At 73.1% G+C, this 57,671-nt stretch carries 45 protein-coding genes, 2 tRNA genes and 1 pseudogene (1 of these 48 running past the window's edge); 39 read left to right on the top strand and 9 right to left on the bottom strand.

What is annotated here, in order from left to right; all coding sequences use genetic code 11:
* Both ACIQFU_RS00705 and ACIQFU_RS00700 read right to left on the bottom strand, forming a co-directional pair.
* Positions 1-501, bottom strand: the start of a protein-coding gene (locus ACIQFU_RS00705; protein ID WP_402547930.1) for a CDP-glycerol glycerophosphotransferase family protein. 1,731 nt of this gene lie to the left of the window's left edge; only the first 501 of its 2,232 coding nucleotides appear in the window; the start codon lies at positions 499-501; the stop codon falls past the left edge of the window.
* Between the two features lie 575 nt (positions 502-1,076).
* Positions 1,077-3,260, bottom strand: a complete 2,184-nt coding sequence (locus tag ACIQFU_RS00700; RefSeq protein ID WP_402547928.1) for a hypothetical protein — start codon at positions 3,258-3,260, stop codon at positions 1,077-1,079.
* A gap of 229 nt (positions 3,261-3,489) precedes the next feature.
* Here ACIQFU_RS00700 and proB point away from each other — a divergent pair, with 229 nt between their 5' ends.
* The 5 genes from proB to ACIQFU_RS00675 all read left to right on the top strand — a co-directional run bounded on the left by proB (position 3,490) and on the right by ACIQFU_RS00675 (position 8,440).
* Positions 3,490-4,593, top strand: coding sequence for a glutamate 5-kinase (proB, locus tag ACIQFU_RS00695; protein ID WP_402548468.1), 1,104 nt, complete (start codon positions 3,490-3,492; stop codon positions 4,591-4,593).
* Positions 4,594-4,726: 133 nt separating this feature from the next.
* A complete protein-coding gene (locus ACIQFU_RS00690) occupies positions 4,727-5,257 on the top strand; it encodes a hypothetical protein (RefSeq protein WP_402547927.1) in 531 nt (176 codons plus the stop codon).
* A gap of 73 nt (positions 5,258-5,330) precedes the next feature.
* Positions 5,331-6,617, top strand: a complete 1,287-nt coding sequence (locus ACIQFU_RS00685) for a glutamate-5-semialdehyde dehydrogenase (protein WP_402547926.1) — start codon at positions 5,331-5,333, stop codon at positions 6,615-6,617.
* A 97-nt stretch (positions 6,618-6,714) separates the two neighbouring features.
* Positions 6,715-7,284 (top strand): hypothetical protein, encoded by a 570-nt coding sequence (locus ACIQFU_RS00680; protein WP_402547925.1) that lies wholly within the window; start codon positions 6,715-6,717, stop codon positions 7,282-7,284.
* A gap of 85 nt (positions 7,285-7,369) precedes the next feature.
* Positions 7,370-8,440: a hypothetical protein gene (locus ACIQFU_RS00675; protein WP_402547923.1), complete on the top strand. Its 1,071-nt coding sequence runs from the start codon at positions 7,370-7,372 to the stop codon at positions 8,438-8,440.
* An 11-nt stretch (positions 8,441-8,451) separates the two neighbouring features.
* Here ACIQFU_RS00675 and ACIQFU_RS00670 read toward each other — a convergent pair whose 3' ends face one another.
* Entirely contained in the window at positions 8,452-9,651 is a 1,200-nt protein-coding gene (locus tag ACIQFU_RS00670) for a M48 family metallopeptidase (RefSeq protein WP_402547922.1), read from the bottom strand.
* Positions 9,652-9,808: 157 nt separating this feature from the next.
* Between ACIQFU_RS00670 and ACIQFU_RS00665 the strand changes: the two genes are divergently transcribed.
* The 9 genes from ACIQFU_RS00665 to ACIQFU_RS00625 all read left to right on the top strand — a co-directional run bounded on the left by ACIQFU_RS00665 (position 9,809) and on the right by ACIQFU_RS00625 (position 15,123).
* Positions 9,809-9,970 carry a hypothetical protein gene (locus ACIQFU_RS00665; protein WP_402547920.1) on the top strand — a complete coding sequence of 54 codons (162 nt, stop codon included), beginning with the start codon at positions 9,809-9,811 and terminating at the stop codon, positions 9,968-9,970.
* A 132-nt stretch (positions 9,971-10,102) separates the two neighbouring features.
* Positions 10,103-10,270 carry a hypothetical protein gene (locus ACIQFU_RS00660; RefSeq protein WP_402547918.1) on the top strand — a complete coding sequence of 56 codons (168 nt, stop codon included), beginning with the start codon at positions 10,103-10,105 and terminating at the stop codon, positions 10,268-10,270.
* Positions 10,271-10,329: 59 nt separating this feature from the next.
* Positions 10,330-11,034 (top strand): nicotinate-nucleotide adenylyltransferase, encoded by a 705-nt coding sequence (nadD, locus tag ACIQFU_RS00655; protein ID WP_402547917.1) that lies wholly within the window; start codon positions 10,330-10,332, stop codon positions 11,032-11,034.
* A 16-nt stretch (positions 11,035-11,050) separates the two neighbouring features.
* On the top strand, positions 11,051-12,886 hold the full coding sequence (locus ACIQFU_RS00650; RefSeq protein WP_402547916.1) for a LytR C-terminal domain-containing protein: 1,836 nt from the start codon (positions 11,051-11,053) through the stop codon (positions 12,884-12,886).
* A gap of 93 nt (positions 12,887-12,979) precedes the next feature.
* Complete coding sequence (rsfS, locus tag ACIQFU_RS00645) at positions 12,980-13,426, top strand: ribosome silencing factor (protein WP_402547914.1); 447 nt, start codon at positions 12,980-12,982, stop codon at positions 13,424-13,426.
* Positions 13,423-14,094 carry a histidine phosphatase family protein gene (locus ACIQFU_RS00640; RefSeq protein WP_402547913.1) on the top strand — a complete coding sequence of 224 codons (672 nt, stop codon included), beginning with the start codon at positions 13,423-13,425 and terminating at the stop codon, positions 14,092-14,094. The genes rsfS and ACIQFU_RS00640 overlap by 4 nt, the downstream gene beginning before the upstream one ends.
* 138 nt (positions 14,095-14,232) lie before the next feature.
* A tRNA-Ala gene (locus ACIQFU_RS00635) sits at positions 14,233-14,305 on the top strand.
* A gap of 377 nt (positions 14,306-14,682) precedes the next feature.
* A complete protein-coding gene (locus tag ACIQFU_RS00630; RefSeq protein ID WP_003976229.1) occupies positions 14,683-14,916 on the top strand; it encodes a hypothetical protein in 234 nt (77 codons plus the stop codon).
* A gap of 134 nt (positions 14,917-15,050) precedes the next feature.
* Positions 15,051-15,123: transfer RNA gene (locus ACIQFU_RS00625), tRNA-Ala, on the top strand.
* Between the two features lie 55 nt (positions 15,124-15,178).
* Here ACIQFU_RS00625 and ACIQFU_RS00620 read toward each other — a convergent pair.
* Positions 15,179-16,792, bottom strand: coding sequence for an NADH-ubiquinone oxidoreductase-F iron-sulfur binding region domain-containing protein (locus tag ACIQFU_RS00620; RefSeq protein WP_402547912.1), 1,614 nt, complete (start codon positions 16,790-16,792; stop codon positions 15,179-15,181).
* Positions 16,789-18,060: a cytochrome b/b6 domain-containing protein gene (locus ACIQFU_RS00615; protein WP_402547910.1), complete on the bottom strand. Its 1,272-nt coding sequence runs from the start codon at positions 18,058-18,060 to the stop codon at positions 16,789-16,791. Before ACIQFU_RS00615 ends, ACIQFU_RS00620 begins: the two co-directional genes overlap by 4 nt.
* A 528-nt stretch (positions 18,061-18,588) precedes the next feature.
* Here ACIQFU_RS00615 and leuS point away from each other — a divergent pair.
* The 10 genes and pseudogenes from leuS (at position 18,589) to holA (ending at position 32,093) form a co-directional block, all read left to right on the top strand.
* Positions 18,589-21,540 carry a leucine--tRNA ligase gene (gene leuS, locus ACIQFU_RS00610; RefSeq protein ID WP_402547909.1) on the top strand — a complete coding sequence of 984 codons (2,952 nt, stop codon included), beginning with the start codon at positions 18,589-18,591 and terminating at the stop codon, positions 21,538-21,540.
* A gap of 187 nt (positions 21,541-21,727) precedes the next feature.
* Positions 21,728-22,495 carry a hypothetical protein gene (locus tag ACIQFU_RS00605; RefSeq protein ID WP_402547908.1) on the top strand — a complete coding sequence of 256 codons (768 nt, stop codon included), beginning with the start codon at positions 21,728-21,730 and terminating at the stop codon, positions 22,493-22,495.
* Between the two features lie 175 nt (positions 22,496-22,670).
* Positions 22,671-23,516 (top strand): DegV family protein, encoded by an 846-nt coding sequence (locus ACIQFU_RS00600; protein WP_402547906.1) that lies wholly within the window; start codon positions 22,671-22,673, stop codon positions 23,514-23,516.
* Positions 23,517-23,742: 226 nt separating this feature from the next.
* Entirely contained in the window at positions 23,743-24,831 is a 1,089-nt protein-coding gene (locus ACIQFU_RS00595) for a helix-hairpin-helix domain-containing protein (protein WP_402547904.1), read from the top strand.
* Positions 24,828-27,413: a ComEC/Rec2 family competence protein gene (locus ACIQFU_RS00590; RefSeq protein WP_402547903.1), complete on the top strand. Its 2,586-nt coding sequence runs from the start codon at positions 24,828-24,830 to the stop codon at positions 27,411-27,413. Before ACIQFU_RS00595 ends, ACIQFU_RS00590 begins: the two co-directional genes overlap by 4 nt.
* Positions 27,414-27,779: 366 nt before the next feature.
* A pseudogene (locus ACIQFU_RS00585) lies at positions 27,780-28,352 on the top strand (N-acetylmuramoyl-L-alanine amidase); the annotation flags it as partial.
* Positions 28,353-28,813: 461 nt separating this feature from the next.
* Positions 28,814-29,695 (top strand): arylamine N-acetyltransferase, encoded by an 882-nt coding sequence (locus ACIQFU_RS00580; RefSeq protein WP_402547902.1) that lies wholly within the window; start codon positions 28,814-28,816, stop codon positions 29,693-29,695.
* A 170-nt stretch (positions 29,696-29,865) separates the two neighbouring features.
* Positions 29,866-30,747 (top strand): YceI family protein, encoded by an 882-nt coding sequence (locus ACIQFU_RS00575; protein WP_402547900.1) that lies wholly within the window; start codon positions 29,866-29,868, stop codon positions 30,745-30,747.
* A gap of 31 nt (positions 30,748-30,778) precedes the next feature.
* A complete protein-coding gene (locus ACIQFU_RS00570; RefSeq protein WP_402547898.1) occupies positions 30,779-31,024 on the top strand; it encodes a hypothetical protein in 246 nt (81 codons plus the stop codon).
* A gap of 79 nt (positions 31,025-31,103) precedes the next feature.
* On the top strand, positions 31,104-32,093 hold the full coding sequence (gene holA / locus ACIQFU_RS00565) for a DNA polymerase III subunit delta (RefSeq protein ID WP_402547896.1): 990 nt from the start codon (positions 31,104-31,106) through the stop codon (positions 32,091-32,093).
* Positions 32,094-32,408: 315 nt separating this feature from the next.
* On the opposite strand, the gene rpsT is transcribed toward holA, so the two are convergent.
* Entirely contained in the window at positions 32,409-32,675 is a 267-nt protein-coding gene (gene rpsT, locus ACIQFU_RS00560) for a 30S ribosomal protein S20 (RefSeq protein WP_402547895.1), read from the bottom strand.
* 237 nt (positions 32,676-32,912) lie between these two features.
* Between rpsT and lepA the strand changes: the two genes are divergently transcribed.
* The 4 genes from lepA to hemW all read left to right on the top strand — a co-directional run bounded on the left by lepA (position 32,913) and on the right by hemW (position 40,678).
* Positions 32,913-34,781 carry a translation elongation factor 4 gene (gene lepA, locus ACIQFU_RS00555; RefSeq protein ID WP_402547894.1) on the top strand — a complete coding sequence of 623 codons (1,869 nt, stop codon included), beginning with the start codon at positions 32,913-32,915 and terminating at the stop codon, positions 34,779-34,781.
* Between the two features lie 317 nt (positions 34,782-35,098).
* Positions 35,099-36,976: an AMP-dependent synthetase/ligase gene (locus ACIQFU_RS00550; protein WP_402547892.1), complete on the top strand. Its 1,878-nt coding sequence runs from the start codon at positions 35,099-35,101 to the stop codon at positions 36,974-36,976.
* 244 nt (positions 36,977-37,220) lie between these two features.
* Positions 37,221-39,401, top strand: coding sequence for a SpoIIE family protein phosphatase (locus ACIQFU_RS00545; protein WP_402547890.1), 2,181 nt, complete (start codon positions 37,221-37,223; stop codon positions 39,399-39,401).
* A gap of 44 nt (positions 39,402-39,445) precedes the next feature.
* Positions 39,446-40,678 (top strand): radical SAM family heme chaperone HemW, encoded by a 1,233-nt coding sequence (gene hemW, locus ACIQFU_RS00540; RefSeq protein WP_402547889.1) that lies wholly within the window; start codon positions 39,446-39,448, stop codon positions 40,676-40,678.
* Positions 40,679-40,804: 126 nt separating this feature from the next.
* On the opposite strand, the gene ACIQFU_RS00535 is transcribed toward hemW, so the two are convergent.
* Together ACIQFU_RS00535 and ACIQFU_RS00530 are read right to left on the bottom strand one after the other, a co-directional pair.
* The gene (locus tag ACIQFU_RS00535) at positions 40,805-41,614 is read right to left on the bottom strand and encodes a DUF3097 domain-containing protein (RefSeq protein WP_402547887.1); all 810 of its coding nucleotides are present in this window, start codon (positions 41,612-41,614) and stop codon (positions 40,805-40,807) included.
* 34 nt (positions 41,615-41,648) lie between these two features.
* A complete protein-coding gene (locus ACIQFU_RS00530; protein ID WP_402547885.1) occupies positions 41,649-42,389 on the bottom strand; it encodes an MBL fold metallo-hydrolase in 741 nt (246 codons plus the stop codon).
* 158 nt (positions 42,390-42,547) lie between these two features.
* On the opposite strand from ACIQFU_RS00530, the gene hrcA reads away from it, so the two are divergent.
* The 9 genes from hrcA (at position 42,548) to ACIQFU_RS00485 (ending at position 53,130) form a co-directional block, all read left to right on the top strand.
* Positions 42,548-43,564 (top strand): heat-inducible transcriptional repressor HrcA, encoded by a 1,017-nt coding sequence (gene hrcA, locus ACIQFU_RS00525; protein ID WP_402547883.1) that lies wholly within the window; start codon positions 42,548-42,550, stop codon positions 43,562-43,564.
* A complete protein-coding gene (gene dnaJ, locus ACIQFU_RS00520) occupies positions 43,565-44,701 on the top strand; it encodes a molecular chaperone DnaJ (protein WP_007388451.1) in 1,137 nt (378 codons plus the stop codon). It abuts the gene before it with no gap.
* An 87-nt stretch (positions 44,702-44,788) separates the two neighbouring features.
* On the top strand, positions 44,789-45,874 hold the full coding sequence (locus tag ACIQFU_RS00515) for a nitronate monooxygenase (RefSeq protein WP_402547882.1): 1,086 nt from the start codon (positions 44,789-44,791) through the stop codon (positions 45,872-45,874).
* A complete protein-coding gene (locus ACIQFU_RS00510; RefSeq protein WP_402547881.1) occupies positions 45,871-46,620 on the top strand; it encodes a 16S rRNA (uracil(1498)-N(3))-methyltransferase in 750 nt (249 codons plus the stop codon). The genes ACIQFU_RS00515 and ACIQFU_RS00510 overlap by 4 nt, the downstream gene beginning before the upstream one ends.
* Positions 46,621-46,757: 137 nt before the next feature.
* On the top strand, positions 46,758-47,279 hold the full coding sequence (locus ACIQFU_RS00505) for a hypothetical protein (RefSeq protein ID WP_402547880.1): 522 nt from the start codon (positions 46,758-46,760) through the stop codon (positions 47,277-47,279).
* An 84-nt stretch (positions 47,280-47,363) separates the two neighbouring features.
* Entirely contained in the window at positions 47,364-50,561 is a 3,198-nt protein-coding gene (locus tag ACIQFU_RS00500) for a S41 family peptidase (protein WP_402547879.1), read from the top strand.
* A 274-nt stretch (positions 50,562-50,835) separates the two neighbouring features.
* Positions 50,836-51,189, top strand: coding sequence for a histidine triad nucleotide-binding protein (locus ACIQFU_RS00495; protein WP_402547877.1), 354 nt, complete (start codon positions 50,836-50,838; stop codon positions 51,187-51,189).
* Positions 51,190-51,205: 16 nt separating this feature from the next.
* Positions 51,206-52,111 carry a ribonuclease Z gene (locus tag ACIQFU_RS00490; RefSeq protein ID WP_402547875.1) on the top strand — a complete coding sequence of 302 codons (906 nt, stop codon included), beginning with the start codon at positions 51,206-51,208 and terminating at the stop codon, positions 52,109-52,111.
* Positions 52,112-52,131: 20 nt separating this feature from the next.
* Positions 52,132-53,130: an adenosine deaminase gene (locus tag ACIQFU_RS00485; RefSeq protein WP_402547873.1), complete on the top strand. Its 999-nt coding sequence runs from the start codon at positions 52,132-52,134 to the stop codon at positions 53,128-53,130.
* Positions 53,131-53,145: 15 nt separating this feature from the next.
* On the opposite strand, the gene ACIQFU_RS00480 is transcribed toward ACIQFU_RS00485, so the two are convergent.
* Positions 53,146-54,501 carry an MFS transporter gene (locus ACIQFU_RS00480; protein WP_402547871.1) on the bottom strand — a complete coding sequence of 452 codons (1,356 nt, stop codon included), beginning with the start codon at positions 54,499-54,501 and terminating at the stop codon, positions 53,146-53,148.
* A gap of 310 nt (positions 54,502-54,811) precedes the next feature.
* Here ACIQFU_RS00480 and ACIQFU_RS00475 point away from each other — a divergent pair, with 310 nt between their 5' ends.
* Positions 54,812-56,107, top strand: a complete 1,296-nt coding sequence (locus ACIQFU_RS00475; protein WP_402547870.1) for a glucarate dehydratase family protein — start codon at positions 54,812-54,814, stop codon at positions 56,105-56,107.
* Positions 56,108-56,188: 81 nt separating this feature from the next.
* A complete protein-coding gene (locus ACIQFU_RS00470) occupies positions 56,189-57,427 on the top strand; it encodes a carbohydrate kinase family protein (RefSeq protein ID WP_402547869.1) in 1,239 nt (412 codons plus the stop codon).
* Positions 57,428-57,671 lie beyond the last annotated feature (244 nt).

The following is a 57,671-nucleotide window of genomic DNA, read 5'->3' as shown; positions in this document are numbered from 1 at the left end:
CCGGTAGGCCTTGTTCCACACGATCTGGAGCAGGTCGAGCAGCTGGGGGCGCTCGGCGAGGGAGAAGGCGTCGGGGCCCTCCTCCTTCAGGACGTCGGCCCGCAGGTTGGGGCGGACGCGGCCGTCCCAGTAGGTACGCGCGTAGTCGAAGACCAGGATCTCGGGATCGCCCGTGGCCTCGATCCGGTCCCGAATGGCCGACAGCGCACCGTCCGACAACGTGTCGTCACTGTCCAGGAACAACACGTAATCGCCGCCGGCCTTTTCCAGTCCGGCGTTGCGCGCACGACCCAGGCCCACGTTTTCCGTGAGGTGAATCACATGAATCCGGTCGTCGCGTTTCGCGTACTCGTCGAGAATGGCCCCTGAACCGTCCGGCGAGCAGTCGTCGACCGCGATGATCTCGAAGTCCGTGCAGTCCTGCCCGAGTATGGAGTCAAGGCACTCGGGCAGATAGCCCTGCACCTTGTACACGGGAACAACGAGAGAGAGTTTGGGCATCCTTACAACCTGTTCCGAGAACTGACCACGGGACCGCGGGCTGGGACCGGAACGCGCTCCGGGCACTGCTCGGGCCTGGAGCGCGCCGCCGCATCAGCGTAAAGGATTCACGCGGAGTTTCCGCGGGCACGGTAGTCGGACACTCTGTGCCCCGCCACAGCGGGAAATGGCCGCACCGGCGGCCGGAATGGGCCGCGCCGAAGCAGCCGGAGAACTTCCTCACATTCGGCCCCGCTGTCCTCTTTACCGACTTGCGCCGCTTTCCGCCCCATGTGCCCGACTCGTTTTCCGCGGCCCGCGAACGGGTCCGCGCCCGGTGACGGAGCCCCGTGGGACGGCGGGACGAGCCGGCTGGTCACGGGCGGGGTCTGGGACGGCGGCACGCACGGCCGCGGGCCCGGCGAAGGCGAGGACGCGTAGGACGACTTGACCGCGACCCGTCCGCCGGCCGCACCGGCCGGGTGCCCGAGGCGGTGCCGCAGGCGGGCGGCGGCGGGCGGGACCGCCGCTCCGGAAGGCGTGATTCGTGACCATGCTGTGACAGGCGCGGTCCGCGCCGGGGCCGGAAGCGGGGCTCAGATGTGGCTGCGCGGGTCCGGGGCCGTGGAGGGGGCGGACGGCCGGGCGGGCTCGCGGCGCGGGCCGGGGAGCGGTCCGGCGGGCGGGAGGTCCGCGGCGAGCCGCTCCGCCATCCTGGCCCGGTGCTGAACCGCCGCCGCGCACAGGTCCCGTACCGCACCGGCGAAACGCTCCCGGGACGGCGGCTCGGCCGGACCCAGCAGACGCAGGGCCAACGCGGCGCGCTCCCCGGCGAGTTCGTCCAGCTCCGGACGACGCACCGATTCCAGGAGCGCGGGTACCCCGGACGCGTCCGGCGTCAGCACGGTCGCCGCGGCCACCGTCGGGAACGACTTGCGGAACACGTCCTCGGCCAGCGCGCCGGTGTTGGCGACCGCGTACGGCTTGCCGCTCGCCAGGAAGTCGCTGATCACGCTCGACACGTCGCTGATCAGCAGGTCGGCCCGGTCGAAGCAGGCGTAGAGCGGCGGCCGGGCGTCCGTGACGACCTGGTGCTCCCACTCGGGCAGCGACGCCCAGTACGCGTCCTGCCACGCGGCCTCCGCCCGCCGCACCGCCCCGGCCCGCCCGGACTCCGGATCCGGCTGCCGCAGCATCCGCTCCGCCTGGTCCGCCGCCGACCGGAATCCGGCCGTGGTGAGCCGGTCCAGCTCCGCCGTCCGCCGGGCCAGGGCGGTGCCCGCCGACGCGGGGGGCCGGGGTCCGCCCCGCTCCCGGTTCGCCGCCCGCACCAGCTCCCGGATGCGCAGATCGGCGGCGAGGGCCCGCGGGTCCACCGAGCCCGTCAGCGGATGCGGCTTGTACAGCAGCCGTACGCCCGGGTCCGCGAGCAGCGCCCGCACCAGGCTCTCTCCGGCCTCGACCACCGACGTGTTGCCGGGGTTGCCGTCCCAGCCCTCCCAGGTCGGCGCGTACAGCACGGTCGTGAACGCGCCCGGTGCGGGCGGCCCCGCGTACGGCCGCACGGCGTCCAGCTGCGGGCGGCCGATCTCCACCACGTCCTTGTCCTCGACGCCGACCTCCGCCAGCGCGTACCGCTCGCGCGCTGCGGGGCCCGCCACCCACACCTCGTCGTACGCCTTCGCGTACGGGTTGCACGAGGACAGCTTGTCGCTCTCCCCGTGGTTGACGAAGGCGTGCTTGATCGTCGGGATGCGCAGGACCTGGGAGGTCTTCCCCGAGTTGGACGGGTGGAGCAGGACGCGGAGCGTGGAGTGCTCCAGGCGCATCAGCGTGGACACCTTCGGCAGGCACACCACCGGGATGTCGGTCGCCGCGATCCGCTGCACCATGTGCCGCTCCCGCAGCACGATCACCGGCCGCCCTTCCAGCCCGGCCAGCGGCTCCAGCCACATGTTCGCCTGGTACGCCGAGGACGCTCCGCCCGAGAAGTACAGGCCGACGGTGGGCCGGTACCGCGTCAGCCAGGCGTCGAACCAGTCGAGCACCTCCTGCTCACCGGCGGGCCGGCGGCCCGGCAGCAGCCGCAGCAGCAGCGCGCCCAGGCCCGTCAGCGCCAGCGCCAGGGACAGCGCGAGCCCGGCCGCCCCGTACACCGGCGCGTCGGTCGCCGCCGTGGCCAGCAGCCCGGCCGTCGCGGGCAGCCCGAAGGCGGCCAGCCGGTGCCCGGGGCGGCGCAGCAGCGCCGGGGGCGCGGGGGTCAGCCGCAGCGCCGAGGCGTCGATGTTCCGGGTCACCACGGGCAGCGTGCGGGTGCGCCGGACCAGGACGGACACCGCCTGGATCGCCCAGTGCAGCGCGTAGAAGACGAGCAGCCCGGCGACGAGCGGGGCGTAGGCACCCTCGCGGTGCTGCTCGCCGAGGCGCAGCAGGCCCATCACGAGCAGCAGGTCGCGCAGTACGTGCCGGACGGTGACATCGGCGTGCGACTGGGCGAACAGCGACACCATGCCCAGCTGCCACCGGTACAGCGCCGCCTCGGCGGCCAGCGAGGCGGCGCTCGCCGCCAGCAGCAGCGGTACGTGCGGCAGCAGCGCGCCCACCGCCTGCGCGGCGAAGGCGGTCGCCAGCACGGCCAGGACCAGCAGCTTCACGGCGGTCCGTCGCCCGGGCAGGCCGAAGCGGGGGCCACCGGAGGGCCGGGCCGGGCGGGAGGGACGGCGGCGGGGCAGACGGGGCGGGGATAGGGGCACTGCGGTCGCTCCAGGCTCGTCGCGCATCGGACAACCGGGTTAACGCCGGGTGACCGCCCGACGACACGCGTGTGTTGACGCCGGGCCTCGACGGCCTCGGACCCGGCCGGTCGCGTGCCACTTGTCCGCAGCGTGAACTCTGGTGCGGCGGGTGTCCGCCTTCGCGTAGATTGCCTGGCGAGCGCAGGGATCGGCGCGTGTCGACGGGAGAGGCGGACGGGCCGTGGCAGGGGCAGGGCCGGGGACGAGGCAGGCCGTGGGCGAGGCCCGCAGGATCGTGGTCAAGGTCGGTTCCTCCTCGCTGACCACCGCCGAGGGCGGCCTGGACGCCGACCGGGTCGACGCGCTCGTCGACGTGCTGGCCAAGGTGTGCGGGACCGACAAGGAGATCGTCCTCGTCTCCTCGGGCGCCATCGCCGCGGGGCTCGCCCCGCTGGGCCTGCGCCGCCGCCCCAGGGACCTGGCCCGCCAGCAGGCCGCCGCCAGCGTCGGCCAGGGGCTGCTGGTGGCCCGCTACACCGCCTCCTTCGCCCGGTACGGCGTCCGCGTCGGCCAGGTGCTGCTGACCAGCGACGACATGAGCCGCCGCGCCCACCACCGCAATGCCTCCCGCACCCTGGACAAGCTGCTGGCCATGGGCGCCTTCCCGATCGTCAACGAGAACGACACCGTCGCCACCGACGAGATCCGCTTCGGCGACAACGACCGTCTCGCCGCCCTCGTCGCCCATCTGGTCCGCGCCGACCTGCTGGTGCTGCTGTCCGACGTGGACGGCGTGTACGACGGCGACCCGGGCAGGCCGGACACGTCGCGGATCGCCGAGGTGCGCGCACCGGCCGACCTCGCGGACATCGAGATCGGCAGCGCCGGCAGGGCGGGCGTGGGCACCGGCGGCATGGTCACCAAGGTCGAGGCGGCCCGCATCGCCGCCGCCGCCGGCATCCCCGTGGTGCTGACCAGCGCGGTCCACGCCGCCGACGCCCTGGCCGGCGGCGACACCGGCACCTACTTCCACGCCACCGGCAGACGCTCCGCCGACCGGCTGCTGTGGCTTCAGCACGCCTCCGCCCCGCGGGGGGCGCTCGTCCTCGACGAGGGCGCCGTACGGGCGGTCGTGGAGGGCCGCAAGTCGCTGCTGCCGGCCGGTATCGCGGGCCTCGAAGGGGACTTCGCCGCGGGCGACCCCGTCGAGCTGCGGGACGGCACCGGCCGCGCGGTGGCCCGGGGACTGGTCAACTTCGACGCCAGGGAGATGCCCCGGCTGATCGGCCGCTCGACCCGGGAACTGGCGCGCGAACTCGGACCCGCGTACGAACGTGAGGTCGTACACAGGGACGATCTGGTGATCCTGCACCCGTAATGGGTCGAAACGTCCCCGAATCGGTGGTGGACGTTCCGCAAAACCGCCCCGCGATCTCGCGCGGCCTGCTCAACTTTCCTCAGGGACAAGCCCGGCCGACCACCGGGCCGAGCCGTGCGTGAAGGAGGCCGTCGTGAGCGGAGTACGCCCTGGGACGGCGGCGCCCCGCGGTGGTAGTGCCTCCCGCGGTGGTGCGGGCGCCCGCGGCGCTCCGGGCACGCGCCCCGGCGGCGCCCGGAGCGCGAACCGCGCGGGCGGCGAGGAGCGCGCCCTCACCAGCGTCGCCGCCGGCGACCGTTTCCGCGGCGAGGAGCCCGAGCACACCCCGCGCCTGTGGCACGTCACCCTCAGCGTCTCCGGCGCCCGCGCCCCGCTCACCGAGGTGCGCCGGGCGCTCGAACAGCTCGCGCACGACCACCCCTTCCTGCTGACCAGCCGCTACGCCGACGACCACGCGGAGATCCGGTACTGGGAGGAGGCCCGCGACCTGCACGACGCCGCCGCCGTCGCCCTGCGCCTGTGGGGCGAGCACCGGCAGACCGCGGGGCTGCCGCCGTGGGAGATCGTCGGCCTCGAGGTCATCGACCGGGCCACCTACCACCAGCGCATCGCCGCCGGGTACGGGCCCGCACCCGCGACACCCGTCGGCGTTCACCCGTTTTGACCCCTCTGTGGCCCTATCTCGCGGGATGGGACGGCAGGCGACCGCCCCGACGGCGCGCACTACCCTTCCCTCCATGACCACGCTCTCGCCGTACGACTCGATGTCACCCGTCACCCGGGCCGCCTACCGGGCCAAGTCCGCCGCGGCCGACCTCGCGCCGCTGCCGCGGGCCGCCAAGGACGACGCGCTGCTCGCCGTCGCGGACGCGCTGGAGGTCCGCACGAGCGAGATCGTCGAGGCCAACGCCCAGGACGTGGCCAAGGCCCGCGCCGCCGGGACCAGCGAGGCCATCATCGACCGGCTCACCCTCACCCCCGAGCGGGTCCGCGCCATCGCCTCCGACGTGCGCGACGTCGTCGCACTGCCCGACCCGGTCGGCGAGGTCGTGCGCGGCTCGACCCTGCCCAACGGCATCGACCTGCGCCAGGTCCGGGTGCCGCTCGGCGTGGTCGGCATCATCTACGAGGGCCGGCCCAACGTCACGGTCGACGCCGCCGCACTGTGCCTGAAGTCCGGCAACGCGGTCCTGCTGCGCGGCTCCTCCTCCGCCTACCAGTCCAACACAGCCCTGGTCCGGGTGGTCCGCGACGCCGTGGGCGGGGCCGGACTGCCCGCCGACGCCGTGCAGCTGGTGCCCGGCGCGAGCCGCGACAGCGTGCGCGAGCTGATGCGGGCCCGCGGCCTGGTCGACGTGCTCATCCCGCGCGGCGGCGCCTCGCTGATCAACACCGTCGTCCAGGAGTCCACCGTCCCCGTCATCGAGACCGGCACCGGCAACTGCCACGTCTACGTCGACGCGCAGGCCGACCTCGACATGGCCGTCGACATCCTGATCAACTCCAAGGCCCAGCGCGTCAGCGTCTGCAACGCCGCCGAGACGCTCCTGGTCCACCAGGACATCGCCGCCGACTTCCTGCCCCGCGCGCTGGACGCCCTCGCCGAGGCCGGCGTCACGGTGCACGCCGACGAGCGCGTGGCGGCCTACGCCAAGGACTCCAAGGCCACCGTGGTCGAGGCCACGCCCGAGGACTGGGAGACCGAGTACCTGTCGTACGACATCGCCGCCGCGGTCGTCGACTCGCTGGACCGGGCCGTCGAGCACATCCGGCTGTGGACCTCCGGCCACACCGAGGCCATCGTCACCACCTCGCAGCAGGCCGCCCGGCGCTTCACCCAGCTGGTCGACTCCACCACCGTCGCGGTGAACACCTCCACCCGCTTCACCGACGGCAGCCAGTTCGGCTTCGGCGCCGAGATCGGCATCTCCACGCAGAAGCTGCACGCCAGGGGCCCGATGGGGCTGCCGGAGCTGACCAGCACCAAGTACATCGTCACCGGCGACGGACACGTACGCCGCTGACGGCCGGGCGGCGGGCACACCGATCGGGGCATCTCACCCACCGGGAGAATTTCCCCGCCGTCTGCCCAAAACGACCCCCCAGGTCTAGTCTGGACCCGTGCCGGAGGACGTGGGGGGCACGCCGTTCCCGGACGGCAGGGAGCCCGACGACGACCACGACCGCGGGGTGTCGGACGAAGAGTTCGCCTCCGTGGTCTTCGACGAGGCCTTCGTACAGGCGGCCGCGGTGCACGAGCCGACCGCCGTCGAACGCCTCCTGGCCGCCGCGGAGGCCAGAGCCGAGGCCACCGAGGCGGAAGCGGCCCGCCGAGGCCGCAGCAGAGCCGAGCGCTACGACGACGGGTACGGCGATTTCGGCCATGATCCCGACCTCGACGACCCGGACGACGACCGCGACCCGCTCGACCGCCCCTACGGCGCCCCCGCCGCCTACGGCAAGCAGGTCCGCTGGCACCGGCCCGTCGCCTGGCTGCTCGCCCTCGCGATGGGCATCGGCATGGTCGCGCTGGCCTTCGTGGCCGTCTACCGGGGCGCCTCCTCGGGCAGCGGCCCGCAGCAGGTGCCGCCGCCCGCCTCGACCGGCCCCGAACAGGGCGGCACCGTGCCGCCCTCGGCCTCCGCCGACTACTCCCAGCCGGCCGTGTCGGTGCTTCCGCGCAGCCCCTGACCTGCCCGTCGGACGGCGCCAAGCTGTCCCAACTTGACCCGCACCGGCGCGTTTACACGACCTTCCGCAGACTCACTCTGAAGGTATGGCAGGGCTTGGCGGTCCGCCCGGAGGAACGCCCGAGGGCGGCCCCGGAGGCGGAGAGGACGAGTACCGATCCGTCGTCTTCGACGAATCGTTCGTGCGCGCTGCCCGGCTCCAGGAGTTCTCCGCCCAGGAGCGCATCACCGACCACGCGCCCGCCGTATGCCGCCGCCCGCCGCTGCGCCGGGCCGGACTGTCCCGGCAGGCGCTGATCCTCGTCATGCTGATCGCCGTCGCCTTCGGCACCGCCATCTACATGGGCGTACGGCACCCCTACCAGAGCCCCGCCGAGGGGCGGGCCGCCGAGCCGGCGCGGATGACCCTCGTCCCGCTCGCGCCGCGCGACGAGGTGCCCGGCGCCGACGACGCCGCCTTCCTGTACGCGCACAGTCCCGCCGCGCACTTCAGGACCGCGGCCCAGGGGGTCCCGCTGCCGGGGGCCCGGCAGACGGCGCACTTCTCCGAGGACCAGGTGATGAACGCGCTCACCACCGCCAAGACCTACATCCTCCGCTCGGCGCTCGACCCGGACGTGGTCGGCGGCGGGGAGGCCCGCTCCGTGCGGGTGCTGCTGGACCCGGACCAGCTCCAGCAGTTCGACGAGAGCTTCGAGCGGCCCGCCGCGGACGGCCGGCACGCGCCCACCGGATGGCTGATCCGCTTCGATCCCGCCCGCGCCGAGCTGGCCGACCCCCACATCCGGGTGGACGGCAGCCTGCGGATCGTGGAGAGCGACGCGTCCACGCTGGAGGTCACCGCCGACCACACCATGGTGTACGCGCTGCGGCCGGCCGGCGACGCCCGGGCCGAGGAGTCGCTGTTCACCGTCCGGCGCGAGCTGCGCTTCCGCTTCGACCGGGACGACCTGCGGCTGCACCAGACCCGGCTCGTCGCCTCCTACGTCCAGGCCGGGCCGCTGTCCTGCGCCGGGGACTCGGCGAGCCACCTGCGCCCGCTGCTGGCCGGGCAGCAGGCCGGGGCCGGCGTCCCGGCCGGCACCGACCCGTACACCTCGGACAACGCCACCGCCCTGTGCGGCAGCCTCGCGCGGGGCGCCCAGCCGAAGGCGTGAGCGGGCGGGCGTCAGGCCCCGTCGCGCGGTGCGCCGTCCCGCGGGGACCGCGGACCGTCGCCCCTGTCGCCCCCGTCGTCCCCGGGGCCTCCGTCGTCCCCGGGGCCCTCGGGTCCCTGGGAGCCGTCGGGTCCCTCCGCCGGCCCGCCCCCGTCCTTGGGCGGCCGCGGCTGGGAGCCCGCGAAGCCGCCGAAGCCCCGCCGCATCCGGTCGCCGAGGTCGCCGGCGCCGCCCGCGATGTCGTTGACCAGCTTCATCAGCGGGTCCTTGGAGTTGCGCACGTGCGTGGCGTAGTGCGACGCCGACTCCCGGAAGGAGTCCCGCACCGAGGTGTCCCCGTCCTCGTCGCGGCGCGGGTAGTGGCCGTCCATGGTCCGCTGGTACTCGCGGGAGGCCGCCCACTTCTTCAGCTCGGCGGCCCGGACCGTGGTGAACGGGTGGGAGCGGGGCAGCACGTTGAGGATCTTCAGCACGGAGTCGCGCAGGTCGCCACTGGCCTCGTACTCCTCGGCCTGCTCCAGGAACGCGTCCACGTTCATCTCGTGCAGGTGGTTGCCGCCCGCGATCTTCATCAGGCCACGCATGGAGGCCTGCAGGTCCTGGCCGACCAGCAGGCCCGCACGGTCGGCGGACAGCTCCGACTTGCGGAACCACTCGCGCAGCGCGGTCACGATCGCCATGATCGCCACGTTGCCCAGCGGGATCCAGGCGACCCGGACGGCCAGCGAGGTCAGAAAGAGCAGGATGGTCCGGTAGACCGCGTGCCCGGACAGGGCGTGCCCGACCTCGTGCCCGACGACCGCACGCATCTCCTCCTCGTCGAGGAGCTCGACCAGGCCCGTGGTGACGACGACGATCGGCTCGTCCAGGCCGATGCACATCGCGTTCGGGGCCGGGTCCTGTTTGACGTACATCGCGGGGACCTTCTCCAGGTCCAGGATGTAGCAGGCGTCGCGCAGCATGACGTTCAGATGGGCGAACTGCCGGTCCGAGACGCGCACCGAGTCGGACAGGAACAGCAGCCTCAGGCTCCGCTCCGGCAGCAGGCCGCTCAGCGCCTTGAAGACCGTGTCGAAGCCGCTCAGCCTGCGCAGCGCCACCAGCGCGCTGCGGTCGGCCGGATGCTCGTACGCACGCGAGGAGATGCCGGGGAAACGCCTGCGCTGCCTGCTCGGCACGTGCTCGTGCCCGTTGTGGTGACTGTCGGACATCTCTTCCCCCATATACATGTACGACTGTATGGCGATGTGTGACCTGTACGTATGTCTGGCCTTTGCGAACCCTTGTGCGGCCCTTTGCGCCCCCGGAGCCGGGCCCAGCCTAGGCGGAGATACCGTGGACGGGCAGTACGTCGAAGGAGTCCACACCATGCAGCACATCCCGCACGCCGACTGGCTCGCTGGGGCCGCGACCGCCGCCGGGCAGCAGGGGCCGGGGAATCTGCTCCGGATCGTCCTGATCGTGATGGTGGTGGGCTGTGTGCTGACCGCGTGGTTCCTGCTGCGGGGGTACAAGCAGAAGGACGACTGAGGGGATGCGAAGGTTCCCCCGGACCCGCCACGCCCCGTCCCCAACGGCGGAGTCGGCGTGATCGCCCGCGGGGCGCCCGCATACGATGAGCGGACGTCTTGTCCCGCCCACACCGGATAGGTCCTGCCGAAGATGAACCTTCCCCTCAGCGCCGCCCAGTTCGCCACCCTCGCCGCCGAGGGCGGCGAGGAGCACGGCGGCAACCACGAGAGCCTCAGCCCCTACGTCACCGGCTTCGGTGCGCTGATCGTCCTGCTGCTCCTGCTGTGGATCACCACCCGGTTCAACCGCGACCGCTGAGCGCGCGGCTCCGTGGGCGCGGCCGGGTCGCTCCGGGCGGGCCGGTAGGGTCTGCTCGCATGGGAGAGCACGACACGCCTACCGGCCCGGCGCACGCGCCGGCGCGCGGCACGCAGAACGCGGTGCCCGCCCGCGCCGCCGGCCCGGTCAACGGTCCGGGCGACGGCCCGTCGCCGGGCAAGCGACGCCTGGGCGTCATGGGCGGCACCTTCGACCCGATCCACCACGGGCACCTCGTGGCGGCCAGTGAGGTCGCCGCGCAGTTCCGGCTCGACGAGGTGGTGTTCGTGCCGACCGGGCAGCCGTGGCAGAAGAGCCACCGCGCGGTCTCCGCGGCCGAGGACCGCTATCTGATGACGGTCGTCGCGACCGTGGAGAACCCGCAGTTCTCGGTCAGCCGCATCGACATCGACCGCGGCGGCCCCACCTACACCGTCGACACCCTGCGCGACCTGCGCGCCCTCAACCCGGACGCGGACCTGTTCTTCATCACCGGGGCCGACGCCCTCGCCCAGATCCTCACCTGGCGCGACAGCGAGGAGCTGTTCTCCCTCGCCCACTTCATCGGCGTCACCCGGCCCGGCCACACCCTCACGGACGCCGGACTCCCCAAGGGCGGCGTCTCCCTCGTCGAGGTCCCCGCCCTCGCCATCTCCTCCACGGACTGCCGTGCGAGAGTCGCCAAGGGCGATCCCGTCTGGTACCTGGTGCCCGACGGAGTCGTGCGCTATATCGACAAACGCCAGCTGTACCGCGGCGAGTGAGCCGAGAGGGGCACCGGTGAACGACGGATACGACGCGGGACACGGCGACGACCAGTACGAACTCGTCGGCTACGACGAGTACGGCCGCCCCGTGTACCGCCAGGCCCAGGGCCACGCCCAGGGTCAGGTGCCGGGCCGGCCCGGCGGGCAGCAGTACGACCCGTACGCCCAGCAGCAGGGGCAGTACGGACAGCAGCAGGAGCAGTACGGCCGGCACGGCCACCAGGGGCAGCAGCAGTACGGACAGCAGGGCTACGGCTACGACCCGTACGCCACCGGCACCCAGCAGCCCGTCCAGCAGCCCTACGATCCCTATGGCTCCCAGGGCGGCTACGACACCGGTCAGCTGCCGCCGCAGCGGCCCGCGCCGGGCTACGGCGACTACGGCGGCCACCCCACCGGCCCGCACGGCGGCGCCCCGGCCCCGCAGCAGCCGTACGACCCCTACGGCCGGGCCGCGACCAGCGGACCGCAGCCCCGGGTCGCCGAGCAGAGCCCCCACATCCCGCAGCAGGCCGGCCCGCCCGAGCAGCGGGAGCGGACGGACGCCGACGAGCCCTCTCCCGCGGCCGGCGGGGACTACCGCACCGAGCAGTTCGCCTTCGTCGAGGAGCCGGCCGGCGACTCCGAGGACGTCATCGACTGGATGAAGTTCACGGAGAACCGGACCGAGCGCCGCGAGGAGGCCCGCCGGCGCGCACGCTCGCGCATCGTCGCCCTGGTCGTCGTCCTGGCGCTGGTCGCGGTCGGCGGCGTCGGCTACCTCTGGTACGCCGGGAAGCTGCCCGGACTGTCCTCCTCGGACGACAAGACGGGCGGTACGACGGCGGCGGGCGCCCAGAAGCGCGACGTGATCGCCGTCCACCTGCACGACACCAAGGGCGGCGGCACCTCCACCGCGCTGCTCGTCAACAACACCACCACCAAGCAGGGCACCGCCGTGCTGGTGCCCAACGCGCTCGCCCTGACCGGCGACGACGGCAGCACCACCACGCTCGCCAAGTCCGTCGGCGACGAGGGCCCCGACGTCACCCGCACCTCCCTCGACTCGGCCCTCGGCACCGACATCGAGGGCACCTGGCGCCTGGACACGCCCTACCTCCAGATCCTCGTCGACCTGGTCGGCAACATCGACGTCGACACCGACGCCGACGTCCCCGACCCGGAGGCCAAGGACAAGGGCTCCACGCCCCTCGTGCACAAGGGCAAGGGCCAGACCCTCAGCGGCAAGATGGCCGTCGCCTACGCCACCTACAGCGGCAAGGGCGAGGAGGCCAACGTCCAGCTGCAGCGGTTCGGGCAGGTCATGCAGGGCGTGCTGCGCAAGATGTCCTCCGACCCGCAGGCCGCGACGACCACCGTCCAGACCCTCGGGATGATCCTCGACCCGCCGCTGACCGAGAACGACCTCGGCACCTTCCTCGCCGGGCTCTCCGACCGTGCCAAGGGCGGCGACTTCAAGACCGCGCTGCTCCCGGTCCAGGACGACGGCGGGCTCAGCGCCGAGGCCAGTGACAGCGTCGTCAAGGACGTCCTCGGCGGCACCGCCAAGAGCCCCGACAAGGACGCGGCCGTCAGCGTCTCGGTGCGCAACGCCACCGGCGACGAGGACCGCACCGGCAAGGCCCGCGTCGTCCTCCTCAACGGCGGCTTCACCTTCGTGTCGGGCGGCACGGCCTCCGCCACCGAGGCCACGTCGGAGGTCGTCTACGCGGAGGCCGCCGACAAGGAGAACGCCGTCCAGGTCGCCAAGACCCTGGGCCTGCCCACCGACTCCGTCTCCCAGGGGAAGGTCTCCGCGAACGCGCGGGTCTCGGTGGTGCTCGGCCAGGACTACAAGCCGGCGTCGTAGGGACGGCCGGGGCGGACGACTGCTTCGCGTGGGCCCGTGTCGGCGGTCGTGAGACCCTTGAGGTCAACCGACCGCCGACCCGAAAGCCAGGCAGTGACCGCGACCGACCGCTCCATCGAACTCATCAACGCCGCCGCCCAGGCGGCGGCCGACAAGCTCGCGCACGACATCATCGCCTACGACGTCAGCGACGTGCTGTCGATCACGGACGCCTTCCTGCTGGCCTCCGCGCCCAACGACCGCCAGGTCAAGTCGATCGTCGACGAGATCGAGGAGCGGCTCAACAAGGAGCTCGGCGCCAAGCCGGTGCGCCGCGAGGGCGACCGCGAGGCCCGCTGGGTCCTGCTCGACTACGTCGACATCGTCGTCCACGTCCAGCACAGCGAGGAGCGCGTCTTCTACGCCCTGGAGCGGCTGTGGAAGGACTGCCCCGAGCTGGAGCTGCCCGCCGACGCCAAGGACACCCGCGGCAAGGCGGAGGAGCACGCCAAGCTCCAGGCCGCCGAGGAGGCGACGGAGACCGACGGGGACTGGCGATGAGCGCCACCGGCGAGGTGAGCGCCGGCCGGCAGGGCCGCGGCCGGCGCGTCATCCTGTGGCGGCACGGCCAGACCGCGTGGAACGTGGAGCGCCGCTTCCAGGGCAGCACGGACGTCGAGCTGACCGGGACCGGCGTCGCCCAGGCCCGGCGCGCCGCCGGACTGCTCGTCCACCTGCGCCCCGACGCGATCGTCGCCTCCGACCTCGCGCGCGCCGCGGACACGGCCGCCGAACTGTCCGTGCTCACCGGCCTCGAGGTGACCCTGGAGGAGGGCCTGCGGGAGACCTACGCGGGCGTCTGGCAGGGGCTGACCCACGAGGAGATCATCGCCAGGTACGGCGACGAGTACGCGGCCTGGAAGCGCGGCGAGCCCGTGCGCCGCGGCGGCGGCGAGCTGGAGACCGAGGTCGCCGACCGCGCCGCCCCCGTGGTCCTCCGGCACGCCGAGAAGCTCCCCGAGGACGGCACCCTCGTCGTGGTGAGCCACGGCGGCACGATCCGCACCACCATCGGCCGCCTGCTCGGTCTGGAACCGCACAGCTGGGAGAGCCTGGGCGGCCTGACCAACTGCTGCTGGTCCGTCCTGGGCGAGGGCGCCCGCGGCTGGCGCCTGCTGGAGCACAACGCCGGCACGCTCCCGGAACCGGTCATCGGCGACGACGTCTGAGCGGACGACGGCCGAGTCGCGGTCGGCGGGGGCCCGGATTTCACTTTCCGGCAGGTCGCAGGCTAAAGTTCTTCTTGTTCGCCCCGCCGAGCGGAGCGGACGAGAGAAGGACCATGCGGCTCGGGTCGCGTGGCACCAGGGGCTATAGCTCAGTTGGTAGAGCGCCTGCATGGCATGCAGGAGGTCAGGAGTTCAATTCTCCTTAGCTCCACAACCCACGGACGAATCCCGTCCCCTTCGGGGGGCGGGATTTTTCGTCTCCGCCCGCTTGAGCAACACACGTCCCACAGGCGTATACGTCTATGGACTCCGTGTCCGGACCGGTACTCAGGCGTCGCTGACCGGGTTGGCCCGGTCGTGGCAGAATCAAACGGCCGGAAGGGGACCGCGACCCGACGGGAGGGAGTGGCGATGCCTGGGAGCATCCTCGAGGAGGTCGGTCACCTCCTCGGCGGAGCGGTGGCGAGGAACACGCTCACCCGTCTCAGCTGCCCTTCCTGCGGTTCCCGGCACGTGGCCCAAGTCCTCGGCGACAACGGCGGTATCTCTTACGTGTGCACGGCCTGCGGCCACAGCTGGAGCTGATCGATGGGTGCACACAGGCGGAAGTGCGACTGGTGCGGCAGCGGCACGCCCATCGTGCGCGACATGGAACCCGTCAACCCCGACTACCAGTACTGGTGCGAGGAATGCGCGCGGGCGCTGATCATAAAAGGCGACCCCATCGAGACGTACCGCGAACTCGAGGGCGAGCCGATCTACGGCCGGCTCCTCGAGGAGCACTGCACGCTCAAGAGGTTCTACTCGTTCGTGACTGCCTGACGGCCTCACAAGGGGACAGAACAGGCAAACCGGAAACGATTTGGTGTTGTGCCCGGTCGACCGTGTAATGTTGGCGTCGCCGCCGGGGAGACCGGGCGACACGAACGACATGCGGCTCCGCCGCATGGCAGCAAGGGGCTATAGCTCAGTTGGTAGAGCGCCTGCATGGCATGCAGGAGGTCAGGAGTTCAATTCTCCTTAGCTCCACATCACACAGACGAACCCCCCGGATCTTCGATCCGGGGGGTTCGTTCGTCTTCGGTCAGCGGCCGAGCGCCCGGCGGCCGCGGCCCTGGGAGAGCACCGGCAGGTTGGTGCGCGAGGACGGCGCCTGCGTGCGGGTGTCCTCCTCGATGCGCAGCGCCAGCGCCGGGCAGCGGCGCACCGCGCGCACCGCCTTGGCCTCCGCGAAGCGCGGCACCTCGGCCTGTGCGACGGTCGGGAAGCCGTCGGCGCCCAGCTGGAAGACCTCCGGGAGGATGTCCGCGCACAGCCCGTGGCCCCGGCACAGCGTCCAGTCGACGTAGATCTTCTGGCGGCTGGGGCCGTTCTCCTCCCCGCCGCCGCCCGGGACGCCGGTGGGGGCCCTGCCTCCCTCGAAGAGCGGCAGGACGCCCTCCACGGGCCGTCCGCAGCCGTTGCCGAGGACATGGGCGGCCAGGTCGTCCGTGAACGCCTTGACGGTCGACTCCAGGAACATCGCCGAGCCGTCCGGGTGCGAGCAGGCGCCGCGCCGCTTCACGTTCTTCGCGACCTGCTTGACCGCCTCCAGGGCGGCCGGGCCGCCCTCGTTGAGGATGTCCTCCAGGCCCCGCGCGGCGGCAGGCAGGCCCAGGTAGCAGGGGCCGCACTGGCCCGCGCTCTCCTCCGCCAGCCACTGCGCCACCCGCAGCGACTCGCCCAGCGGGCAGGTGTCCTGACTGATCGGCAGGATCGCGCCCGCGCCGAGCGAGCCGCCCACCTGCTGCAGCGAGTTGCGGGAGACGATCGCCTCGTCCACGGTCGCCGCGTCGATCCACTTGCCGTGGTAGCCGCCGGTCAGCACGCCCTGCGGCACCGGCGGGGCGCCGGCCAGCTGGAGGACGTAGCGCAGCGGCACACCCGTCGGGACCTCGATCACCATGGGGCGGGCCACCGCACCGGAGACCGTGAGCATCACGGTGCCCGGCTCGTCGTACAGGCCGGTATTGCCGTAGCGCTCCGGGCCGATGCGGGCGGCGATCGCCAGCTGCGCGAAGGTCTCGGCGTTGGACAGCAGGGTCGGCGCGCCGCCCACGCCGCTCCTGGAGGCGCTCACCTTGCGGCCGGGCGGGATCGCCGGGCCGCCGTCGATGGAGCGGATCAGCGAGGCCGCCGCGCCGGTGACCATCCGCACCGGATTGCGCTGCACGCGCGCGCGGAGGGCGGACCGGCGGCCGTTGCTCAGCCCCCGCTCGGCGAGGGCGGCCTCCATGGAGCGCTGCGTGGACTCGCGGGTGACCCCGATGACCAGCGTGCGGGCGCCCATGGCCTCGGCGCACAGCAGCGCGCCGTCCAGGATCAGGTGCGGCGCACGGTTGATCAGCACCGTGTCCTTGCGGCAGGCCGGCTCGTCCTCGCTGCCGTTGACGACCACGACCGGCCGCACGCCGCGCTTGATCGCCGCCTCGGCGACCGAGCGCAGCTTCTTGTGGAAGGGGAAGCCCGCGCCGCCGCGGCCCTTCAGGTTGATGCGTTCGGAGAGCTGCGCGAGCTGCTCCCCGCCCATCGGTTCGAGCGGACCGTGCACCTTGAGGTGCATCGGCAGATCAAGCCGCTCGACAAGGTCGAAGCCCGACGTGAGCTGGGGAAGCCCGACCACGCGGACCTCTGGGACGTCGGGCAGGGCCTCGTTCAATTAAAGCCTCCGGAAGGCGTGTTCCAAGGTTCACCGGAACCCGGTGCGTCGAAGTCGCGGGACGGCGACGGCGCACCGGGGGTTGGTTCAGGGGCGGGACCGCTGTTGTAGGTGTCGTTCGGGTAGTACGTGTCGTAGACCGCGTTCGTCTCACGGGTGTCGTACACGTCACTCGACCCGTACCCCGAGGCGTAGGGCGCGGAGTGGTCCGCCGACGGGCCCGCCGCGTCCGGACCGCCGTAGACCGGGATGGTGTGTCCCGTGTCGTTGAGCGGGTCGTAGTGCGACGGGGGCGCCTCGCCGACCGGGGGCGGCGACGGTATGGGCCAGCTGCCCGAGGTGCTGCCGACGCCGTCCACGACGGGCATCGCCTCGGTGGGCCGCAGGTCCGCGGGCCCGCCGGACGCGGCCGGGTCGGCCGTCAGCGGCGGCCGGCGCGCGCCCGAGGGGGCGGACACCGCGCGGTAGGCCGCCGCGAAGCCGCCCGCGGGCTCCGGGGGAGTGAGACGCTCCGCGGATTCGTACAGCGGGGCGGACGGGGACGCGCCGCGTGCCGGGGACGCCCCGGCGCGCTCGTAGCCCGGCAGGGCGGCGGTGCCCCTCGACCGGCTCTCCGCCCCCTCCTCGCCCTCCTCCCGGGCGGGCCGCCCCCCGGTCCCGAGGAGGCCGGTGATCCGGTCGGCGACCTTGCGCTTGACCGGCCGGGGCGCCGCGCGCAGCGCCAGCGCCGCCATGACGCCGACCACGGACAGGGCGTACAGGATCGTGAAGACCGGCTTCGCCGCTCGACCCGCGTAGAGCCCGTGCAGCAGGGCCAGGCACCAGGCCGGGTAGGCCAGCATGTGCATCGCCCGCCAGCGGGCCGCCACGGGGGCCGGGGACGCGAAGCGGTTGCGCAGGGCTCCGGTGACGCCCACGAAGATCATGAGCATGCTGGCCAGGGTGCCGAAGCCGATGAGGACGGCCCGGCCGCCGAACGCCTCGTCCTCCGTGGCCAGGAGCCCGAACGGGAGGACCGCGGCGACCCAGGTGGTGTGGTCGAGGACGAGTTTGACCACGATGTGCACCAGAAGGAACACGACGGAGGCGACCGCGGTGGTCCGGTGCACCGCCTGAGCCAGGATCCGCTGCCGGGTGTCGAGCACGATCCGGTCCTGGGCGAGCAGGCCCCAGATCACCGAGCAGCTGAGGAAGACCAGGGAGAGGACGCCGGCGCCGAAGTTGAGGAACTGGGCGAAGGTGTCGTCCATCGTGCTGTCGTTCGTCATGACGACGTACCTCCCCACGTCAGGGACGCGGGGGGAGGCGGCGAGCTGGTGTCGCGAGGGTGGATCGGGGGAGGGTTCATGGGGGCAACTCCGGAGCGGTTCGGGAAAGCGGTCCCGCTGCCGCACTCTAAGTGGCGCCATACCCGCGGGTAGGAGGTTTGAGTTATTGCGTTGTTATCAAATGACAGCGCGCTCGTGCTGGTGTCCCTTAGCGGTCGTTACGCGAAGTAACTTTTGACCTTGGTTCAGGTCCGCCCCCGGTTTCCGGATCCCGGGCTCCGGATTCCGGTGCCCCGGAAGCCCGTCGCGGCCTGCTCGGCGACTGCGGTACCCTGACGCCATGCGTGCCGTACGCCTTCTGCTTAGCGAGCCGCGCTGATCAGTCCCGACCCCGGTCGTAGTCCGGTGGCCGGAATCGGCGCGGCGTCCCCTCCTGTGCGAGGGGATTTTTCATTTCCCGGCCTTCGCAGCCGCTGGTCATGAAGGTCGCAGCCGCTGGCAGAGACGATCGATGGAGCTTTGAGGATCATGAGCGAGACGAACCCCGCGGCGAGTGCCCCTGTGTCGGCGGACGCCGCGCCGCACCGCTACACGGCTGCCATGGCCGCCGAGATCGAGGCACGCTGGCAGGACTTCTGGGACGCCGAGGGGACGTACGCCGCGCCGAACCCCAAGGGCGACCTGGCGGGCGACCCGGAGCTGGTGGCCAAGCCCAAGAAGTTCATCATGGACATGTTCCCCTACCCGTCCGGCGCGGGCCTGCACGTCGGTCACCCCCTGGGCTACATCGCCACCGACGTCTTCGCCCGCTTCCAGCGGATGACCGGCCACAACGTCCTGCACACCCTGGGCTTCGACGCCTTCGGCCTGCCCGCCGAGCAGTACGCCGTGCAGACCGGCACGCACCCGCGCGTGTCCACCGAGGCCAACATGGAGAACATGAAGTCCCAGCTGCGCCGGCTGGGCCTGGGCCACGACAAGCGCCGGTCGTTCGCCACGATCGACCCCGAGTACTACAAGTGGACCCAGTGGATCTTCCTGCAGATCTTCGACTCCTGGTACGACGACGAGGCGGAGAAGGCCCGCCCGATCGCCGAGCTGGTCGCGCAGTTCGCCTCCGGTGAGCGGGCGGTCCCCGGCCACGCGGGCCGGGCGTGGAGCACCCTGAGCGAGGCCGAGCGCGCCGACGTGCTGGGCGAGTACCGCCTGGCCTACGCCTCCGACGCGCCCGTCAACTGGTGCCCCGGACTGGGCACCGTGCTGGCCAACGAGGAGGTCACCGCCGACGGCCGCTCCGAGCGCGGCAACTTCCCCGTCTTCAAGTCCAAGCTGCGCCAGTGGAACATGCGCATCACCGCCTACGCGGACCGGCTGCTGGACGACCTGGACCAGCTGGACTGGCCCGAGGCGATCAAGCTGCAGCAGCGCAACTGGATCGGCCGCTCCGAGGGCGCCCGCGTCGACTTCCCCGTCGACGGCGAGCGCATCACCGTCTTCACCACCCGCCCCGACACCCTGTTCGGCGCGACCTACATGGTGCTGGCGCCCGAGCACCCGCTGGTCGAGAAGTTCACCCCGGACGCCTGGCCCGAGGGCACCCGCGACGCGTGGACCGGCGGTCACGCCACCCCGACCGAGGCCGTCGCCGCGTACCGCGCGCAGGCCGCCTCGAAGTCCGACGTCGAGCGGCAGGCCGAGGCCAAGGACAAGACCGGCGTCTTCATCGGCGCGTACGCGACCAACCCGGTCAACGGCGAGCAGGTCCCGGTCTTCATCGCCGACTACGTGCTGATGGGCTACGGCACCGGCGCGATCATGGCCGTCCCGGCGGGCGACCAGCGCGACTTCGAGTTCGCCCGCGCCTTCGAGCTGCCGGTCCGCTGCATCGTCGAGCCGACCGACGGCCGCGGCACCGACACCTCGACGTGGGAGGACGCCTTCGGGTCGTACGACGCGAAGATCATCAACTCCTCCAACGACGAGGTCGCCCTGGACGGCCTGCCCGTCGTCGAGGCCAAGGAACGCATCACCGAGTGGCTGGAGCGCACCGGAGCCGGCGAGGGCACCGTCAACTTCCGCCTGCGCGACTGGCTGTTCAGCCGCCAGCGCTACTGGGGCGAGCCCTTCCCGATCGTCTACGACGAGGACGGCACCGCCCACCCCCTGCCCGCGTCGATGCTGCCGCTGGAGCTGCCCGAGGTCGAGGACTACTCCCCGCGCACCTTCGACCCGGACGACGCCGACACCGAGCCCGAGACCCCGCTGTCCCGCAACGAGGACTGGGTCCACGTCACCCTGGACCTGGGCGACGGCCGCGGCCCGCGCAAGTACCGCCGCGAGACCAACACCATGCCCAACTGGGCCGGCTCCTGCTGGTACGAGCTGCGCTACCTGGACCCGCACAACGGCGAGCAGCTGGTCGACCCCGAGATCGAGCAGTACTGGATGGGCCCCCGCGAGGGCCTGCCGCACGGCGGCGTCGACCTGTACGTCGGCGGGGCCGAGCACGCCGTGCTGCACCTGCTGTACGCGCGCTTCTGGTCCAAGGTCCTGTTCGACCTGGGGCACGTCTCCTCGGCCGAGCCGTTCCACAAGCTGTTCAACCAGGGCATGATCCAGGCCTACGTCTACCGGGACGGCCGCGGCATCGCGGTGCCCGCCGCCGAGGTGGAGGAGCGCGACGGCGCCTACTACCACCAGGGCGAGAAGGTCTCCCGGCTGCTGGGCAAGATGGGCAAGTCCCTGAAGAACGCGGTCACCCCCGACGAGATCTGCGCCGAGTACGGCGCCGACACGCTGCGCCTGTACGAGATGGCGATGGGCCCGCTGGACGTCTCCCGGCCGTGGGACACGCGCGCGGTGGTCGGCCAGTTCCGGCTGCTGCAGCGGCTGTGGCGCAACGTCGTCGACGAGAACACCGGCGAACTGTCGGTGGCGGACGTAGCGGAGAGCGACATCGACGCCGATGTCCTGCGCGCCCTGCACAAGGCGATCGACGGGGTGCGGCAGGACCTGGAGGGCATGCGGTTCAACACCGCCATCGCCAAGGTCACCGAGCTGAACAACCACCTGACCAAGGTGTTCGGGGGCGGAGGCGCAAGCCCCGCGGGCGAGGGTGGCGGGCGACGGGCGGGAGGGCCGGTCCCGCGGTCGGTCGCCGAGCGCCTGGTGCTGCTGGTCGCACCGCTGGCCCCGCACGTCGCCGAGGAGCTGTGGCGCAGGCTGGGGCACGAGTCCTCGGTGGTCCACGAGGACTTCCCGGTCGCCGACCCGGCCTACGTCGTCGACGAGACCGTGACCTGCGTCGTGCAGGTCAAGGGCAAGGTCAAGGCCCGCCTGGAGGTCGCCCCGTCCATCTCCGACGGGGACCTGGAGAATGCGGCGCTGGCCGACGAGAAGGTCGTGGCCGCGCTGGGCGGGGCCGGAATCCGCAAGGTGATCGTGCGGGCACCGAAGCTGGTCAACATCGTGCCGGCGTAGGCGGTGTCCGGAGCCGGCCGGGAGACGCTTCGGGGCGTCCCCTAGGGGCTGGTTCGGGGTCCGGTACGGGCAGGTTCGGGGTTCTTGCGGAACCCTGGGCCTGCCCGTTGCGTTTACCGTGGAAGAGCGGCGCGACAGGTGCCGTGGACCGCCGGTGCGCGGGCCGGACGTCCGAAGGAGGAGCCTCGTGGAAGCAGCGCTCACAGTGTTCGCCCTGCTCTTCCTGCTCGCCGTCGTGCTGGGCGTCTACGCCACGGTGAAGGCCGTCGGCGCCGCCAAGCGGGGCGTGGACCGCGGCATCACCCAGGCCCGCCGCACCGTCGAGGACCACACACTGCGGGCCAGGTCCCTCGTCCAGATGGGCCCGGCGGCCGAGCTGGCCCAGCTGCGGCTGACGCTGCGCACCTCCATGCGGGCCACCCAGGACGCGCTGCACGCGCGCGTGGCCGAGGACGAGTCCCTCAAGGAGTCCCTCGCCCTCTTCGAGCGGCTCAGCGCGCACGGCTTCGAGCTGGACGGCGAGCTGCGGCGGTTGGAGTCCGAGCCGGACCGCGCCACCCTCGCCGAGCGCCTGCCCGGACTGCGTGAGCGCACCGAGCGCGTCACCCGGTCGGCGGATGCCCTGCGCTGGGCGGCGCGTGACCGCGCCCGCCGCTTCGCGGACGACGACCTGGACTCGCTGAGCGCGCAGATCGACGTGGAGGCCGGTGCGCTGCGGCACTGGACGGAGACGACGCCGACGCAGGCCGGGACGGCGCCGGGGCCGGCCGCCGCACCGCCGTCCTGGCCCGAGGCCCCGCCCGCCGACGCCGCGTCCGCCCGGCAGACCTGGCCGGACTCCCCGGCGGCGCGGGAGGCGGCGACGGGGGACCCCGACCGCCCGGCCATCACCCCGCCCGCCGCGCGTCCCGTGTACCCCTGGCAGAAGAAGACCCGGCCCGAGAGCACGACCTGAACCGACGCGACCCGACCCGACCCGACCCGACCGGACGTGATCTCACCTCACCTGATGTGTGTCCTCGCCTGGCCGACTCGTCCGGCTGTGCGGTCGCGTCCGCCAGGGGCCTGTGAACGCCCGGTCGTCGGGGCCGGACTGCCGTGCGGGCACTACGCCAGGTAACCTCCAGCTCATGTCCCGCCATGTCGCTATCGTCACGGATTCAACGGCCTACCTCCCGGCCCGGACGATGGAGCGGCACGACATCACCGCGGTCCCCCTGACCGTCGTCCTGGGCGACCGGGCCCTGGAGGAGGGCACCGAGATCTCGACCCGCTCCCTGGCCCAGGCCCTCCAGAAACGCCGGCCGGTCACCACCTCCCGCCCCAGCCCCGGGCTCTTCGCCGAGACCTACCGCCGGATCGCCGAGTCCGGCGCCGACGGCATCGTCTCCCTCCACCTGTCCGCCGAACTCTCCGGCACGCACGACGCGGCCGTCGTGGCGGCGCGCGAGGCACCGGTCCCGGTACGGGTCGTGGACACCGGGATGATCGCGATGGCCCTCGGGTTCTGCGCGCTGGCCGCCGCGGAGACGGCGGAGGCGGGCGGCACGGTGGACGAGGCCGTCACCGCCGCCGAGAAGCGGGCCGCGGGCACCTCCGCCTACTTCTACGTCGACACCCTCGACTACCTGCGCCGCGGCGGCCGGATCGGGGCGGCCCAGGCGCTGTTCGGCTCCGCACTCGCCGTGAAGCCCCTGCTGCAACTGGAGGGCGGACGCATCGAACCCCTGGAGAAGGTCCGGACGGCGTCCAGGGCCATCGCCCGGCTCGAGGAGATCGCCGCCGACCGGGCGGGCGGCGCACCCGTCGACGTCGCCGTCCACCATCTCGCCGCCCCGGACCGGGCGTCGGCCCTCGCGGACCGCCTGCGGGAACGGGTGCCCGGGCTGGCGGACCTGCACGTGAGCGAGGTCGGTGCGGTGATCGGTGCGCATACGGGGCCTGGGCTGCTGGGGGTCGTGGTCTCACCGCGGTGAGCGTGTGCCGGCCGGGCGTCGACGGTCGGGGGCTGGTGGCCGGGGGCCGGGGGCCGGGGGCCGGGGGCCGGGCGCGCCGGGGGGGGGCGATGGGCGAGGGATGTGGTGTGTGGTGCGGTGTGCGGTGTCACCCGTGAGAGGGCCGGAGTTTTCCACAACCGGTGAGTAGTCCCCGGGAATTGACCATGATCGTCGCGAGGATGCCGAGGTGCCCGATCCTCGTCGCATGGCTCTTCGATCACGCTCACGCACCGCGTCCGCGACCAGTGGCCCGGGCCGCGCCCCGGCCTCCGACGGCCGCCTCGTCCACCGTCGCGCACCCGACTCCCGATCCCACGCCCGCCCCCGCTCCCATGCCCGGCACGGCCGCCGGCAGGCGCCCCCGGAGGAGCTGCGGCGGAGGGCGGAGGCGCTGTTCGGGAAGCGCACCGAGTACGCCGGGTGCGAAGGAGGGCGGGGCGAGTCGGGGAAAGGGCCGCCGCCGCCCGGCCGCCCTGACACTCATGATGTTCTCGACATCCCTGATGTGTCTGATGTGTCTGATGCTCCTGGCGCCACGGGCATGGACGACTCCCGCGGTCCCACGACGACCTGGCGGGAGCGGACCGGGCAGGCACTGCGGGAGCGGATGCCGTTGTGGCTGCAGACACGGTGCGGGCTGGAGCGGCGCAGCGTGGCCGCGCTGTCGGTGCTGCTCGTCGTCGCGGCGGTCTTCGCGGTGCAGCACTTCTGGTCCGGTCGCACCCAGCCCGTGGCGGCACCCGAGGTGGTCCGGGAGGCGGCGGCGTACGGAGCCGGAAAACCGGAGCCTGCGACCGGAGACCCCGCCACCACCGATGAGCCCGAGTCCAGGACCGCGCCGACGGCCACGGCCGGGCCCGAGATCGTGGTGGACGTCGGCGGCAAGGTCCGCGACCCCGGCATCCACAGCCTCCCGGCCGGTTCACGCGTGGCGGACGCCCTGCGAGCCGCCGGAGGCGTGCGGCCCGGCACGAAGACCGACGGACTGAACCGGGCCCGCTTCCTGGTGGACGGCGAGCAGGTGATCGTCGGAGCGTCCGCACCCCCGCCCCCGCCCGGAGCGGGGACCGCGTCCGGCGGGCAGGCGGGGGCGGGGCCCGCGGCGCCGGTCTCCCTCAACACGGCGACCACCGACCAGCTCGAAACCCTCCCGGGCGTCGGCCCGGTCCTCGCCCAGCACATCGTCGACTACCGCACCCAGCACGGCGGCTTCCGCTCGGTGGACCAGCTGCGCGAGGTCAACGGCATCGGCGAGCGCCGCTTCGCCGATCTGCGGGAGCTCGTACGTCCATGAACACGTACGTGACGGGAGCGGCCCGGCCGGGCCGGCTCGACCAGCCGGCCGGGCCCGACGAGCCCGACGAGCCGGGGGAGCGCCGTGCGAGGTCCCCGCGCGCCGCGGTGCACGCCGCCTCCGGCCACCGGCTGGGCGCGGCCCACCCCCGGCAGGAGGGCCCCGCGGACCTGCGTCTGGTACCGCCCGCCCTGGCGGCGTGGGCGACGGCGGCACTGGTGCTGGACGTGCCGGCCGGCTGGGCGGTGGTGCTGGTGACGGGCAGCCTGCTCCTGGCCGCGGCACTGCTGCTGGGGCCGGTGCGCGGACGGCCTCACACACCGTTGGCCGCCGCCCTGTTCCTCTGCGTCGCCGCGTCCGCGACCTCGGCCGCACTGCACGGCGCGGACCTGCGCGCGGGGCCCCTGCCGGAGCTGGCACGGCAGTACGCGACCGTCACCGCGGAGGTCGAGGTCACGGCCGACCCCCGCCTCACCCGGCCGCGCGTCACGGGCGACCGTGCCGTGCCGCCCACGGTGCTGATCGAGGCCGACGTGCGGCAGGTGACGGATAAGGACGGGACGGCGGTGACGACCCGGACGCCGGTCCTCGTCCTCGTGGATGTCGGCGAGTCCCGGACCCGGGCCGCGTCCTCCCGCTGGCTGAACCTGCTGCCGACCACCCGGCTGCGCGTCACCGCCCGCCTGTCGCCCCCGAGGAGGCAGGACGACCGGATCGCCGCGGTGCTGCGCGTACGGGCCGGCCGGCAGGCACCGCAGACGACGGCGGGGCCTTCGACGGCGCAACGCCTGGCGGGCCGGTTGCGAGCCGGTCTGCGCGAGGCGACCGAGGGCCTGCCGGCGGACGCGAGGGCGCTGCTGCCGGGCCTGGTCGTCGGCGACACCTCACGCGTCACGCCGGAGCTGGAGGAGGCGTTCAAGGAGACCGACCTGACGCACACGCTGGCCGTGTCGGGCGCCAACTTCACGATCGTGCTCGCGCTGCTCCTCGGCCCGCCGGGCCTGGCCCAGCGCAGCGAGCGCCGGGGCCTGGCGCCCCGCCTCGGCCTGCACCTGCGCACGACCGCGCTGCTCGGCGGCCTGCTCGCGTCGGCCTTCGTCGTCGTGTGCCGTCCCGACCCGAGCGTGCTGCGGGCGGCGGCCTGCGGCTCCGTCGCCCTGCTCGCCCTGGCCACCGGACGCCGCAGATCACTCCTGCCGGCCCTGGCGACGGCGGTACTGCTCCTGGTGCTCTACGATCCCTGGCTGGCCCGGAGTTACGGCTTCCTGCTCTCCGTGCTGGCCACGGGGGCCCTGCTCACGCTCGCTCCACGGTGGAGCGAGGCGTTGCGCCGGCGCCGGGTACCGCCCCGGCTCGCGGAGGCGCTGGCCGCCGCGGGTGCCGCTCAGGCCCTGTGCGCTCCGGTCGTCGCGGTGCTGTCGGCGCGGGTGAGCCTGGTGGGGGTGCCGTGCAACCTGCTGGCGGAGTTCGCGGTGGCCCCGGCCACCGTGCTCGGCTTCGCGGCACTGGCGACGGCGCCGGTGGCGATGGCGCCGGCCAAGGCCCTTGCCTGGTGCGGAGGCTGGCCGGCCGAGTGGATCGCGGGGATCGCCCGCACCGGCGCCCGGCTGCCGGGCGCGGGAGTGGACTGGCCGGGCAGCTGGGCCGGGGCGGCGCTGCTCGCCCTCGTCACGGTGGGCGGCCTGCTGGCCGGCCGACGCCTGCTGCGGCACCCCTGGTGGTGCGGCCTGTGCGCCCTGCTCCTGATCCTCCTGGTGGTGCAGCCGCCCCCGCTGGCCCGCGTCATCAAGGGGTGGCCCCCTCCCGGCTGGCGGATGGCGATGTGCGACGTGGGCCAGGGCGACGCGCTGGTCCTCGCGGCGGGAGAGGGGACGGCCGTGGTCGTGGACGCGGGCCCCGACCCCACCCTGGTCGACCACTGCCTGCGCTCCCTCGGCGTCACCCGCGTCCCCCTCGTACTGCTCACCCACTTCCACGCCGACCACGTGGCCGGGCTGCCCGGGGTACTGCGCGGCCGCTCGGTGGGCGCGATCGAGACGACCGCCCTCGAAGAGCCCGAGGACCAGGCCGAGTTCGTCCGCAGCCAGGCAACGGCCCGGCACCTCCCCCTGCGATCCGCGTCCGCCGGAGAACAGCGACGCTCCGGCCCGCTGTCCTGGCAGGTGGTGTGGCCCCCACCGAGCCCACCGGCCACCACGGCACCGGGCACGGAAAGCGGCCCCAACGACGCCAGCGTCACCCTCCTGGTCCGCACGGCGGGCATACGCCTGCTCCTCCTCGGCGACCTGGAACCCCCGGCCCAGCGGGAGCTGGCCCGCTCCCCGGCGGCAGCGGCGCTGGAAGGCGTCGACGTGATGAAGGTGGCCCACCACGGCTCGGCCCACCAGGACTTCGCGTTCCTGCGGAAAGTCGCCCCACGCCTGGCCCTCATCAGCTGCGGCGAGGACAACAGCTACGGCCACCCGGCGCCCGGCACGGTCGCGGCCCTGCGTGCCCAGGGCGCGAGGGTCCTGCGCACGGACCGGGACGGGGCGTTGGCGGTCGCCGGTACGGGGAAGGAGTTGCGGGTGGCGGGTGAGTGAGGACCGGGCACCGGCCGGATCACGAGCCGTTTCCGCCTCTGCTGTGCCCTGGGAGGCGTAGGCCGTGGGATCACCGGGAATTTCCAGATCAGCGCGGAAGACCGCGCCGTGCCGTGCAGCCGCCGGGCCCCGGCCACGGCCCCCCACACACACCACCCGACCACGGATCACCCCAAGACATGGCGGCGTCCCCGCCGTTGCCCGCCTTAGCACGACGGGCTCGGCGACGGGACGCCCGTCCCACCGGCAGAAGGAGAAACCCATGCCCCAACCCCCCACGCCGGGGCACACCGTCGTGCACCGGCCCGGCGAGGACGACCGGCGGGTCACGCGGTCGTGGCCGGAGGGTGTCTGATGGCCACCCCCATGACCGCCGGCAACTTCCTCAAGGCACTGAAGGCGGAGGGCCTCACCGTCGTCGAAGTGGGCGACTGGCGCAACCACAACCGCAACCACAAGGGGGCCTGGGGACCGGTCAACGGTGTGATGATCCACCACACCGTGACCCGGGGCAGCGCGGCCACCGTGGAGATCTGCCGCAAGGGCTACGAAAGCCTGCCCGGCCCCCTGTGCCACGGCGTCATCACCAAGGACGGCAAGGTCCATCTGGTCGGCTACGGGCGGGCAAACCACGCCGGCCTCGGCGACGACGACGTCCTGCGCGCGGTGATCGCGGAGAAGGCGCTGCCCCCGGACAACGAGGCCAACACCGACGGCAACCCGCACTTCTACGGCTTCGAGTGCGAGAACCTCGGCGACGGCAAGGACCCGTGGCCCGCCGCACAGTTGGACGCGATCGAGCGGGCCGCCGCGGCCGTGTGCCGCCACCACGGCTGGAACGAGCGCTCGGTGATCGGCCACCTCGAGTGGCAGCCCGGGAAGGTCGACCCGCGCGGGTTCACCATGGCGTCGATGCGCGCCCGGGTCGAAGAACGCCTCACCCACCCCGCCGGCTGGACGCCCGGCGACTTCGAGGAGGAAGACATGCCGCGAGCCATCAGCCGGTCCGAGGGCGACGACCAGGAGATCACGCCCCGGCGGTGGACGACGCTCACCGTGGACGGGGTGGACCTGCTGAAGGGCGCCTCCCACTACCAGGCCACGGCCTACCTGCGCGCGGACGTGCCACCCGGCTCCACGCTCCAGGGCCGCTTCTACCACCTGCGCCCGGACGGAACCCGGTGGACCGGCCCGATCGTCGAGCGGGTGGGCACCGACGGCAGCAGCTTCCCGGACTTCGGGAACAGCGGCTCGATCGTCGCCGACGAACGGCTCCGCTTCGAGTTCGTGTACTACCCGGCCGACTCCGGCGACGAGGCGCCGATCACCGTCACGAGCGCGAAGGTCCGCGGCCTGTACTGGGAGGGGTGAGGGCCGCGGGGTGACGCGAGACTGGGGGCATGGAACGAGCACAGGCCGACGCCTACCTCCACCGTCTGGGAGCCGACTGCCCCGCGGAGCCCACCCTCGGATCCCTGCGCGAGCTGCACCTGCGCCATCTGCGAAAGGTGCCCTTCGAGAACCTCTCCGTCCACCTGGGCGAGGAGATCGTGCTGGAGGAGAAGCGGCTCCTCGACAAGGTCGTGGGCGCGGGAAGGGGCGGGTTCTGCTATGAACTCAACGGGCTCTTCGCCGCGTTGCTCACCGCCCTCGGATACGAGGTCGCACTGCTGGCGGCGCGGGTGTACGGCGACGGGGGCCGCCTGGGGATCCCGTACGACCACCTGGCGCTGCTGGTGCGGACGGTGGACGGGGGCGACCGGCTGGCGGACGTCGGCTTCGGGGCGCACAGCCACGGCCCGCTGGCCGTCGGGGAGCGGGGCGAGCAGGCGGACCCCGGGGGGACGTTCCGGGTCGTCGAGGCGGGACCGGACGCGGCCGGGGCGCGTGGCGGACACGGAGGAGCGGCCGGGACGGGTGCGGCGGGTGCGGCGGGCGGCCTCGACCTGGACGTGCTGCGGGACGGCAAGCCGGTCTACCGGGTGGAGCGGCGCCCCAGGGTGCTGGACGACTTCGTGACCGGCGCGTGGTGGCACAGCACCTCGCCCCGGTCGCACTTCCTCCAGTCACCGGTCTGTTCGCGGCTCACGGAGGACGGGGGCAGGATCACGCTCAGTGGCCGCCGGCTCACCACGACGGCCGTCGACGGCGGCCGGGAGGAGCGGGAGCTGGAGACGGACACGGAGGTGCTCGCGGCCTACCGCGACCACTTCGGCATCCGTCTCGACGAAGTGCCGACCGCGTCGCCCACGTCGCCCGCGCCGCCTGTGTCCCGGCTGTGAGAAATCCCGCCCGGTGGGCCGAAACCGGACCACACGGGGCTACTCCCGCCCACTCCCTGCACATGTGACGGTTTCCTGCGATGTGGTCCCGTGTTGCCTCGAAAGCCACATCGGTGATCGAATGTTTCTCCGTCAACTAGTTTTCTCATGTCGTGCAGAGGGTGTCGCAAATGATCGGCCGCTTGCTGGGAAGCCGAACGAAGCGGATGCAACGGACGGGTCCCCTGGCGGCGGTGCGCACCCCGCCGGACGCCGGAGTGCTGAGCTGCCGCGTCCTCGACCCGGTCAACGATCCCGTGCCGAACGCCGAGTTCACGGTCAGCGACACCATGGGGCGCAAGGTGGTCGGCGGCGGTACGGACCCCTTCGGGTCGTTCGTGGCGACGGTGCCCGCGGGGGAGTACCGGCTCGCCGTGTCCGCCGAGGGCTACACGCCGTACCGGGCCTCCGTGACGGTCGTCGAGGACACGCTGGCCTCGCTCGGCGACGTGACGCTCCAGGTGGCCCAGCCGCCGGAGCTGCCCGCGCCCGGCGACTGGGAGATCGAGCCGGCGCACTCCTCGATCGCGTTCACCGCGCGGCACATCGGACTGGCCCGGATCCACGGCCGCTTCAACTCCTTCGCGGGCGCCGTGCGCATCGCCGACGACGTGGAGCAGTCGGCGATGCACGTCGTGATCGACGCGGCGTCCATCGACACCAACGTGAAGATGCGCGACGACCACCTGCGCTCGGCCGATTTCCTGGACGTGCAGCGGTACCCGACCCTGGAGTTCTACAGCGACCGGTTCACCCACCGCGGCGGCAACCGCTGGGCCGTCACCGGTGCGCTGTCCCTGCACGGCGTGACGCGCACCGTCACGCTGGACACCGAGTACCTCGGCCTCGGCAACGGCATGGAGGGCGAGACGCGGGCCGCCTGCCGCGCCACCACCGAGCTGCACCGCGACGACTTCACGGTGAGCTGGCAGACCATGCTGGCCCGCGGCATCGCCGTGGTCGGCCCCAGCATCCGCATCGACCTCGACGTGCAGACCGTGCCCAAGGGCTGACCGTGCCCGGGGCTGACCGACAATGGCTCCCGTGAGCGACGTGAGACATGTACTGGTACTGCCCGACCGCGACGCCGCGGAGGAAGCGGCCCAGGCGCTCGGGGAACGGTTCGGGGTCGACGAGGAGCCCCGGATCCTCCGCGACGCCCTGGCCGGTGAGGACGACGCCGAGGACGCGCAGTGGCTGGTCGTCCTGCGCGACGAGCGGGCGGCACTGGACCCCGGTGAGCTGGACGCGTTCGCGGGGGAGTGGGAGGGCTGGCGCGAGGAGCCGTAGCACCGACCCCCGCTCCCCACCCGGCTCCCGCCCTCCAGCGCGTCCGGCGTTGTCAGTGGCGCGTGCGATGCTTGTCGCGATGGCCAGGAAGACTGCGAATGACGACCCTCTCGCCCCGGTGACCCTTGCCGTGGGCCAGGAGGACCTCCTGCTCGACCGTGCCGTGCAGGAGGTGGTGGCCGCCGCCAGGGCCGCCGACGCCGACACGGACGTACGCGACCTCACCCCCGACCAGTTGCAGCCCGGCACCCTCGCCGAGCTCACCAGCCCCTCGCTCTTCGCCGAGCGCAAAGTCGTGGTCGTACGCAATGCGCAGGACCTGTCCGCCGACACGGTCAAGGACGTCAAGGCGTACATCGCCGCCCCCGCAGAGGAGATCACCCTCGTCCTGCTGCACGCGGGCGGCGCCAAGGGCAAGGGTGTGCTCGACGCCGGCCGCAAGGCGGGCGCGCGCGAGGTCGCCTGCGCCAAGATGACGAAGCCCGCCGACCGGCTGGCCTTCGTGCGCTCGGAGTTCCGTACCGCCGGGCGGTCGGCCACCCCCGAGGCGTGCCAGGCCCTGGTCGACGCGATCGGCAGCGACCTGCGGGAGCTGGCCTCGGCGGTGTCCCAGCTGACCGCCGACATAGAGGGGACCATCGACGAGGCGGTGGTCGGGCGGTACTACACCGGGCGGGCGGAGGCCTCCAGCTTCACGGTCGCCGACCGGGCGGTCGAGGGACGCGCGGCGGAGGCCCTGGAGGCGCTGCGCTGGTCGCTGGCGACCGGAGTGGCGCCGGTGCTGATCACCAGCGCCCTCGCGCAGGGCGTGCGGGCCATCGGCAAGCTGTCCTCCGCCCGCGGCGGACGCCCCGCCGACCTCGCCCGCGAGCTGGGCATGCCGCCCTGGAAGATCGACCGCGTCCGGCAGCAGATGCGCGGCTGGACCCCGGACGGCGTCTCCGTGGCCCTGCGCGCGGTGGCCGAGGCGGACGCGGGGGTGAAGGGCGACGGGGACGATCCCGAGTACGCCCTGGAGAAGGCCGTGGTGACCGTCGCCCGCGCGGCACGCTCGCGGGGACGGTCGTAAGCCCCCACCCACTCCCGGCCTGCCCGCGCCCTCCTCCCGGCCCGCCCGCCTGCCGCCCCCTGCGTGTCTGCCCGTTCCTCCGGCCTGATGCCCGTCTCACCCGTCTCCTCCCGGGCCGTCCTCCTGCCCCGGGACATGCCGGAGGCCCCGGCGTCCGTCCTGGGGAAGGACGGCCACCGGGGCCTCCGGATCGAGCTCGCGGATCCGTGCCCGCGTGGCGAACGCAGGCCGCGCACGGATCCTTAAGTGCCGGACGGGAGCAGATGAGAGAGGGCCCGCTCTGGATCCATCCGGCGATCAGACCAGATAAGGGGTTCAGCCCTTGAGAGCGCCGACCTTCTGCGCCAGCGCCGACTTCTTGTTGGCGGCCTGGTTCTTGTGGATGACGCCCTTGGAGACGGCCTTGTCGAGCTCGCGCGAAGCGACGCGCTGGTACTCGGTGGCCTTCTCCGCGTCACCCGCGGCGGCGGCCTCACGGGCCTTGCGGATCGCGGTCTTCAGAGAGGACTTGACCGACTTGTTGCGCAGCCGGGCCTTCTCGTTGGTCTTGTTCCGCTTGATCTGGGACTTGATGTTCGCCACGAATGAGCCTTTGCAGGTTCAGGCACGAGGCCGCGAGGGTCCCGTGCCGGTGATTTCTTGAAGGAGTGCCTCGCGCTGAGAGGGCAAGAGACACAGCCCCCCACACTACCAGCGGGTCGTCGAGGGTCCCAAACCCATACCGGGTCCCCACCCGTGGGACCATGGAGGCTACGTATCGATCCGACCCGAGACCCGAGACCGCAGACACTGCGGACGCCTCAAGAATCAGGACCCTGCGTGCCCGCGATCCCCAGCCATGTGCCCGAGCCGAGCCGTACCGACCCGGCGCTGATCCGCAACTTCTGCATCATCGCGCACATCGACCACGGCAAGTCCACGCTCGCCGACCGGATGCTCCAGCTGACCGGTGTGGTCGAGCAGCGGCAGATGCGCGCCCAGTACCTCGACCGCATGGACATCGAGCGCGAGCGCGGCATCACGATCAAGTCCCAGGCGGTGCGGTTGCCGTGGGCCCCGTCCCACGACAAGGGCTCCACGCACATCCTCAACATGATCGACACCCCGGGGCACGTCGACTTCACCTACGAGGTGTCGCGGTCGCTGGCCGCGTGCGAGGGCACGATCCTCCTCGTCGACGCCGCCCAGGGCATCGAGGCCCAGACCCTCGCCAACCTGTACCTGGCGATGGAGAACGACCTCACGATCATCCCCGTGCTCAACAAGATCGACCTGCCGGCCGCGCAGCCCGAGAAGTTCGCCGAGGAGCTGGCCAACCTGGTCGGCTGCGACCCCGACGACGTGCTCAAGGTCTCCGCGAAGACCGGCCTCGGCGTCGACGCGCTGCTGGACAAGGTCGTCGCCGACATCCCGGCCCCGGTCGGCGTCAAGGACGCCCCCGCCCGCGCGATGATCTTCGACTCCGTCTACGACTCCTACCGCGGCGTCGTGACGTACGTCCGGGTCATCGACGGTCAGCTCAACAAGCGCGAGCGCATCCGGATGATGTCCACCGGCGCCACGCACGAGCTGCTGGAGATCGGCACCAACTCGCCCGAGATGCTCTCCGCCGACGGCCTCGGCGTCGGCGAGGTGGGGTACCTGATCACCGGCGTGAAGGACGTCCGCCAGTCCAAGGTCGGCGACACCGTCACCAGCCAGCACAAGGGTGCCGAGGAGGCGCTCGGCGGCTACAAGGACCCGAGGCCCATGGTCTTCTCCGGTCTGTATCCGCTGGACGGATCCGACTACCCCGAGCTGCGCGAGGCGCTGGACAAGCTCCAGCTCAACGACGCCGCGCTGGTCTACGAGCCGGAGACCTCCGCCGCCCTCGGCTTCGGCTTCCGCGTCGGCTTCCTCGGCCTGCTCCACCTGGACGTGATCCGCGAGCGGCTGGAGCGCGAGTTCGGCCTCGACCTCATCGCCACCGCGCCCAACGTGGTCTACCGGGTGATCCTCGAGGACGGCACCGAGGTCGACGTCACCAACCCGAGCGAGTTCCCCGAGGGAAAGATCAACGAGGTCTACGAGCCGGTCGTGCGCGCCACGATCCTCGCGCCGACCGAGTTCATCGGCTCGATCATGGAGCTGTGCCAGACCCGGCGCGGCACCCTGCTCGGCATGGACTACCTCTCCGAGGACCGGGTGGAGATCCGCTACACCCTCCCCCTCGCGGAGATCGTCTTCGACTTCTTCGACCAGCTGAAGTCGAAGACGCGCGGATACGCCTCCCTCGACTACGAGCCCACCGGCGAGCAGACCTCCAGCCTGGTCAAGGTCGACATCCTGCTGCACGGCGACAAGGTGGACGCGTTCTCCGCGATCACCCACAAGGACCAGGCGTACGCGTACGGCGTCCGGCTCGTCGCCAAGCTCAAGGAGCTGATCCCGCGGCAGGCCTTCGAGGTGCCGGTGCAGGCTGCCATCGGCTCCCGGGTCATCGCCCGCGAGACCATCCGCGCCATCCGCAAGGACGTCCTCGCCAAGTGCTACGGCGGTGACATCTCCCGCAAGCGGAAGCTGCTGGAGAAGCAGAAGGAAGGCAAGAAGCGGATGAAGATGGTGGGTTCCGTGGAGGTTCCGCAGGAGGCCTTCATCGCGGTCCTGTCCAGTGACGACAGCGCGGGGTCGGGCAAGGGCAAGAAGTAACCGCCACGCCGCACGTCGAGTCCGGTCAAAACGGACACCGAGGGGCCCGTCGTACGAAAGTGCGGCGGGTCCCTTCGCATGTCACGGGCGCGCATCTGTAGGAAGTGACAGGGCGCGGGCTCTTACGCGGCGGCCGGTCGCCCTTTACTCTGATGCCTGCCCCTTAGTTACTCGTGAGTTAAACAAGTGATCGGGCAACGGCCCGAGTCACCGCCTCAAGACCCCTGAAGACCCCTGAACACCGCCCGAGAGTGAACCAGCCACACCTGAGCCAGCCGCAACGAGCCAGCCGCACCGTCGCGGGCCCGGAGGATGTCGTGAGCGACACACAGACACTGATCGAGAACCGTCCGCCCTCCGTGGCGGGACTCTTCCTGGAGCGGGTGGCCGCCACGCCGGACGCCGAGGCGTACCGCTATCCGGTGCCGCCGGCCTCGGGCGAGGGCCCCGACGACTGGAAGTCGCTGACCTGGGCGCAGGCCGCCGAGCGGGTCTACGCGATCGCGGCGGGCCTGGTCGAGCTGGGCGTGCAGCCGGAGCAGCGGGTGGCGCTGGCCTCCTCCACCCGGCTGGAGTGGATCCTCACCGACCTCGGCATCATGTGCGCGGGCGCGGCGACGACCACCGTCTACCCGCAGACCAACGCCGACGAATCGGCGTACATCCTCTCCGACTCGGAGAGCCGGGTGCTGATCGCGGAGGACGCCGCACAGCTGGCCAAGGCGCGGGAGAAGCGGGCCGAGCTGCCCGACCTCACCCACGTGGTCCTGATCGACGCGGCCGGTGCCGACACCTCCGAGGAGTGGATCCTCACCCTCGACGAACTGGAGCGCCGGGGCGCCGCCCGTCTGGAGACGGACCCGCAGCTGATCAAGGAGCGGGTCGGCGCACTCACCAAGGACCAGCTCGCCACCCTCATCTACACCTCCGGCACCACCGGCCGGCCCAAGGGCGTGCGGCTCCCGCACGACTGCTGGTCGTACATGGCCAAGGCGATCGCCGCGACCGACCTGGTCACCAAGGACGACGTCCAGTACCTGTGGCTGCCGCTCGCGCACGTCTTCGGCAAGGTGCTGACCTCCGGCCAGATCGAGGCCGGGCACGTCACCGCCGTCGACGGCCGCGTCGACAAGATCATCGAGAATCTGCCGGTGGTCCAGCCGACCTACATGGCGGCCGTGCCCCGCATCTTCGAGAAGGTCTACAACGGCGTCGCCGCCAAGGCCCGCGCGGGCGGCGGTGCCAAGTACAAGATCTTCCAGTGGGCCGCCGGGATTGCCCGCGAGTACGCCAAGGTCACCCAGGACAACTTCAGGCGCACCGGCACCGCGAGCGCCCCCACCGGCCTGCGCACCAAGCACGCCGTCGCCGACCGGCTCGTCTACGCCAAGATCCGCGAGGCCTTCGGCGGTCGCCTGCGGGCCTGCGTCTCGGGCTCGGCCGCCCTCGCCCCCGAGATCGGATACTTCTTCGCCGGCGCCGGCATCCACATCCTGGAGGGCTACGGCCTCACCGAGTCCTCCGCCGCGTCCTTCGTCAACCCCGGCGAGGCCTATCGCACCGGCACCGTCGGCAAGCCGCTGCCCGGCACCGAGGTGCGCATCGCGGACGACGGCGAGATCCTGCTGCGCGGCCCCGGCATCATGGAGGGCTACCACAAGCTGCCCGAGAAGACCGCCGAGGTCCTGGAGTCCGACGGCTGGTTCCACACCGGCGACATCGGCGAGCTGTCGCCCGACGGCTACCTGCGCATCACCGACCGCAAGAAGGACCTCATCAAGACGTCCGGCGGCAAGTACATCGCGCCCGCCGAGGTCGAGGGCCAGTTCAAGGCGGTCTGCCCCTACGTCTCCAACATCCTGGTCCACGGCGCCGCCCGGAACTTCTGCACCGCGCTCATCGCCCTCGACGAGGTCGCCATCGGGGAGTGGGCGAAGGAGAACGGCCTGGAGGGCAAGCCGTACGCGGAGATCGTCGCGGCGCCCGCCACCGTCGAGATGGTCGACGGCTACGTCAGGCAGCTCAACGAGGGCCTCCAGCGCTGGCAGACCATCAAGAAGTTCCGCCTCCTGCCCCGCGACCTCGACGTCGAGCACGGCGAGATCACCCCGAGCCTGAAGCTGAAGCGGCCGGTGGTGGAGCGGGAGTACAAGAACCTGATCGAGGAGATGTACGAGGGCTCGCGCGAGGCGTAGTACCCGGCGCGCGGCACCCGGCGCCCGACGGCCTTCGCGGGCTGCGGGTGCCGCCGACCGCGCGGCAGATATTCGAAGACGTCCGATTTCCGGTCGGCTTCCGGCCGTCTTCGAACATTCGCCTAGCACGGTTCTCACCCATCGCGGCCCACTTCGGTAACTCCGCGCTTATGGGCGGGGCCGGTCTGTCACTCTGTCGGCATCGAGTGTGAGGAATTCGCACGAACTGCCCGGGGAGACGTCCATGGGGGCCATTCCGACGCAGCGGGAGACCGTCTCCCGCGCCGGCGCGGCGGCCGCGCGTGCCGCTGAGGCATCCGCCGAGGGCTTCGGCGAGGGCTTCGAGGAGTGCGCGCGGGCGCGCGTGACCCTGCTGGGCAGCTCCTTGGCGCCGGGCGCCGCCCGCGCGATGGTGCGGGCCGCGCTCGCCGACTGGTCCGCGCTCGGCCTGCCCGGCACGGAACACCTGACCGAGCACCTCACCGCCGACGCCCTGGTCGTCGTCAGCGAGCTGGTCACCAACGCCGTCGTGCACGCCGGCACCGACGTCGAGGTGGGCCTCGAGGTGGAGACGACCGGCACTCTCGTCGTCGAGGTCGCGGACCAGCACCCGTCGCGCGCCCCGAGGGGCGGCGACCACGAGACACCGCACGAACCCGCCGAGTACGGGCGTGGCCTGCACCTCGTCGCCGCGCTCGCGGAGGCATGGGGCATCACCTACCGCCCGGGCACCAAGACGGTGTGGGCGCGGCTGCCGGCCGTCGGCGCCGAGCCCGCCGACGGTGTGGGGGCGGGCGCCGGCGGCGGGGCCGTGGAGGTCGCGGCCGTACGGCCGGGCGAGGCGGGCGTCGAGCCGGCCGGGAGCACGGAGCGGATCGACGTGTACGCCGTGGGGCGCCGTGGCACGCCGTCCACGGGGGCGGCGGAGCCGGGAGTCCCCGGCGGTCCGGACTGCGCGTCCGGTGGGCCCGGAAGGCCCGGCCGCCGCCGCTCGCGCGACCGGGAGTGGCTGGGCCGCGGCGCCCTGTCCTTCCTCGCCGAGGCCTCCGACCTCCTGGCCGGCCAACTCGACGAGGACCTCGTCGCCTCCCTCACCGGCCAGCTGATCGTGCCCCGGCTCGCCGACTGGTGCGGGGTGTGGCTGGAGGACGAGACCCTGGGCCGGGGCGCCTGGAGCGACGACTCCGGGGCGTCCGTCGGCGCCCGGCTGGCCCGCGTGTGGCACGCCGGCGAGGGCCACCTCGACGAACTGCGCGCGGCCCTGGAGAAGGAGCCGCCCCGTCCCCGCGACCCGTGGCGCTCCGGCCCCGTCGGCCACCCCTGGCCCGGCGAGGCACTCGGCACACACGGCACCGCGCTCGCCTACCGCCTGGTCGCCGGCGGCCGGCCGCTGGGCACCCTGGTCATCGGACGGGCCGGCCCTGCGGGTCTTCTGGACACCCAGGACGCCCAGGGCACCGACGGCGCTCTGGGCGCCCCGGGCGCCTCGGGCGCTCAGGGCGGCCCGGACATCTGTGACACCAGCGGCTTCCCCGGCTTCCCCGGCTTCCCCGACGAGATCACCGGGCTGGTCGAGGACCTCAGCCGCCGGGTGGCGCTGGCCATCGGCGCTGCCCGCCAGTACGCCCGGCAGGCCACCATCAGCGCCGTGCTCCAGCGCGGCCTGCTGCCCGGCGCCGTCGCCGAGATCCCCGGCGTGCGCAGCGCCCTGGTCTACGAACCGCGCGACAAGGGCGGCCCCAGCGGTGACTTCTACGACCTCTTCCCGGCCGGCGACGGCCGCTGGTGCTTCGCCGTGGGCGACGTCCAGGGCAAGGGCCCCGAGGCCGCCGTCGTCATCGGGCTCGCCCGGCCCTGGCTGCGGCTGCTGGCCCGCGAGCAGTACGGCGTCCCGGACGTCCTCGACCGCCTCAACCAGCTCCTCCTCGACGACGCCACCGAGGCCGCCGACGCCGCCGCCCGCGCCCTGGTCGCCGCCGGAGGCCCACCGGTTGCCCCGGGCGACGGACCGCAGACCCGATTCCTCTCCCTGCTCTACGGCGAGCTGGTCCCCGTCGAGGGCGGCGTCCGCTGCACCCTCGCCTCCGCCGGACACCCGCTGCCGCTGCTCCTCGGGCCCGACGGCGCCGTTTCCACCGTGGCGTGCCCGCAGACCCTCCTCGGCGTAGTCGAGGACGCGACGTACGTCAGCGAGACCTTCGAGCTGCGCTCCGGCGACACCCTGCTGTGCGTCACGGACGGGGTCACCGAGCGGCGCAGCGGCTCCCGCCAGTTCGACGACGGCGACGGACTCGCCGCCGCGCTGGCCGGGTGCACGGGCCTGGACGCCGAGCTGGTCGCCGAGCGCATCAGGCGGCTGGTGCACGAGTTCGGGTCCCGGCCCCCGGAAGACGACCTGGCGCTGCTGGTGCTCCAGGCGGAGTGAGCGGGCGGGCAGGGGATCCGGCCGGGTGCGGGACAATGGAACGCATGCCCTCCGCACTCCCCGACGGCGAGCCCGTCCCCGCCGACGGCGCCCTGCCCGCGTCCGCGCTCGCCGGGGCCGCCGGCCGCCCCCTCGGCTTCTACCTGCACGTGCCGTACTGCGCGACCCGCTGCGGCTACTGCGACTTCAACACCTACACCGCCACGGAGCTGCGCGGCACCGGCGGCGTCCTCGCCTCCCGCGACAACTACGCCGACACCCTCGTCGACGAGGTCCGCCTGGCCCGCAAGGTGCTCGGCGACGACCCCCGCGAGGTCCGCACGGTCTTCGTCGGCGGCGGTACGCCCACCCTGCTGGCCGCCGGTGACCTGGTGCGGATGCTGGGCGCGGTCCGCGAGGAGTTCGGCCTGGCGCCGGACGCGGAGATCACGACGGAGGCCAACCCGGAGTCGGTCGACCCGGCGTACCTCGCCACCCTCCGCGAGGGCGGCTTCAACCGGATCTCCTTCGGCATGCAGAGCGCCAAGCAGCACGTCCTGAAGATCCTCGACCGCACCCACACCCCCGGCCGCCCCGAGGCCTGCGTCGCCGAGGCTCGCGCGGCCGGCTTCGACCACGTCAACCTCGACCTGATCTACGGCACCCCCGGTGAGTCCGACGACGACTGGCGGGCCTCCCTGGACGCCGCGCTCGGCGCCGGGCCCGATCACGTCTCGGCGTACGCCCTGATCGTCGAGGAGGGCACCCGGCTGGCCCGGCGCATCCGACGCGGCGAGGTCCCGATGACCGACGACGACGTGCACGCCGACCGGTACCTGATCGCCGAGGAGACCCTCGCGGCGGCGGGCTTCGACTGGTACGAGGTGTCGAACTGGGCCACCTCCGACGCCGGGCGGTGCCTGCACAACGAGCTGTACTGGCGGGGCGCCGACTGGTGGGGTGCTGGGCCGGGGGCGCACTCCCACGTGGGGGGCGTGCGGTGGTGGAACGTGAAGCATCCGGGGGCGTACGCGGGGGCGCTGGCGGCGGGGAAGTCGCCGGGCGCCGGGCGTGAGGTCCTGACGGACGAGGACCGGCGGGTGGAGCGCGTCCTGCTGGAGCTGCGGCTGCGGGAGGGGGCGCCGTTGTCGCTGCTGCGGGAGGCGGGGCTCGCGGCGGCCCGGCGTGCGCTGTCCGACGGGCTGCTCCAGAAGGGGCCGTACGACGCAGGGAGTGCGGTTCTGACCCTGCGCGGGCGGCTGCTGGCGGACGCGGTGGTGCGGGACCTGGTGGACTGAGGGGTCATCCCCGCTTCCGCGGGGAGCAGGAACTGCTCGGCCGTGTGGACGAGCTGATCGACGGACCATCTCCGCAGGGGCGGAGAGCAGACCACCAGGCCCGGTCTGTCAACGACCGGACGATGTTCAAGACACGGTTACGTGATCAATGAGCCGTTCCACACTGCCCAACAACTCCGGCTCCAGGTCCTTGTACGACCCCACCCGCGCCAGGATCGCCTGCCACACCGCCCCCGTGTTCTCCGACGGCCACCCCAGCGCCCGGCACACCCCCGTCTTCCAGTCCTGGCCGCGCGGCACCCGGGGCCAGCCGTCGATGCCGACCGAGGACGGCTTCACGGCCTCCCAGATGTCGATGTACGGGTGGCCCACGACCAGCGCGTGCTCGCTCGTCACCGCCTCCGCGATCCGCCACTCCTTCGAACCCGGCACCAGGTGGTCCACCAGGACACCCAGCCGGGCGTCGGGACCGGGCGCGAAGTCGGTGACGATCGACGGGAGGTCGTCCACGCCGCCCAGGTACTCCACGACGACGCCCTCGATGCGCAGGTCGTCGCCCCAGACCTTCTCGACCAGTTCGGCGTCGTGCCGCCCCTCGACGTAGATGCGCCCGGCGCGCGCCACCCGCGCGCGGGCACCGGGGACGGCGACCGAACCGGACGCCGTACGGGAGGGGCGTGCCGGACCGGAGGAAGACGACGGGCGGACCAGCGTCACCACGCGCCCCTCCAGCAGGAAACCGCGCGGTTCCATCGGGAACACCCGGTGCTTGCCGAAGCGGTCCTCCAGCGTCACCGTGCCCGCCTCGCAGCCGATCACCGCGCCGCAGAACCCGGTGCCGGGCTCCTCGACCACCAGGCCCGGCTCGGCCGGCACCTCGGGAACGGGCTGCGGTTTCTTCCACGGAGGGGTCAGGTCGGCGGAGTACTGGCGCATTCTGCTGACGATACGAGGAACGCCCGCCCGATGATCAGCGCGACACGCCGAACCGGGCGGCCAGCGCGTCCCGTTGGGCCCGCACGAACCCGGCGTCCACCACCGCTCCGTGACCGGGAACGTACAGCGCGTCCGCGCCGCCCAGCTCCAGCAGCCGGTCCAGGGCGGCGGGCCAGCGCTCCGGTACGGCGTCGGGGCCGGCCTGGGGATCGCCGGACTCCTCGACCAGGTCGCCGCAGAAGACGACCGCCGGGGACCCCGGCACCAGGACCAGCACCGCCAGATCGTGCCCGGAGTGGCCCGAGCCCACGTCGGCCAGCAGCACCCGCCCGCCGTCGCCCAGGTCGAGTCCGCACGCGTCGCCGATCTCGTGCGGGACGGGGACGAGCGCGTCGGCCGCCGCCCGTGCCGCCCGCGCGTCCAGCCCCTCCGCCACCGCGTCCGCGCGCAGCGCCTCCCGCCCCTGTCCGCCCGGCGCGAACAGCGCGCCCGTACCCGCGGCGCCGTACACCTCCGCGTCCTCGAACGCCGCCGCGCCGAAGACGTGGTCGAAATGCGGGTGGGTCAGCGCGAGATGTGTCACACGGCGGCCGGCGAGCCGTCGCGCCGCCTCGCGCAACCGGGCGCCCTCCGCCAGGCTCGACCCCGCGTCCACCATCAGCACCGTGTCCGCGCCGAGCACCAGCCCCGCCGTGCAGTCCCAGCCCGGCAGCCGGCACCGCCCCACTCCGCCCGCCAGCCGCTCCCAGCCCAGCTCTTCCCAAGTCACCGTCACGGCGACGACGCTAACGGCATCGTCACGGCCTTGCCGGGTGCGTACCCCACGGCCGTACACTGGCCCGGGGAAGTCTGGCACTCGCGAGCCATGAGTGCCAGGACAGACAGGTTCAGACAGGCCGAATCGGGCGGACGACAGCTGGAGGTGCGCGCCGGATGCTCAGTGAACGCAGGCTTCAGGTGCTGCGCGCCATCGTCCAGGACTACGTCGGCACCGAGGAGCCGGTCGGTTCCAAGGCCCTCACCGAACGGCACAATCTCGGCGTCTCGCCGGCCACCGTGCGCAACGACATGGCGGCCCTGGAGGACGAGGGGTTCATCGCCCAGCCGCACACCAGCGCCGGGCGCATCCCGACCGACAAGGGCTACCGGCTCTTCGTCGACAAGCTGGCCGGCGTCAAGCCGATGACCGCGCCCGAGCGGCGCGCCATCCAGAACTTCCTGGAGGGCGCCGTCGACCTCGACGACGTCGTGGCCCGCACGGTGCGGCTGCTCGCGCAGCTCACCCGGCAGGTCGCCGTCGTGCAGTATCCGTCGCTGACCCGCTCGACCGTGCGGCACGTGGAGCTGCTCGCGCTCGCGCCCGCGCGCCTGATGCTCGTGCTGATCACGGACACCGGCCGGGTCGAGCAGCGGATGGTCGACTGCCCGGCGCCGTTCGGCGAGGCATCGCTGGCCGACCTGCGGGCGCGGCTCAACAGCCGGGTCGCGGGACGCCGTTTCACGGACGTGCCCGGCCTGGTCGAGGAACTGCCGGAGGCGTTCGAGGCCGAGGATCGCGGTACGGTCTCCACCGTGCTCTCCACTCTCCTGGAGACGCTGGTCGAGGAGAACGAGGAGCGGCTGATGATCGGCGGCACCGCCAATCTGACCCGCTTCGGGCACGACTTCCCCTTGGTGATCCGGCCGGTGCTGGAGGCGCTGGAGGAGCAGGTCGTGCTCCTCAAGCTGCTCGGCGAGGCGAAGGATCCGGGCGTGACCGTACGGATCGGTCACGAGAACGCCCACGAGGGACTCAACTCAACGTCCGTCGTGTCGGTCGGCTACGGTTCGGGCGGCGAGGCGGTTGCCAAGCTCGGCGTGGTCGGACCGACCCGCATGGATTACCCGGGAACGATGGGAGCGGTACGCGCAGTGGCACGGTACGTCGGACAGATCCTGGCGGAGTCGTAGGTGGCCACGGACTACTACGCCGTACTCGGCGTGCGCCGCGACGCCTCCCAGGACGAGATCAAGAAGGCGTTCCGGAGGCTCGCGCGCGAGCTGCACCCGGACGTCAACCCCGATCCGAAGACCCAGGAGCGGTTCAAGGAGATCAACGCCGCCTACGAGGTGCTGTCGGACCCGCAGAAGAAGCAGGTCTACGACCTCGGCGGCGACCCGCTCTCGCAGGCGGGCGGCGGCGGGGCCGGCGGCTTCGGCGCGGGTGGCTTCGGGAACTTCTCGGACATCATGGACGCGTTCTTCGGTACGGCGTCGCAGCGCGGACCGCGCTCGCGCACCCGCCGGGGCCAGGACGCGATGATCCGCATCGAGGTCGAGCTGGACGAGGCCGCGTTCGGTACGACCAAGGACATCCAGGTCGACACCGCGGTCGTCTGCAACACCTGCAACGGCGAGGGCGCGGCGCCCGGCACGTCGGCCCAGACGTGCGACATGTGCCGCGGCCGCGGTGAGGTCTCGCAGGTCACCCGGTCCTTCCTGGGCCAGGTCATGACCTCCCGCCCGTGCCCCCAGTGCCAGGGCTTCGGCACCGTGGTCCCCACCCCGTGCCCCGAGTGCGCGGGCGACGGCCGGGTCCGCTCCCGGCGCACCCTCACCGTGAAGATCCCGGCCGGTGTCGACAACGGCACCCGGATCCAGCTCGCGGGCGAGGGCGAGGTCGGCCCCGGCGGCGGTCCCGCCGGTGACCTGTACGTCGAGATCCACGAGCTGCCCCACTCGACCTTCCAGCGGCGCGGCGACGACCTGCACTGCACGGTCACCATCCCGATGACGGCGGCCGCCCTCGGCACGAAGGTGCCGCTGGAGACCCTGGACGGCATGGAGGAGGTCGACATCCGCCCGGGCACCCAGTCCGGCCAGTCGATCCCGAAGCACGGCCGGGGCGTCACCCACCTGCGCGGCGGCGGCCGCGGCGACCTCATCGTCCACGTCGAGGTCACCACCCCGGGCAAGCTCGACCCCGAACAGGAACGCCTCCTGCGCGAACTGGCCAAGCTCCGCGGCGAGGAACGCCCGACGGGGCAGTTCCAGCCGGGGCAGCAGGGGTTGTTCTCGCGGCTGAAGGACGCGTTCAACGGGCGCTGAGGTCCCTCCGGGGATGCGGATGCTCCTGGCGTATGCCAACGGAAGCCCGGATTCGGACTTGTGCGGAGGACGTGACAACATGCCGTCATGTCCTCCGCACTGACCGATCTCTTCCCCTACCCGATCGTGCAGGCGCCCATGGCGGGCGGCGTCTCCGTGCCACGGCTCGCGGCCGCCGTGTCCGAGGCTGGCGGGCTGGGCTTCCTGGCCGCCGGGTACAAGACGGCGGACGGCATGTACCAGGAGATCAAGCATCTGCGGGGACTGACGAGCCGCCCTTTCGGCGTCAACCTGTTCCTGCCGCAGCCCGAGACGGCCGACCCCGCCGCCGTCGACGTCTACGCCCACCAGCTGGCCGGCGAGGCCGCCTGGTACGAGACGGAGCTGGGCGACCCCGACTGCGGCCGGGACGACGGCTACGACACCAAGCTCGCCGTACTGCTCGACAACCCCGTACCGGTGGTGTCCTTCCACTTCGGTGTCCCCAGCCGTGAGGTCGTCGACTCCCTGCACCGCGTGGGCACCTTCGCCCTGGTCTCCGCGACCACCGCGGACGAGGCCCGGGCCGTCGAGCAGTCCGGCGCCGACGCGGTGATCGCGCAGGGCGCCGAGGCCGGCGGCCACCAGGGCACCCACCGGGACAACCCGGAGACCGGCGGCGCGGGCACTGGACTGCTGTCGCTGGTCGCCCAGGTCCGGGAGGCGGTGAGCCTGCCGATCGTCGCCGCCGGCGGCGTCATGCGCGGCGGCCAGATCACCGCCGTCCTGGCGGCCGGCGCGAGCGCGGCCCAGCTCGGCACCGCCTTCCTCGCCACCCCCGAGTCCGGCGCGCACGACCTGCACAAGCAGGCGCTGACCAACCCGCTGTTCGTCCGCACCGAACTCACCCGCGCCTTCTCCGGCCGTCCCGCCCGCGCGCTGGTCAACCGCTTCGTGCGCGAGCACGGCCCCTACGCCCCCGCCGCCTACCCCGAGGTGCACCACCTCACCTCGCCGGTGCGCAAGGCGGCGGCGAAGGCGGGCGACGCGCAGGGCATGGCGCTGTGGGCGGGACAGGGCCACCGGATGGCCCGGGAGCTGCCCGCCGGACAGCTCGTGGAGGTGCTGGCGGCCGAACTCGCCGCCGCCGGGACAGCGTTGTCGGGCTATGCGACGGGAGGCGGCGCCCGATGACGGCACCGGTGTTCGTGGCCGACTCCCTGCGCCCGCAGGACCTGCCCGCGGGCCAGTACGTCCTCGACGGCCCCGAGGGACGGCACGCCGTCTCTGTGAAGCGGCTGCGGGCCGGCGAGGACGTCGTCCTCACCGACGGGCGCGGACGCTGGGCCGAGGGCGTGGTGAAGGCCGCCGAGGGCAAGGACCGCCTGGTCGTCACCGTCCCCGACGGCGTGCGTGAGGAGCCCGCCGAGCAGCCCCGCGTCACCGTCGTCCAGGCCCTGCCCAAGGGCGACCGCGGTGAGCTTGCCGTCGAGACGATGACCGAGGTCGGGGTCGACGCGATCGTGCCCTGGGCGGCGTCCAGGTGCATCACGCAGTGGAAGGGCGAGCGCGGCCTCAAGGCCCTCGGCAAGTGGCGGGCCACGGCGCGGGAGGCCGGCAAGCAGTCCCGCCGGGTCCGCTTCCCCGACGTCGCGGACGCGGCGACGAGCAAGCAGGTTGCCTCACTTCTGGCCGAGGCCGACTTCGCCGCCGTACTCCACGAGAGCGGCGACGCCCCCCTGTCCGTCGCCGAACTCCCCGCCACCGGCGACATCGTGCTGGTCGTGGGCCCCGAAGGGGGCGTGTCCCCGGAGGAGTTGGCGCTCTTCGCCGAAGCCGGTGCCAGGCCCTACCGCCTGGGCCGCAGCGTCCTGCGCACCTCCACCGCGGGCACCGCCGCGACCGCCGTACTCCTGGCCCGCACCGGCCGCTGGTCCTGACCCGCCCGGCCCGAGGTGGCCGTCCCGTCCACCGCACGCAGGCTGAGCCGACACCCCCTCCCGCACGCGCCCACGGTGGTGAGGAGTGGCCGTATGCGCCCTACCGCAGGTCCCCGAGCGGTGGGACGCTGCCCCTCATGTGGGCAATGAGGCGAATTCGGCGCATCGCTCCCGTGGTCGTCGGCGCGGCCGTCGCCGTCGGCGGGGTCGTCGCGTGCGAACCGGGCGGACTCGGCACCGCGACGGTGGCCTACACGACCGACCAGACCGTGACCCGTGAACTGCAGCGGCAGAAGGCGGAGGTGCGCTGGCTCACCTGCAACGCCTCCTACGGCGACAAGGGCGCCGGCGCCACGGCCCCGGGGGACGAGAACGCCGTCGCCTCCGTCCACTGCGAGGGCAGGACGGACGCCGGCCAGGACATCGACGTCGACGGCGAGGTCACCAAGGTCGTCGACGGCGCCTGCGTGCGCGGCGACCTGACCGCCGAGGTCGACGGCAAGCAGTGGTTCCGCGTCAAGGGCCTGGGCGACTGCGACGCCACCAGCGCGCCGCCCGCGAACCGGCCCTCCCCGGACCGGCCCGGGCCCACCGTGACCGTCACCCGGACCATCCGGTGCCCGAACGACCCGCACTGCGGGCCGGTCGAGGGCAAGTAGCCGGACGGGGCATCGGACGGGTCCCGCACGGACAAGTGATCCAAACCTCTGTCGGCGGGCCGCGCCCCTGCATAGGGTGAGGGGGTGACTCAGCCCGCAGCGCCTGCCTACCTCCGCTTTCCGCACCCGCACGGCGAGTTGGTCGCCTTCACCGCCGAGGACGACGTGTGGCTCGCCCCGCTCGACGGCGGCCGCGCCTGGCGGGTCAGCGCCGACAACGTACCGGTGAACCACCCGCGCATCTCGCCCGACGGCACCACGGTCGCCTGGACCTCCACCCGCGACGGCGCCCCCGAGGTGCACGTCGCCCCCGTCGACGGCGGCCCCGCCAAGCGCCTCACCCACTGGGGCAGCATCAGGACCCAGGTACGCGGCTGGACGGTCGAGGGCCGCGTCCTGGCCCTGAGCACCCACGGCGAGGCCAGCCTGCGCCGCAGCTGGGCCCGCGCCGTCCCGCTCGACGGCGGACCGGCGACCACCCTGCCCTACGGGCCCGTCGGCGACGTCGCCCACGGCCCGCACACCGTGCTGCTGTCCGCGCCGATGGGCCGCGAGGCCGCCTGGTGGAAGCGCTACCGGGGCGGCACGGCCGGCAAGCTGTGGATCGACGCCGAGGACGACGGCGAGTTCGTACGCCTGCACGACGGCCTCGACGGCAACATCGAGTACCCCTTCTGGGTCGGCGACCGGATCGCCTTCCTCTCCGACCACGAGGGCACCGGCGCCCTCTACTCCTCCCTCGCCGACGGCTCCGACCTGCGCCGCCACACGCCCCTCGACGGTTTCTACGCCCGGCACGCCGCGACCGACGGCACCCGCGTCGTCTACTCGTCCGCCGGTGAACTGTGGACGCTGGACGACCTCGACGGCGCCGAACCGCGCCGGCTCGACGTCCGGCTCGGCGGCGCCCGCGTCGACCTCCAGCCCTACCCGGTCAACGCCGCCCACTGGTTCGGCTCCGCGTCCCCCGACCACACCGCGCGCGGCAGCGCCGTCGCCGTACGCGGCGGCGTGCACTGGGTCACCCACCGCTCAGGGCCGGCCCGCGCGCTCGCGGCCACCCCCGGCGTACGCACCAGGCTGCCGCGCACCTTCCGCACCGAGGGCGAGGAGTGGGTGGTGTGGGTGACGGACGCCGAGGGCGACGACGCCCTGGAGTTCGCGCCCGCCACCGGACTGGCCCCCGGCGCCACCGCACGGCGCCTGGCCGCCGGACAGCTCGGCCGGGTGCTGCACCTCGCCGTGGCCCCCGACGGCAGCCGCGTCGCCGTCGCCTCGCACGACGGGCGGGTCCTGCTCGTCGAGCGCGAGAGCGGCGAGGTCCGCGAGGTCGACCGCAGCGAGGACGGCGACGCCTCCGGCCTGGTCTTCTCGCCGGACTCCGCCTGGCTCGCCTGGTCCCACCCGGGACCGGAACCGCTGCGGCAGCTGAAACTCGCCAACACCACCGACCTGTCGGTGAGCGAGGCGACGCCGCTGCGCTTCAAGGACTACTCGCCGGCCTTCACCCTGGACGGCAAGCACCTCGCCTTCCTCTCCACCCGCTCCTTCGACCCGGTCTACGACGAGCACGTCTTCGACCTGGCCTTCGTCGAGGGCGCCCGGCCCTACCTGATCACGCTCGCCGCGACCACCCCCTCGCCCTTCGGTCCGCAGCGCCACGGCCGCCCCTTCGAGACCCCGGACCGCGAGGAGACCCCCGACAGCGAGGGCACTCCCACCACCCGGATCGACATCGAGGGCCTCGCCGACCGCATCGTGCCCTTCCCGGTCGAGGCCGCCCGCTACTCCCGGCTGCGCGCCGCCAAGGACGGCGTCCTGTGGCTGCGCCACCCCCTCACCGGTGTCCTCGGCGCCTCCCGGGCCAACCCCGAGGACCCCGATCCGAACACCGAGCTGGAGCGGTACGACCTCGCCCAGCAGCGCGTCGAGCACCTCGGCGGCGACGCCGACCACTTCGAGGTCAGCGGCGACGGCAAGCGGGTGCTGCTGTGGACCGACGGCCGGCTCAAGGTCGTGCCCAGCGACCGGCGGGCCTCCGGCGACGAGGACAGCGACACCAACATCACCGTCGACCTCGGGCGGGTCCGCCAGAGGGTCGAACCGGCCGCCGAATGGCGGCAGATGTTCGACGAGACCGGCCGCATCATGCGCGACCACTTCTGGCGGGCCGACATGAACGGCGTCGACTGGGACGGCGTGCTCGACCGCTACCGGCCCGTCCTGGACCGCGTCGCCACCCACGACGACCTGGTCGACCTCCTGTGGGAGGTGCACGGCGAACTCGGCACCTCGCACGCCTACGTCACCCCGCGCGGCGGCCACGGCTCCGGCGCCCGGCAGGGCCTGCTCGGCGCCGACCTCTCCCGGCACGAGGACGGCGCCTGGCGCATCGACCGCGTCCTGCCCTCGGAGACCTCCGACCCCGACGCCCGCTCCCCGCTGGCCGCACCGGGTGTCGCCGTGCGCGCCGGGGACGCGATCGTCGCCGTCGCCGGACAGGCCGTCGACCCGGTCACCGGGCCCGGACCGCTGCTCGTCGGCACGGCGGGCAAGCCCGTCGAGCTGACCGTCTCCCCGTCCGGCGGCGGCGAGGTGCGGCACGCCGTCGTCGTCCCGCTCGCCGACGAGGAGCCGCTGCGCTACCACGCCTGGGTCGCCGACCGCCGCGCCTACGTCCACGAGAAGTCCGGCGGCCGGCTCGGCTACCTGCACGTCCCCGACATGCAGGCGCCCGGCTGGGCCCAGATCCACCGCGACCTGCGTGTCGAGGTGACCAGGGAGGGCCTGGTCGTCGACGTCCGCGAGAACCGCGGCGGGCACACCTCCCAGCTGGTCGTGGAGAAGCTGGCCCGGCGCATCGTCGGCTGGGACCTGCCGCGCGGCATGCGGCCGACCAGTTACCCCCAGGACGCGCCCCGCGGGCCGGTCGTCGCCGTCGCCAACGAGTTCTCCGGCTCGGACGGGGACATCGTCAACGCGGCGATCAAGGCGCTGGGGATCGGGCCGGTCGTCGGTGTCCGCACGTGGGGCGGCGTCATCGGCATCGACAGCCGCTACCGGCTGGTGGACGGGACGCTGATCACACAGCCGAAGTACGCGTTCTGGCTGGAGGGGTACGGCTGGGGGGTGGAGAACCACGGCGTCGATCCGGACGTGGAGGTGCCGCAGCGTCCCCAGGACCACGCGGCGGGCCGCGACCCGCAACTCGACGAGGCGATCACGCTGGCGCTGGCCGCGCTGGAGGAATCCCCGGCGAAAACGCCGCCGAGCCTGCCCTGACCGCGGGCAGTCGTGCCTCCCCCAGTGCCTGGACGGCCTGGGAGGTACCCCCAGGGCGGCACGGGTGGGCGCGGCGGCACCCGGCGAGCACACCCACCCGGCGTCCACACCGGCGCACGGCGCCCGTGCCGGCCCGGGGGTGGGGTGCGTGGCCCGGCGGGGCGGGGCGCCGCCTGCGCCCACCCGTGCCGCCCCAAGCGGCACGACCGCCCGCAGCTTGAGGGGAGCGCCGGATACGATGCCACTGGAAGATCACCCGTGTGAGGAGAGCCAAGTGACTGGCGAGGCACAGGACGACTGCCTGTTCTGCAAGATCGTCGCAGGGCAGATTCCCGCGACGATCGTCCGCGAGACGGACACGACCGTCGCGTTCCGGGACATCAACCCCCAGGCCCCCACCCACGTCCTGGTGATCCCCAAGGCCCACCACAAGGACGCCGCCGCCCTCGCCGCCGAGGCCCCGCAGCTCGCCGCCGACGTCCTGCGCGAGACCCAGGCCGTCGCCGACGCCGAGCAGCTGGACAGCTACCGCACCGTCTTCAACACCGGCAGCGGCGCCGGACAGACCGTCTGGCACGCGCACGCCCACGTGCTCGGCGGCCGCGGTCTGGAATGGCCCCCCGGATAGTCCGGGGCAGACACCCGTGTCCGTACGCGAACTCGTCGTCCTCGGCACCGCCAGCCAGGTCCCCACCCGGCACCGCAACCACAACGGCTACCTGCTCCGCTGGGACGGCGAGGGCATCCTGTTCGACCCCGGCGAGGGCACCCAGCGCCAGATGCTGCGCGCCGGGGTCGCCGCCCACGACCTGAACCGGATCTGCGTCACGCACTTCCACGGCGACCACAGCCTCGGACTCGCCGGCGTGATCCAGCGCATCAACCTCGACCGGGTCCCGCACGAGATCACCGCCCACTACCCGCGCTCCGGGCAGCGGTTCTTCGAGCGCCTGCGGTACGCCACCGCCTACCGCGAGACCGTCGCCCTCACGGAGGCCCCCGTCGCCGCGGACGGCCCCCTCGCGGTCACCCCCGCCTACACGCTGGACGCCCGCAGGCTGTCCCATCCCGTCGAGTCGTACGGCTACCGGCTCACCGAGCCCGACGGCCGCCGCATGCTGCCCGAGCGGCTGGCCGCGCACGGCATCACGGGCCCCGACGTGGGCCGCATCCAGCGCGAGGGCGCGCTGAACGGCGTATCCCTCGACGAGGTCAGCGAGATCCGCCGCGGCCAGCGGTTCGCGTTCGTCATGGACACCCGGCCGTGCGAGGGCGTGCACGCGCTCGCCGAGGGCTGCGACCTGCTCGTCATCGAGTCGACCTTCCTCGACGAGGACGAGGCCCTCGCCACCGACCACGGTCACCTCACCGCCGGGCAGGCCGCGCGCGTCGCCCGGGACGCGGGCGTACGGCACCTGGTCCTGACCCACTTCAGCCAGCGCTACTCCGAGCCCGAGGAGTTCGAGCGCCAGGCGCGCGCGGCCGGCTACGCGGGCGAGCTGACCGTGGCCCGCGACCTCACCCGCGTCCCGGTTCCGAAACGCCGGTAGAACGGTCGTACGATGCTCTGATGCCCCTGCCCAAAGCTGAACTGCACCTCCACATCGAAGGCACCCTGGAACCCGAGCTGGCCTTCGCACTGGCCGCCCGCAACGGTGTCGCGCTCCCGTACGCGGACGAGGACGCCCTGCGCGAGGCATACCGCTTCGCGGACCTCCAGTCCTTCCTGAACCTGTACTACGAGCTGATGGCCGTCCTGCGCACCGAGCGGGACTTCGAGGACCTCGCCAACGCCTACCTCGCCCGCGCCGCCGCGCAGGGCGTCCGGCACGCCGAGATCTTCTTCGACCCGCAGGCCCACCTCGCCCGGGGCGTGGAGATGGGCACGGTGGTGGAGGGGCTGTGGCGCGCGCTGGGTGCCGCGCGCGAGAACCACGGGGTCTCCACCCGGCTGATCCTCTGCTTCCTGCGCGACGAGTCCGCCGAGTCGGCCCTCGCGACCCTCGACGCCGCCAAGCCGTACCTCGACCGCATCACCGGCGTCGGCCTCGACTCCGCCGAGGTCGGCCACCCGCCGGTCAAGTTCCGCGAGGTGTACGAGGCCGCCGCCGCCCTCGGGCTGCGCCGGGTCGCGCACGCGGGCGAGGAGGGGCCACCCGAGTACGTCGTCGAGGCCCTGGACGTCCTCGGCGTGGAGCGCGTCGACCACGGTCTGCGCTCGGTGGAGGACCCGGCGCTGGTCGAGCGGCTGGTGCGCGAACGCGTCCCGCTCACCCTGTGCCCGCTGTCCAACGTACGGCTGCGCACGGTCGACACGCTCGCCGACCACCCGCTGCCCGCGATGCTCGAAGCGGGCCTGATGTGCACGGTGAACTCCGACGACCCCGCCTACTTCGGCGGCTACGCGGGCGACAACTTCGACGCCGTGCGCGATGCCCTCGGCCTGACCGAGGAGCGGTTGCGCGAGCTGGCCCGCAACTCCTTCCTCGCCTCCTTCCTGGAGGACGACGAGGAGCTGCGGGCGCGCTGCCTCGCGGAGGTCGCGGCGTACGAGTTCCCCGCCGCGTAGCGTCCTCGCGCCGGCTCAGACCGTCCCGGCCCCCGGTGCGGACGCCGCCTGCCGGGGCCCGGCCGTGTCGTAGGCACCCCGGACGGCCACGGCCGGGGCCGCCGCCACGTCGATCTCCACGACCGGCTGCTCCACGGCACCGACCTCCGGTACCGCACCGCTCGGCGTACCCGTGGCGGCGGCGACCAGCGCGGCCGGGGTGCCGCCGCGGCGGCGGATCGCGCCGGGCAGCAGCGGGCGCCCGCCGGTGTGCAGGGCGACGGCGGTCATCGGCGCGGCGACCAGCAGCAGCCCGACGGCGAGCACCAGGCCCATGACGGGGTAGCCGGCCTGCGCCGACAGCACGCTGCCGGTCAGCGGTCCGGCGGCCATGCCCAGGGACGACGCCGAGCCGACGAGCACCGCCCACCGGCCGCGCGCGTCGAGCGAGGCGGCGAGACCGATCAGGTACGACAGCACGACCGGGTAGACGGTGTTCCAGGCGATCTCGCCGGTCGCGAAGCTCACCGGGGTGGTCGCGGACGCGCTCACCGCGATGCAGACCGCGATGAGCACCGTGCCGGCGCCGACGGGCATCGCCCGCCCGAGCCGCGGCCCGAGCGCTCCGGCCACCAGCACGCCGACCAGCCCCGCGCCCAGCGCGACGGCGAAGACCACCCCGAGGGCGGCGTCTCCCAGCCCCGCCTGCGTCAGCCCGATCCGGCCGCTGACGCCCCACAGGGAGTTCTGGGCCAGGGACCAGCACAGCACCGTGACGGCCAGGACGAGTCCCGAACGGCGGTGGGGGAGCGGGGCGGTGGTGTCGGCGGCGCCGTGCGCGGCCGGGACGTCGGCGGCCCGGCCCGGCAGGCTGCCCGTCAGCGGCCACACCGCCAGCGCGGTCAGGGCGATCGCGGCCAGCGGCAGCCCGTGCGCCCGGCCGAGGTGGGGCACCGTCAGGTACACCGCGCCGGCCAGCGCGGACACGCTCAGCAGGCCCAGCGTGGAGGTCCGGTGGGGATCGCGCTCCGCGGCGATCCGGGTCGCGGCGACCGTCGTGGCCGTCCCCGAGCCGAAACCGCCCACGACCGCGCCGAAGACGACGGCCGGTACGGCGGTGGTCAGCGCCGCGGCGCCGTAGCCGAGGACGGCCAGCGCGAGCCCGAAGCGGGCCGGCGTCCGGGCGCCGACGCGCTGCACCCGGGAGGCCAGCAGGAAGCCGGCGGTCGCCGAACTCAGCAGCAGCGCGCTGCCGACGGCGCCCGCCTGCGTGGTGGACAGCGGCAGGCCGGTGTCGAGTCTGCCGACGGTGGTGGGCAGCAGATACGGGGGCAGGTACCCGGCCGTGAAAAGGGCGACGAGGGGCCAGGCAGTGGTGCGGGGGGCGAACACGGGCGTTCCCGGGGCATGCGAAAGGGACGGTGGGAAGAGAGGGGGCGACGACCCGTCGACCGAGAGGGGCGCGCGGGCAATTTGTATCAAGCGCGGGGAGGCGCGAAACAGGCGACTCGGTGTGATCTAGCTCACATAAGCGTTTGGGTGTTTCGATGCTGGGTAATCGAAGCCGCTTTCATTGGCGGGGCAAGTCGATCCCGGCCGCAACCGGTCCGCGGATTCCTGTTGCGCGCGGTCGACTCATTGACGCCGTGCATTCACTTACCTAACCTTCATTCGCATACATGGATGAAGGAAAGGTGCCCCTGTGACCGCCGACCTCACCGTCACGGCCGTCCGCCTCACGCCGATCCTCGTCGCCGACCCGCCGCTGCTCAACACCCAGGGCGTGCACCAGCCCTACACCCCCCGGCTGATCGTCGAGGTCGACACCGCCGACGGCACCACCGGCGTCGGCGAGACCTACGGAGACGCCAAGTACCTGGAGCTGGCCCGCCCGTTCGCCGACAAGCTGGTGGGACGTCAGGTCGGGGACCTGAACGCTCTGTTCACCCTCGCCGACGAGGTCACCGTCGACTCCTCCCGGGTCTCCGGGCAGGTCGACGTCGGCGGGCTGCGCGGTGTCCAGACCGCCGACAAGCTGCGCCTGTCCGTCCTGTCCGGCTTCGAGGTCGCCTGCCTCGACGCCCTCGGCAAGGCGCTCGGCCTGCCCGTGCACGCGCTGCTCGGCGGCAAGGTCCGTGACGCCGTCGAGTACAGCGCCTACCTCTTCTACAAGTGGGCCGGCCACCCCGAGGGCGTCGCCTGCGAGAAGGACGACTGGGGCGCCGCCGTCGACCCGGCCGGCGTGGTCGAGCAGGCCCGCGCCTTCACCGAGCGGTACGGCTTCACCTCGTTCAAGCTCAAGGGCGGCGTCTTCCCGCCCGACGAGGAGATCGCCGCAGTCAGGGCCCTCGCCGCGGCCTTCCCCGGCCACCCGCTGCGCCTGGACCCCAACGGCGCCTGGTCCGTGGAGACCTCGCTCAAGGTCGCCGCGGAACTCGGGGACGTCCTGGAGTACCTGGAGGACCCCGCCCTCGGCACGCCCGCGATGGCCGAGGTCGCCGCGCGGACCGGGGTGCCGCTCGCCACCAACATGTGCGTGACGACGTTCGCCGAGATACCCGAGGCGTTCACCAGGGACGCCGTCCAGGTCGTGCTCTCCGACCACCACTACTGGGGCGGGCTGCGCAACACCCAGCAACTCGCCGCCGTCTGCCGCACCTTCGGGGTCGGCGTCTCCATGCACTCCAACACCCACCTCGGCATCAGCCTCGCCGCCATGACCCACGTGGCGGCCACCGTCCCGAACCTCCACCACGCCTGCGACTCGCACTACCCCTGGCAGTCCGAGGACGTGCTCACCGAACGCCTCACCTTCGACGGCGGCCGCGTCACCGTCTCCGACGCCCCCGGCCTCGGCGTCGAACTCGACCGCGACCGGCTGGCGTTCCTGCACCGGCGCTGGCTCGACGACGACGGCGCCCTGCGCGACCGCGACGACGCGGCCGCGATGCGGGTCGCCGACCCCGCGTGGGTCACCCCGTCCGTGCCGCGCTGGTGACGGACGGTCCCGCTTCCTGCGCCGGGTTGTCGGCGGTGTGGTGCACACTGGCCTGATCCGCACCATGCCAGGGAGCGCACCGTGACAGCCTCCACCGTGTCCACTGTGTCCACCGAGTCGTCCACCGCGTCCGTGTCCACCCCGCCCGTGCCGACGGCGTCCGACGTGCCCGCCATGCCAGTCGTGCCGGCCGACGAGAGGACGCACCGCCACAGCCAGGGCGAGGGATCGCACCGACGGCCCGAGGTCGATCCCCTCGCCGCCCTGCGCGCCCCGCAGGACCCGCCCTGGGACGTGTACCTGACGGGTACCGTCTTCCTCGACGTCGTCTTCACCGGCCTCGACTCCGCCCCGGTGCGCGGCACCGAGTCCTGGGCCCGCGGCATGGGGTCGAGCCCCGGCGGCGTGGCGAACATGGCGACCGCGCTGGCCCGCCTCGGCCTGCGCACCTCGCTGGCCGCCGCGTTCGGCGACGACCACTACGGCGACTACTGCTGGCACGCCCTCTCCCAGGGCGAGGGCATCGATCTGACCCCGTCCCGCACCGTGCCCGGCTGGCACTCGCCGGTGACGGTGTCGATGGCGTACGAGGGGGAGCGCACGATGGTCTCCCACGGCCACGAGCCGCCGCCCGAGGAGCCGTCGCCCGACTGCCCGCCCCGCGCCCGTGCCGCCGTCGCAGCCCTCACGCCCGGCGTCCGCGCCCCCTGGATCGCCCAGGCCGCCGCCCGCGGCACCCGCGTCTTCGCCGACGTCGGCTGGGACGACACCGGCGCCTGGGACCTGGCCGGACTGCCCGACCTCGCGCACTGCGAGGCCTTCCTGCCGAACGCGGAGGAGGCCATGCGCTACACCGGCGCCGCCTGCCCCCGCGCAGCCGCGCACGCCCTGACCGAGCACGTGCCGCTGGCGGTGGTCACCCTCGGCGCGGACGGCGCCTACGCGGTGGACCGGCGCACGGGGGAGAGCGCCGAGGTCCCGGCCATCGAGGTGGAGGCCCTGGATCCGACCGGCGCGGGGGACGTCTTCGTGGCCGGCTTCGTCACCGGCACCCTGGCCGGCTGGCCGCTGGCCGACCGCCTGGCCTTCGCCGGCCTGACCGCCGCGCTCTCCGTGCAGGAGTTCGGCGGCTCGCTGTCGGCGCCCGGCTGGTGCGAGATCGCCACCTGGTGGCGCAAGGTCCAGTCCGTCGAGGGCCAGGACCCGACGGCCCTGCGCCGCTACGCCTTCCTGGCCGGCCTGGTCCCCGACGCCCAGCCCGGCTCCTGGCCCCTGCGCCGCGCGGTCCCGACCATCGGCTTCCGCCGCCCGACGCCCTGACCGCGACAGCGGCCCCGGCGCCTCGGAACCCGAGCCGTCGGAGCTGCTTGGGGTCGCGTTGCCAGTCCTTCGCCACCTTCACGTGCAGGTCCAGGCTGTATCGATGTGCGGCTGCCGCCGCGTGGCGGCGTCCCGGGCGGGGTCAGAATCCGAGCCGTCGGAGCTGCTTGGGGTCGCGTTGCCAGTCCTTCGCCACCTTCACGTGCAGGTCCAGGCTGTATCGATGTGCGGCTGCCGCCGCGTG

The organism is Streptomyces sp. NPDC093065 (assembly GCF_044754585.1).
Lineage (GTDB): Bacteria > Actinomycetota > Actinomycetes > Streptomycetales > Streptomycetaceae > Streptomyces.
The sequence above is the reverse complement of the archived record's forward strand: the minus strand, read 5'-3'. Positions and strand labels throughout refer to the sequence as shown.

Excerpts from the sequence above, each read along its gene's own strand:
- hemW (WP_402547889.1), top strand. The coding sequence starts at position 39,446 with ATGCCCTCCGCACTCCCCGACGGCGAGCCCGTCCCCGCCGACGGCGCC.
- hrcA (WP_402547883.1), top strand. The coding sequence starts at position 42,548 with ATGCTCAGTGAACGCAGGCTTCAGGTGCTGCGCGCCATCGTCCAGGAC.
- ACIQFU_RS00670 (WP_402547922.1), bottom strand. The coding sequence starts at position 9,651 with ATGTCCGACAGTCACCACAACGGGCACGAGCACGTGCCGAGCAGGCAG.
- ACIQFU_RS00665 (WP_402547920.1), top strand. The coding sequence starts at position 9,809 with ATGCAGCACATCCCGCACGCCGACTGGCTCGCTGGGGCCGCGACCGCC.
- ACIQFU_RS00675 (WP_402547923.1), top strand. The coding sequence starts at position 7,370 with ATGGCAGGGCTTGGCGGTCCGCCCGGAGGAACGCCCGAGGGCGGCCCC.
- ACIQFU_RS00590 (WP_402547903.1), top strand. The coding sequence starts at position 24,828 with ATGAACACGTACGTGACGGGAGCGGCCCGGCCGGGCCGGCTCGACCAG.
- ACIQFU_RS00580 (WP_402547902.1), top strand. The coding sequence starts at position 28,814 with ATGGAACGAGCACAGGCCGACGCCTACCTCCACCGTCTGGGAGCCGAC.
- ACIQFU_RS00700 (WP_402547928.1), bottom strand. The coding sequence starts at position 3,260 with ATGCGCGACGAGCCTGGAGCGACCGCAGTGCCCCTATCCCCGCCCCGT.
- holA (WP_402547896.1), top strand. The coding sequence starts at position 31,104 with ATGGCCAGGAAGACTGCGAATGACGACCCTCTCGCCCCGGTGACCCTT.
- ACIQFU_RS00575 (WP_402547900.1), top strand. The coding sequence starts at position 29,866 with ATGATCGGCCGCTTGCTGGGAAGCCGAACGAAGCGGATGCAACGGACG.
- ACIQFU_RS00595 (WP_402547904.1), top strand. The coding sequence starts at position 23,743 with ATGGCTCTTCGATCACGCTCACGCACCGCGTCCGCGACCAGTGGCCCG.
- ACIQFU_RS00600 (WP_402547906.1), top strand. The coding sequence starts at position 22,671 with ATGTCCCGCCATGTCGCTATCGTCACGGATTCAACGGCCTACCTCCCG.
- ACIQFU_RS00660 (WP_402547918.1), top strand. The coding sequence starts at position 10,103 with ATGAACCTTCCCCTCAGCGCCGCCCAGTTCGCCACCCTCGCCGCCGAG.
- ACIQFU_RS00535 (WP_402547887.1), bottom strand. The coding sequence starts at position 41,614 with ATGCGCCAGTACTCCGCCGACCTGACCCCTCCGTGGAAGAAACCGCAG.
- ACIQFU_RS00615 (WP_402547910.1), bottom strand. The coding sequence starts at position 18,060 with ATGACGAACGACAGCACGATGGACGACACCTTCGCCCAGTTCCTCAAC.
- ACIQFU_RS00515 (WP_402547882.1), top strand. The coding sequence starts at position 44,789 with ATGTCCTCCGCACTGACCGATCTCTTCCCCTACCCGATCGTGCAGGCG.
- ACIQFU_RS00510 (WP_402547881.1), top strand. The coding sequence starts at position 45,871 with ATGACGGCACCGGTGTTCGTGGCCGACTCCCTGCGCCCGCAGGACCTG.
- ACIQFU_RS00640 (WP_402547913.1), top strand. The coding sequence starts at position 13,423 with ATGAGCGCCACCGGCGAGGTGAGCGCCGGCCGGCAGGGCCGCGGCCGG.
- ACIQFU_RS00685 (WP_402547926.1), top strand. The coding sequence starts at position 5,331 with ATGACCACGCTCTCGCCGTACGACTCGATGTCACCCGTCACCCGGGCC.
- ACIQFU_RS00505 (WP_402547880.1), top strand. The coding sequence starts at position 46,758 with ATGTGGGCAATGAGGCGAATTCGGCGCATCGCTCCCGTGGTCGTCGGC.
- ACIQFU_RS00485 (WP_402547873.1), top strand. The coding sequence starts at position 52,132 with ATGCCCCTGCCCAAAGCTGAACTGCACCTCCACATCGAAGGCACCCTG.
- nadD (WP_402547917.1), top strand. The coding sequence starts at position 10,330 with ATGGGAGAGCACGACACGCCTACCGGCCCGGCGCACGCGCCGGCGCGC.
- ACIQFU_RS00545 (WP_402547890.1), top strand. The coding sequence starts at position 37,221 with ATGGGGGCCATTCCGACGCAGCGGGAGACCGTCTCCCGCGCCGGCGCG.
- ACIQFU_RS00630 (WP_003976229.1), top strand. The coding sequence starts at position 14,683 with ATGGGTGCACACAGGCGGAAGTGCGACTGGTGCGGCAGCGGCACGCCC.
- leuS (WP_402547909.1), top strand. The coding sequence starts at position 18,589 with ATGAGCGAGACGAACCCCGCGGCGAGTGCCCCTGTGTCGGCGGACGCC.